Source organism: Herbaspirillum sp. GW822-FHT03A08 (genome assembly GCF_058801885.1).
Genome location: NZ_JBXANR010000001.1, coordinates 955,104 through 1,011,882, shown reverse-complemented (window position 1 = coordinate 1,011,882; position 56,779 = coordinate 955,104). Strand labels below are relative to the sequence as shown.

52 protein-coding genes (2 of these 52 only partly in view) are annotated in these 56,779 nt (G+C 59.5%); 30 read left to right on the top strand and 22 right to left on the bottom strand.

Annotated features, from left to right (window positions below; genetic code table 11):
- From AC1RN6_RS04655 to AC1RN6_RS04645, 3 genes are all read left to right on the top strand, one after another.
- A protein-coding gene (locus AC1RN6_RS04655) for an SDR family NAD(P)-dependent oxidoreductase (RefSeq protein ID WP_493003370.1) crosses the window boundary here: on the top strand, positions 1-399 show its 3' portion. The gene continues 387 nt to the left of window position 1, outside the view; the window shows 399 of its 786 coding nt (coding positions 388-786); the start codon falls outside the window, past its left edge; its stop codon occupies positions 397-399.
- Positions 400-416: 17 nt separating this feature from the next.
- Positions 417-1,454, top strand: a complete 1,038-nt coding sequence (locus AC1RN6_RS04650; protein ID WP_493003368.1) for an L-idonate 5-dehydrogenase — start codon at positions 417-419, stop codon at positions 1,452-1,454.
- 343 nt (positions 1,455-1,797) lie between these two features.
- A complete protein-coding gene (locus AC1RN6_RS04645) occupies positions 1,798-2,925 on the top strand; it encodes a porin (protein ID WP_493003367.1) in 1,128 nt (375 codons plus the stop codon).
- A gap of 147 nt (positions 2,926-3,072) precedes the next feature.
- On the opposite strand, the gene AC1RN6_RS04640 is transcribed toward AC1RN6_RS04645, so the two are convergent.
- Positions 3,073-4,200 (bottom strand): mandelate racemase/muconate lactonizing enzyme family protein, encoded by a 1,128-nt coding sequence (locus AC1RN6_RS04640; RefSeq protein ID WP_493003366.1) that lies wholly within the window; start codon positions 4,198-4,200, stop codon positions 3,073-3,075.
- A gap of 216 nt (positions 4,201-4,416) precedes the next feature.
- Between AC1RN6_RS04640 and AC1RN6_RS04635 the strand changes: the two genes are divergently transcribed.
- The 3 genes from AC1RN6_RS04635 to AC1RN6_RS04625 all read left to right on the top strand — a co-directional run bounded on the left by AC1RN6_RS04635 (position 4,417) and on the right by AC1RN6_RS04625 (position 7,817).
- Positions 4,417-5,295: a LysR family transcriptional regulator gene (locus AC1RN6_RS04635; RefSeq protein ID WP_493003365.1), complete on the top strand. Its 879-nt coding sequence runs from the start codon at positions 4,417-4,419 to the stop codon at positions 5,293-5,295.
- Between the two features lie 133 nt (positions 5,296-5,428).
- Entirely contained in the window at positions 5,429-6,376 is a 948-nt protein-coding gene (locus AC1RN6_RS04630) for a dihydrodipicolinate synthase family protein (protein ID WP_493003364.1), read from the top strand.
- Positions 6,377-6,482: 106 nt separating this feature from the next.
- Positions 6,483-7,817 carry an MFS transporter gene (locus AC1RN6_RS04625; protein WP_493003363.1) on the top strand — a complete coding sequence of 445 codons (1,335 nt, stop codon included), beginning with the start codon at positions 6,483-6,485 and terminating at the stop codon, positions 7,815-7,817.
- Positions 7,818-7,894: 77 nt separating this feature from the next.
- On the opposite strand, the gene mctP is transcribed toward AC1RN6_RS04625, so the two are convergent.
- The 3 genes from mctP to AC1RN6_RS04610 form a co-directional block, all read right to left on the bottom strand.
- On the bottom strand, positions 7,895-9,397 hold the full coding sequence (gene mctP, locus AC1RN6_RS04620) for a monocarboxylate uptake permease MctP (protein ID WP_493003362.1): 1,503 nt from the start codon (positions 9,395-9,397) through the stop codon (positions 7,895-7,897).
- Positions 9,397-9,576 (bottom strand): DUF3311 domain-containing protein, encoded by a 180-nt coding sequence (locus tag AC1RN6_RS04615; RefSeq protein ID WP_007877740.1) that lies wholly within the window; start codon positions 9,574-9,576, stop codon positions 9,397-9,399. The genes mctP and AC1RN6_RS04615 overlap by 1 nt, the downstream gene beginning before the upstream one ends.
- A 319-nt stretch (positions 9,577-9,895) precedes the next feature.
- Positions 9,896-11,809 (bottom strand): AI-2E family transporter, encoded by a 1,914-nt coding sequence (locus AC1RN6_RS04610; protein ID WP_493003361.1) that lies wholly within the window; start codon positions 11,807-11,809, stop codon positions 9,896-9,898.
- Between the two features lie 238 nt (positions 11,810-12,047).
- On the opposite strand from AC1RN6_RS04610, the gene AC1RN6_RS04605 reads away from it, so the two are divergent.
- On the top strand, positions 12,048-13,589 hold the full coding sequence (locus AC1RN6_RS04605) for a sensor domain-containing diguanylate cyclase (protein ID WP_493003360.1): 1,542 nt from the start codon (positions 12,048-12,050) through the stop codon (positions 13,587-13,589).
- A gap of 304 nt (positions 13,590-13,893) precedes the next feature.
- Positions 13,894-15,225 carry an HD-GYP domain-containing protein gene (locus AC1RN6_RS04600; protein WP_493003359.1) on the top strand — a complete coding sequence of 444 codons (1,332 nt, stop codon included), beginning with the start codon at positions 13,894-13,896 and terminating at the stop codon, positions 15,223-15,225.
- Positions 15,226-15,301: 76 nt separating this feature from the next.
- Here AC1RN6_RS04600 and AC1RN6_RS04595 read toward each other — a convergent pair whose 3' ends face one another.
- The 13 genes from AC1RN6_RS04595 to ypfJ form a co-directional block, all read right to left on the bottom strand.
- Entirely contained in the window at positions 15,302-16,390 is a 1,089-nt protein-coding gene (locus AC1RN6_RS04595; protein WP_493003358.1) for an alkene reductase, read from the bottom strand.
- Positions 16,391-16,678: 288 nt separating this feature from the next.
- Positions 16,679-17,293 carry a riboflavin synthase gene (locus AC1RN6_RS04590; RefSeq protein WP_493003356.1) on the bottom strand — a complete coding sequence of 205 codons (615 nt, stop codon included), beginning with the start codon at positions 17,291-17,293 and terminating at the stop codon, positions 16,679-16,681.
- A 17-nt stretch (positions 17,294-17,310) separates the two neighbouring features.
- Complete coding sequence (ribD, locus tag AC1RN6_RS04585; protein ID WP_493003355.1) at positions 17,311-18,429, bottom strand: bifunctional diaminohydroxyphosphoribosylaminopyrimidine deaminase/5-amino-6-(5-phosphoribosylamino)uracil reductase RibD; 1,119 nt, start codon at positions 18,427-18,429, stop codon at positions 17,311-17,313.
- A gap of 36 nt (positions 18,430-18,465) precedes the next feature.
- Complete coding sequence (locus tag AC1RN6_RS04580) at positions 18,466-19,062, bottom strand: GspH/FimT family pseudopilin (RefSeq protein ID WP_493003353.1); 597 nt, start codon at positions 19,060-19,062, stop codon at positions 18,466-18,468.
- A 16-nt stretch (positions 19,063-19,078) separates the two neighbouring features.
- On the bottom strand, positions 19,079-19,555 hold the full coding sequence (locus AC1RN6_RS04575) for a type IV pilin protein (protein WP_493003352.1): 477 nt from the start codon (positions 19,553-19,555) through the stop codon (positions 19,079-19,081).
- Positions 19,552-20,178: a pilus assembly PilX family protein gene (locus AC1RN6_RS04570; RefSeq protein WP_493003351.1), complete on the bottom strand. Its 627-nt coding sequence runs from the start codon at positions 20,176-20,178 to the stop codon at positions 19,552-19,554. The genes AC1RN6_RS04575 and AC1RN6_RS04570 overlap by 4 nt, the downstream gene beginning before the upstream one ends.
- Positions 20,175-21,089: a PilW family protein gene (locus AC1RN6_RS04565; RefSeq protein WP_493003350.1), complete on the bottom strand. Its 915-nt coding sequence runs from the start codon at positions 21,087-21,089 to the stop codon at positions 20,175-20,177. The genes AC1RN6_RS04570 and AC1RN6_RS04565 overlap by 4 nt, the downstream gene beginning before the upstream one ends.
- Positions 21,090-21,632 carry a type IV pilus modification protein PilV gene (pilV, locus tag AC1RN6_RS04560; RefSeq protein ID WP_493003349.1) on the bottom strand — a complete coding sequence of 181 codons (543 nt, stop codon included), beginning with the start codon at positions 21,630-21,632 and terminating at the stop codon, positions 21,090-21,092.
- 210 nt (positions 21,633-21,842) lie between these two features.
- A complete protein-coding gene (locus AC1RN6_RS04555; protein ID WP_493003348.1) occupies positions 21,843-22,475 on the bottom strand; it encodes a DUF924 family protein in 633 nt (210 codons plus the stop codon).
- Positions 22,472-22,690, bottom strand: a complete 219-nt coding sequence (locus AC1RN6_RS04550; protein WP_094562798.1) for an RNA-binding S4 domain-containing protein — start codon at positions 22,688-22,690, stop codon at positions 22,472-22,474. The genes AC1RN6_RS04555 and AC1RN6_RS04550 overlap by 4 nt, the downstream gene beginning before the upstream one ends.
- A 50-nt stretch (positions 22,691-22,740) precedes the next feature.
- Positions 22,741-23,010: a hypothetical protein gene (locus AC1RN6_RS04545; protein WP_050477960.1), complete on the bottom strand. Its 270-nt coding sequence runs from the start codon at positions 23,008-23,010 to the stop codon at positions 22,741-22,743.
- A 13-nt stretch (positions 23,011-23,023) separates the two neighbouring features.
- Positions 23,024-23,407 carry an MAPEG family protein gene (locus tag AC1RN6_RS04540; RefSeq protein ID WP_493003344.1) on the bottom strand — a complete coding sequence of 128 codons (384 nt, stop codon included), beginning with the start codon at positions 23,405-23,407 and terminating at the stop codon, positions 23,024-23,026.
- A 13-nt stretch (positions 23,408-23,420) separates the two neighbouring features.
- Positions 23,421-24,308, bottom strand: coding sequence for a KPN_02809 family neutral zinc metallopeptidase (gene ypfJ / locus AC1RN6_RS04535; RefSeq protein ID WP_493003343.1), 888 nt, complete (start codon positions 24,306-24,308; stop codon positions 23,421-23,423).
- Between the two features lie 412 nt (positions 24,309-24,720).
- Between ypfJ and AC1RN6_RS04530 the strand changes: the two genes are divergently transcribed.
- On the top strand, positions 24,721-27,210 hold the full coding sequence (locus tag AC1RN6_RS04530) for an acyl-CoA dehydrogenase (RefSeq protein ID WP_493003342.1): 2,490 nt from the start codon (positions 24,721-24,723) through the stop codon (positions 27,208-27,210).
- A gap of 356 nt (positions 27,211-27,566) precedes the next feature.
- Positions 27,567-27,863 carry a hypothetical protein gene (locus AC1RN6_RS04525; protein ID WP_493003340.1) on the top strand — a complete coding sequence of 99 codons (297 nt, stop codon included), beginning with the start codon at positions 27,567-27,569 and terminating at the stop codon, positions 27,861-27,863.
- 82 nt (positions 27,864-27,945) lie between these two features.
- On the opposite strand, the gene AC1RN6_RS04520 is transcribed toward AC1RN6_RS04525, so the two are convergent.
- Positions 27,946-28,647, bottom strand: coding sequence for a hypothetical protein (locus AC1RN6_RS04520; protein ID WP_493003338.1), 702 nt, complete (start codon positions 28,645-28,647; stop codon positions 27,946-27,948).
- 270 nt (positions 28,648-28,917) lie between these two features.
- On the opposite strand from AC1RN6_RS04520, the gene AC1RN6_RS04515 reads away from it, so the two are divergent.
- Positions 28,918-29,895, top strand: a complete 978-nt coding sequence (locus AC1RN6_RS04515) for an aldo/keto reductase (RefSeq protein ID WP_493003336.1) — start codon at positions 28,918-28,920, stop codon at positions 29,893-29,895.
- A gap of 66 nt (positions 29,896-29,961) precedes the next feature.
- On the opposite strand, the gene AC1RN6_RS04510 is transcribed toward AC1RN6_RS04515, so the two are convergent.
- Together AC1RN6_RS04510 and AC1RN6_RS04505 are read right to left on the bottom strand one after the other, a co-directional pair.
- The gene (locus AC1RN6_RS04510) at positions 29,962-31,509 is read right to left on the bottom strand and encodes a methyl-accepting chemotaxis protein (RefSeq protein WP_493003334.1); all 1,548 of its coding nucleotides are present in this window, start codon (positions 31,507-31,509) and stop codon (positions 29,962-29,964) included.
- 250 nt (positions 31,510-31,759) lie between these two features.
- Positions 31,760-35,386, bottom strand: a complete 3,627-nt coding sequence (locus AC1RN6_RS04505) for a hydantoinase B/oxoprolinase family protein (protein WP_493003332.1) — start codon at positions 35,384-35,386, stop codon at positions 31,760-31,762.
- A 315-nt stretch (positions 35,387-35,701) separates the two neighbouring features.
- Between AC1RN6_RS04505 and AC1RN6_RS04500 the strand changes: the two genes are divergently transcribed.
- The 11 genes from AC1RN6_RS04500 to AC1RN6_RS04450 all read left to right on the top strand — a co-directional run bounded on the left by AC1RN6_RS04500 (position 35,702) and on the right by AC1RN6_RS04450 (position 46,287).
- Positions 35,702-35,848: a hypothetical protein gene (locus AC1RN6_RS04500; RefSeq protein ID WP_493003330.1), complete on the top strand. Its 147-nt coding sequence runs from the start codon at positions 35,702-35,704 to the stop codon at positions 35,846-35,848.
- Positions 35,849-36,211: 363 nt separating this feature from the next.
- Positions 36,212-37,498 (top strand): ABC transporter substrate-binding protein, encoded by a 1,287-nt coding sequence (locus AC1RN6_RS04495; protein ID WP_493003328.1) that lies wholly within the window; start codon positions 36,212-36,214, stop codon positions 37,496-37,498.
- A gap of 117 nt (positions 37,499-37,615) precedes the next feature.
- Entirely contained in the window at positions 37,616-38,482 is an 867-nt protein-coding gene (locus AC1RN6_RS04490; RefSeq protein ID WP_493003326.1) for a branched-chain amino acid ABC transporter permease, read from the top strand.
- Between the two features lie 33 nt (positions 38,483-38,515).
- Entirely contained in the window at positions 38,516-39,565 is a 1,050-nt protein-coding gene (locus AC1RN6_RS04485; RefSeq protein WP_493003325.1) for a branched-chain amino acid ABC transporter permease, read from the top strand.
- A complete protein-coding gene (locus AC1RN6_RS04480) occupies positions 39,562-40,275 on the top strand; it encodes an ABC transporter ATP-binding protein (RefSeq protein WP_007876052.1) in 714 nt (237 codons plus the stop codon). The genes AC1RN6_RS04485 and AC1RN6_RS04480 overlap by 4 nt, the downstream gene beginning before the upstream one ends.
- Positions 40,275-40,982, top strand: a complete 708-nt coding sequence (locus AC1RN6_RS04475; protein ID WP_493003323.1) for an ABC transporter ATP-binding protein — start codon at positions 40,275-40,277, stop codon at positions 40,980-40,982. The genes AC1RN6_RS04480 and AC1RN6_RS04475 overlap by 1 nt, the downstream gene beginning before the upstream one ends.
- A gap of 22 nt (positions 40,983-41,004) precedes the next feature.
- Positions 41,005-41,781 (top strand): putative hydro-lyase, encoded by a 777-nt coding sequence (locus tag AC1RN6_RS04470; RefSeq protein ID WP_493003517.1) that lies wholly within the window; start codon positions 41,005-41,007, stop codon positions 41,779-41,781.
- Between the two features lie 90 nt (positions 41,782-41,871).
- On the top strand, positions 41,872-42,471 hold the full coding sequence (locus AC1RN6_RS04465; protein ID WP_493003321.1) for a hypothetical protein: 600 nt from the start codon (positions 41,872-41,874) through the stop codon (positions 42,469-42,471).
- Positions 42,472-42,686: 215 nt separating this feature from the next.
- Positions 42,687-43,763 carry a porin gene (locus tag AC1RN6_RS04460; protein ID WP_493003320.1) on the top strand — a complete coding sequence of 359 codons (1,077 nt, stop codon included), beginning with the start codon at positions 42,687-42,689 and terminating at the stop codon, positions 43,761-43,763.
- Positions 43,764-44,001: 238 nt separating this feature from the next.
- A complete protein-coding gene (locus AC1RN6_RS04455) occupies positions 44,002-45,666 on the top strand; it encodes a methyl-accepting chemotaxis protein (RefSeq protein ID WP_493003318.1) in 1,665 nt (554 codons plus the stop codon).
- A gap of 63 nt (positions 45,667-45,729) precedes the next feature.
- On the top strand, positions 45,730-46,287 hold the full coding sequence (locus tag AC1RN6_RS04450) for a winged helix DNA-binding protein (protein WP_493003317.1): 558 nt from the start codon (positions 45,730-45,732) through the stop codon (positions 46,285-46,287).
- A 13-nt stretch (positions 46,288-46,300) separates the two neighbouring features.
- On the opposite strand, the gene pdxR is transcribed toward AC1RN6_RS04450, so the two are convergent.
- On the bottom strand, positions 46,301-47,776 hold the full coding sequence (gene pdxR / locus AC1RN6_RS04445) for a MocR-like pyridoxine biosynthesis transcription factor PdxR (protein WP_493003315.1): 1,476 nt from the start codon (positions 47,774-47,776) through the stop codon (positions 46,301-46,303).
- Between the two features lie 96 nt (positions 47,777-47,872).
- Between pdxR and AC1RN6_RS04440 the strand changes: the two genes are divergently transcribed.
- Both AC1RN6_RS04440 and AC1RN6_RS04435 read left to right on the top strand, forming a co-directional pair.
- Positions 47,873-48,364 carry a GNAT family N-acetyltransferase gene (locus tag AC1RN6_RS04440; RefSeq protein WP_493003314.1) on the top strand — a complete coding sequence of 164 codons (492 nt, stop codon included), beginning with the start codon at positions 47,873-47,875 and terminating at the stop codon, positions 48,362-48,364.
- A gap of 37 nt (positions 48,365-48,401) precedes the next feature.
- A complete protein-coding gene (locus tag AC1RN6_RS04435; RefSeq protein WP_493003313.1) occupies positions 48,402-49,031 on the top strand; it encodes an FMN-dependent NADH-azoreductase in 630 nt (209 codons plus the stop codon).
- A 159-nt stretch (positions 49,032-49,190) separates the two neighbouring features.
- On the opposite strand, the gene AC1RN6_RS04430 is transcribed toward AC1RN6_RS04435, so the two are convergent.
- Positions 49,191-49,604 (bottom strand): hypothetical protein, encoded by a 414-nt coding sequence (locus AC1RN6_RS04430; protein ID WP_493003312.1) that lies wholly within the window; start codon positions 49,602-49,604, stop codon positions 49,191-49,193.
- Between the two features lie 255 nt (positions 49,605-49,859).
- On the opposite strand from AC1RN6_RS04430, the gene AC1RN6_RS04425 reads away from it, so the two are divergent.
- From AC1RN6_RS04425 to AC1RN6_RS04400, 6 genes are all read left to right on the top strand, one after another.
- Complete coding sequence (locus tag AC1RN6_RS04425) at positions 49,860-50,441, top strand: TMEM175 family protein (protein ID WP_493003310.1); 582 nt, start codon at positions 49,860-49,862, stop codon at positions 50,439-50,441.
- Between the two features lie 147 nt (positions 50,442-50,588).
- The gene (locus AC1RN6_RS04420; RefSeq protein ID WP_493003309.1) at positions 50,589-52,304 is read left to right on the top strand and encodes a methyl-accepting chemotaxis protein; all 1,716 of its coding nucleotides are present in this window, start codon (positions 50,589-50,591) and stop codon (positions 52,302-52,304) included.
- Positions 52,305-52,547: 243 nt separating this feature from the next.
- Positions 52,548-53,429, top strand: coding sequence for a sensor histidine kinase (locus tag AC1RN6_RS04415; RefSeq protein ID WP_493003308.1), 882 nt, complete (start codon positions 52,548-52,550; stop codon positions 53,427-53,429).
- A 57-nt stretch (positions 53,430-53,486) separates the two neighbouring features.
- Entirely contained in the window at positions 53,487-54,155 is a 669-nt protein-coding gene (locus AC1RN6_RS04410) for a response regulator (protein ID WP_493003306.1), read from the top strand.
- Positions 54,156-54,510: 355 nt separating this feature from the next.
- Complete coding sequence (locus tag AC1RN6_RS04405; RefSeq protein ID WP_493003305.1) at positions 54,511-56,193, top strand: methyl-accepting chemotaxis protein; 1,683 nt, start codon at positions 54,511-54,513, stop codon at positions 56,191-56,193.
- Between the two features lie 25 nt (positions 56,194-56,218).
- A protein-coding gene (locus tag AC1RN6_RS04400; RefSeq protein ID WP_493003304.1) for a bifunctional diguanylate cyclase/phosphodiesterase crosses the window boundary here: on the top strand, positions 56,219-56,779 show its 5' end (the start). 2,193 nt of this gene lie beyond the right edge of the window; the window shows 561 of its 2,754 coding nt (coding positions 1-561); the start codon lies at positions 56,219-56,221; the stop codon falls past the right edge of the window.

The window sequence follows — 56,779 nt, the reverse complement described above, 5'->3', positions numbered from 1 at the left end:
TTTACCGCCAAGGCAGTCGCCCAAGGCATGATCAAACGCGGCCGCGGCAAGATCATCAACGTCTGCTCGGTGCAGAGCGAACTGGGCCGTCCGAACATCGCACCGTACACTGCCACCAAAGGTGCGGTGAAAATGTTCACCAAGGGCATGGCGATCGACTGGGGCAAGTACGGCCTGCAAGTCAACGGCCTCGGTCCGGGCTACTTCAAGACCGAGATGAACATGGCGCTGGTCGCTGATGAAAAATTCTCCGAGTGGCTGATCGGCCGTACGCCGTCGCGCCGCTGGGGCGACGTCGAAGATCTGGTCGGCGCGGCGGTATTCCTTTCCAGCGACGCCTCGAAGTTCGTCAACGGTCACATCCTCTACGTCGATGGCGGCGTGACGGCAACCTTATAAAAAACAAGGACAACATCATGCAACAAGGCATCGTCATCCACGCGCCGCACGATCTGCGCGTACAGGAACTGGAAACGGCTGAACTGCAACCGCATCAGCTTAAAGTCAAGGTCAAAGCCGGCGGTATTTGCGGTTCAGATCTGCACTACTATCACAACGGCGGCTTCGGCACCGTGCGCATCAAGGAGCCGATGGTGCTCGGCCATGAAGTCTCAGGCGTGATCGCTGAAACCGGCTCCGCCATTGGCGACATCAAGCCGGGCACGCGCATTTCCATCAGCCCGAGCAATCCTTGCGGCCTGTGCAAATACTGCCAGGAAGGCAAACACAATCATTGCCTCGACATGCGCTTCTACGGCAGCGCCATGCGCATGCCGCACGTGCAGGGGGCTTTCCGCCAGGAGATCATCATCGAGCGTGCACAGGCGCACGCCGTCGCCGACCACGTCACCGACGGCGAAGCCGCCATGGCGGAGCCATTGTCGGTCGCGTTGCATGCGGTGTGCCGCGCCGGTCCTCTGTTCGGCAAGCGCGTACTGGTCACCGGCTGCGGTCCGATCGGTGCCTTGACGGTGATCGCTGCGCGTCGCGCAGGCGCCTTGCAGATCGTGGTCACCGACGTCGCCAAAATGCCGCTGGAAAGCGCGCTCAAAGTCGGCGCCGACCAGGCCATCAACGTCGTCCAGGACGCCGACGCGCTCAAGACCTTCACACAAGACAAGGGCACTTTCGACGTGCTGTTCGAAGCCAGCGGTAACGAGCAAGCCCTGCGCGGCGCGCTCGATACGTTGCGTCCCGGTGCGGTGATCGTGCAGGTCGGTCTGGGCGGCGACATCAACTTCCCGGCCAATCTGCTGGTCGGCAAGGAGCTGGAATGGCGCGGCGCATTCCGCTTCCATGAAGAGTTCGCGCTGGCGGTGGAGTTGATGAACAAGAAGCTGGTCGACGTCAAGCCGCTGATCTCGGCAACTTATCCGTTCGAGAAATCGGTGGAAGCGTTTGAGATTGCCGGCGACCGCTCGAAGATGATGAAGGTGCAATTGAGCTTCGATTAAGATTTCGGCAATTGTGTAGACCGAGGCCGCTCAGATGAGCGGCTTTTTTTATGCCTGCAGTGAGAAAAAGCGCAAATTCCCCGCGGCAATTCGGATGGATTGCACTACTTAAAAGATACTCATTAGCTTGTTGTAGACATGCATCACTAAGGGTTTTCCGCTATACCTCTACGGATATGACGTAAATATAATCCGCCCCATGTTCGACAGGGCGCCCTACACCTACAATTCCGGGGCAGCACCTTCCATTTACGGGTCGTCACCACACGATACCGCAGGCGTTCAATCGAACGATAAAAAGAAATCGAACATACCTACCTATCCATCCACATCAGGGGACTTCATGAAAAAACACGCACTCGCCCTGGCGGCTCTGGCTGCCTTGACGTCGACTATCGCCACTACCGCCCACGCCCAAAGCAGCGTCACCGTCTACGGCGTCATCGACACCAGCCTGACCTACACCAGCAAGGTCGGCGCCAACAACGGCAGCCGTTTCAGCATCGACTCCGGCGATCTGACCACATCACGCATCGGTTTCAAAGGTTCGGAAGATCTGGGCGGCGGTTTGTCGGCGATCTTCAATCTGGAAAACGGTTTCAACGCCGATAACGGCGGCCTTGGTACTGCCAACGTCCTGTTCGACCGCAAATCGGTGGTCGGCCTGAGCGGCGCCTTCGGTACCGTCACCATTGGGCGCCAGACCGATTACCTCGAAGATATCGGCTCCAAGTACACCTCGGTGCAGACCTTCGGCGGCAATGGCACCAAGGGCGGCCACTTCAACAATCTGGATCGCACAGCAGGCGGCGCGCGTACCGACAATTCAATTCGCTATGACACCGCTAACCTGAGCGGCTTCACCGGCAGCCTGTTCTACGGCTTCGGTGAAGTGGCAGGCAAGACCTCGGCAGGTCAGGCGTTCGGCTTTGCCGGCAACTACGCCAACGGTCCGTTCGGCATCGGCGCTGCTTACTACCAAAGCAAGCTGGCGGCGGATGCATTGCCGGCCCGTGCAGGCGACACCAACCTGAAGACCTTCACCATCGGCACCAGTTATCAGGCCGGTTCGGCCAAGTTGTACGCCGCCTGGTCACAGACCAAGCAGCCGGCTGCTGCCGCTGTTGCATCGACGGGGCTGGTGCAGATTATTACTGCGACCAAAGCCAACATCTTCGACGTCGGCGTGGACTATTCGATTACCGGCAATTTCCACCTGCTGGGCAGCGTGATCTATGACCGTGCCAACATCAACCGCGTGACCACCGGCAAGACCAGGGTCTCGACGACACAGTTGAACGTGGGTGTGGACTACTACCTGTCCAAGCGCACCGACGTCTATGCGCTGTACACCAATCAGCGCGCCAGCGACACCATCAATCCCGGTGTCGTGAACGCCGCGTACTCATCGTCGCCTGCCGACGACAGCTCGCAGAACGTGGTGCGTCTGGGTCTGCGCCACAAGTTCTAGTCGCATCTGGCAACTGCTGTAAAGATCTTGAGGACATAAGCAGCAATCGAGAATGGCAGGTACCGGGGCATCCGGTCCTGCCATTTTTCTTTGCCTGCTGTCTGTCGCTACTTGCGCTTGCTTGTGCTTATTTGCGCATACTTACTCTCATTTGCCGATGGTGATCCACTTGCCATATTTCGCCACCTGCGCCTCGTCGAAGTTGAAACCCAGCCCCGGCGTCTGATGCAGGATCACGTTGCCGTTGCGATGCTCCAGCTGGCGATCGATCAGGCGGCGGAAGTTCAGCACCTGGTCGTCCCAGAAGAATTCCACATAGCGCGCATTCGGCGTTGCCGCTACCAGCGGCGCGTGCACGTCATGGAACCAGTGCGGGCACATGATCTTGCCGTAACTGGCCGCCGTCGCTGCGATGCGTCGCCATTCGGTGATGCCGCCGCAGACCACTGCATCGGTCTGCAGAATCGCCGCGCCGTCCTTGTCCAGCAACTCCTTGTGATACCAGCGGCCATAGCCGATTTCGCCGGTGGCGATCGGCACGCGCGTGAGCCTGGCGAGCTTGGCGTGGCTGTCGATGTCGTCCGGCGAGAACGGTTCTTCGATGAAGTAGGGATCGTATTGTTCGATCCGGGTCACGTGCTGCAAGGCTTCGGTGACGTCGCCCCAGCCGTTGTTGATGTCGAGCATCAGTTCGATGTCCGGGCCGATGGCTTCACGCGCGGCACGCACGCGGGCTTCTTCTTCCTTGGGCGACAGGCGGCCGGATTTCATCTTCACCGCCTTGAAGCCCTTGTCGACATAGCTGGCCATTTCATCGCCCAGCATCTGCGGCGTCTTGCCGTCCAGGTAGTAGCCGCCGCTGGCGTAGGCCGGCACTTCATCCAGATGCACCGCACCCAGATATTTGTGCAGCGGCAGTTTGTGGGTGCGCGCATTGAGATCCCACAGCGCGGTATCGAGGATACTGAGTGCGCGCATGACGGTGCCGGCGCGTCCTTGCAGCAAGGCTTCCTGGTACATCGCCTGCCACAGGCCTTCGACGGCATAAGAATCCTTGCCGATCAGTACCGGCGCCAGCAATTGTTCGACTGCCGCGGTCAGGATCGCGCCGCCGGTGCTGCCGACGTAGCAAAAGCCGATGCCTTCGACGCCGTCGGTTGAGCGCACCCTGACCAGACCGTAGTGACGCGACGACACCGTGCGCGTGGCGAATGAGGTAACGCGGTCGAGAGGTACTTCGGCGAAGCAGACTGAGATGGATTGAATGATGGGCATGCTTGTTTCCTCCTGATTGATCAATGAATGAGTGCGCTGCACATCACGATCGGTGCAGCGTCGGGCACATTCTGATTGACGCCAATCGATGAAAACAGTACGTTCCGATATCTTGAAAAGATAATTATTCTATTGATCAGGCGAAGATCTGATGCCCGCTTAGCTGCCTGAGCTGCTTGAGCTGCCTGAACGGGCTTACCTAAAGGGAGGGACACCATGGATTCACGTTTTCTGCAAAGCTTCATCCACGTGGCCGAACTCGGCTCCATCGCCGAAGCCGCGCGCCGGCTTGACCTCACGCCCGCCGCCGTGGCGCAGCGCGTCAAGATGCTGGAGGAGGAGATGGGCATGAGCCTGATCCGCCGCTCCGGACGCACCGTGGCGCCGACCGAGGCGGGTGCGCGCATTCTCGAGCGCGGCCGCAAAGTCTTGCGCGACATCCGCGATCTGCGCGACGACCTCAACGACAGCTCCGACCTGTCCGGGCAACTGCGCCTGGGCGGTGCGCCGACCATGATGCTGGCGGTGCTGCCGGATCTGGTGTCGCAGTTTTTGAGCCGGCATCCGCAGGTGGACACTTATCTGGAGCCGGGCACTTCTGCCACGCTGTTTCGCAAAGTGGTCGACGGCGATCTGGATGCGGCATTGCTGATCCAGCCGCTGTTCGAGTTACCCAAGAGTTGCGGCTGGCACACCATGCGAGAGGAGCCGCTGGTGTTGCTGACACCCGCATCGATGAAGGTCACGGACGTGCACGCCACGCTGGAGAGCGAACCCTTCCTGCGCTACGACCGAGGTACCGTCGGCGGCCAGTTTGCCGATGCGTATCTGCGCCAGTACGGCATCCGCACGCGTCAGCGCTGCGAGCTCGACGGTCTCGATTCGATTGCGGCACTGGTCGACCGCGGCATCGGCGTGTCGCTGGTGCCGGCCTGGCTGGCGGCGCGCGGCAACAATCTGGCGCTCAGGCGCTGGCCTTTGCCGCATCGCTCATCCAAGCGCATTGTCGGCATGATCTGGACGCGCACCTCGGCGCGGACGCGGCTGGTGAGTTCTTTTCTTGAACTGGTCAAGAAGTGGAAAGAGGCCAAATAGGCCGCCGACGCGTGTCAATTGAAAAGATAAAAATTCTATTGATTGACGCAAGCAGAGCATAACTATTCTCCTGCCCTGATCGCGCAATACTGGTGGCCATCAGCAATGCGCTGTAGATCAGGAGACCAATGCTATGTCCACTTCACTTACCCCAAAGCTGCGCGGTGTGCTGTCGCCGGTGCTGACGCCTTTCGAGGCCGATGGCGCGCCGTCGTTGCCGCGCTTTATCGAACACTGCCGCACCTTGCTTAATCACGATGTCGGCCTGGCGATCTTCGGCACCAATTCCGAAGCGACCTCGATGAGTGTGAAAGAAAAGCGGGCCTTGCTCGACGCTATCCTTGCCGCAGGCATGCCGGCTGCACGCATGATGCCCGGCGTGGGCGCCTGCAATCTCGACGACACCGTTGACCTTGCGCGCCATGCGGTTGCGGCCGGTTGCGGCGGCGTGCTGATGTTGCCGCCGTTTTTTTACAAAGGCGTGAGCGAAGAGGGTTTGTTCCGTTCGTTTGCAGGGATGATCGATGCCGTCGGCGATGCGCGCTTGCGTGTCTATCTGTATCACATCCCGCCGGTAACGCAGGTCGGCATCAGCCTGTCGCTGATCGAGCGTTTGCTGAAATCCTTCCCCGGCATGGTGGCCGGCGTCAAAGACAGTTCCGGCGATTGGGACAACACGGCGGCCATGTTGAAGGAATTCAGCAAGGACGGTTTCGATGTATTCGCCGGCAGTGAAACCTGTCTCGTCGACACCATGCGTCATGGCGGGGCCGGCGTGATTTCCGCCACGGCCAACGTCAATCCGGGCGGCATCGCAGGTTTGCTGCGCGACTGGCAGCAGGACGATGCCGACGCCAGGCAGACGGCGTTGAACCAGGTGCGCGCCACCTTCGGCCAGTTTCCGATGATCGCGGCGATGAAGGCGGCCATGGCATCGGGACTTAACGATCCGGTGTGGAACAAACTGCGGGCACCGCTGGTGGAACTGGACCGTATTCAGCGCGAGACATTGCTGCGGCAACTTGATGCGCTGAGCTTCCAGCTTTATCGCGGACAGGTGGAGGAAGCTGCGGCAAATTGAATCAAGGCATCAGACATTCATATCGAACAGCATAAAAAAGAGCGGCGATGCGACTGCGTGAATGAAACACAGCGCCACCGTCGCCGACGATACAACAGGAGACAATATGCAACCCAACACCACGCTGGCTTCGGCCGCGCACAATGTATCGAATGCAGCATCGGCATCGCAAGATGCCGCCAATGCAGTATTCAAACGCGCCGCCTGGCGCTTCATCCCTCTGCTGTTCGTCAGCTACGTCGTGGCTTACCTCGACCGCGTCAACATCGGTTTTGCCAAGCTGCAAATGCTTAGCGATCTGCAGTTCAGCGACGCCGTGTATGGCCTCGGCGCGGGCTTGTTCTTCCTCGGCTATTTCCTGTTTGAAGTGCCGAGCAATCTGCTGCTGCACAAGCTCGGCGCGCGCCGTTGGATCGCGCGCATCATGATTACCTGGGGCGTGCTGTCGGCAGCGACCGCCTGGGTCGATTCGCCGATGATGTTCTATGTAATCCGCTTCTTGCTCGGCGTGGCGGAGGCAGGTTTTTTTCCTGGCGTCATCCTGTATCTGACCTACTGGTTTCCCTCGCATCGGCGCGGCCGCATGACGGCAATGTTCATGGCCGGCAATCCGGTGTCGGGCATCGTCGGCGCGCCGCTGTCGGGTTACATCATGTACGCCTTCGGCGGCACCATGGGCATGTCGGGCTGGCAATGGCTGTTCATCCTGGAAGCGATTCCGGCGGTGATCCTGAGTATCGTGATTTATTGTTATCTTGACGACCGTGTGGCTGATGTCAAATGGCTTAATGCCGAAGAAAAAAATCTCATCAAGAACGAGATCGATCTGGACGCACAGGTACGCACGCATAGTTCCGTTAAGAGCGTCATGCTGTCGCCGCGCGTCTGGCTGCTGTGCCTGATTCTGTTTGGCGTGATCATGGGCTCGTATGCGATCGGCTTCTGGCTGCCGAGCATCATTCGCAGCGCCGGTATTGCGGATCCTTTCCACATCGGTCTGCTGGCGATGATTCCTTACACTGCCGCGCTGATTTCCATGCTGCTGGCCAGCCGCAGCGCCGATCATTTCCGTGAACGCCGCTGGCATGTGATCGTACCGGTGCTGGTCGCCGCCATCGGTTTCAGCATCTGCGCCATGAGCGAGAACCAGATCGCACCGGCCCTCTCCGGTCTGAGCCTGGGCGCCATGGGCGTGGTGACGGCGGTGGCGATGTTCTGGGCGTTGCCGACGGCTTTCCTTGGGGGCGCCGGTGCGGCGGCGGGGATTGCGCTGATCAATTGCACCGGCAATCTGGCGGGCTTCGTCAGCCCCTCGGTGATCGGCTGGCTGAAGACGCAGACGCATTCGGTGTCGTCGGGATTGTTCTTCGTTGCCGCGATGCTGGCCTTGTCGGCGGTGCTGGTGCTGAGCTTCATTCCGGCCAAGGTGGTGAATCGTTAAATCCGGCTGGAGCTGAAATGAAAAAAGCCACGTTCCGGAGAACGTGGCTTTTTCTTGTTGCGGGTACGGCTGCTTGATTAGTGTTTCAATGCCGGCGCTTTCGCACCGCCCTTGCCGAACACCAGTTGCACCACAACCGCCACTGCAATGTTCAGGGCCAGCGCGATCAGACCGGTGTACATGGTGTACGCATCAGCGCCGATGTGGAAGGTGTGCACCGGCTTGATGCCGTCTGCATACGCCAGCCAGCTGCCGCCGATGATGCCGACTGCCCAGCCGGTCAGCAGCGCATTGGCGCCGAACCAGCCGATGAACAGACCGAACACCAGTGCCGGGAAGGTTTGCAGAATCCACACGCCGCCCAGCAACTGCAGATCAAGCGCAAACTTGGTCGGCAGGAACAGGATGAACACCAGCGCGCCGAACTTGACCACCAGCGACACCATCTTGGCGACCTTGGCTTCGCCTTCTGCCGACACGTTCGGATTCACGTACGGTTTCCAGAAGTTGCGGGTGAACAGGTTGGCTGCGCCGATCGACATCACTGCCGCCGGCACCAGGGCGCCGATGGCAATCGCTGCGAAGGCAAAGCCGCTGAACCAGCTTGGGAACATGGCGTTGAACAGCGCAGGAACGATGTCGTTGTTGGCTTCGACCTTGACGCCCGCTGCATAGGCCATGTAGCCCAGCAGCGCGATCAAGCCCAGCAGTACGGTGTACGCAGGCAGGAACACGGCATTCTTGCGGATCGTGTCGGCACTCTTGGCCGCGAAGATGCCGGTCAGAGTGTGCGGATACATGAAGGCCGCCATCGCAGAACCCAGCGCCAGTGTCGCAAACGGCAGGAACTGTGCAGGCTTCAGCGTCAGGCCGGTCATGCCGCCTTTGGCTGCAAACGCCTCGCGTGCCGAGTTGAACACGATGCCGTAGCCGCCGAGCTTCATCGGCACCAGCACCACCGCCACCAGCACCACGATGTAGATCATCAGGTCCTTGACGAAGGCGATCAGCGCAGGTGCGCGCAGGCCGGCCGAGTAGGTGTACAGCGCCAGGATCACGAAAGCCGCCAGCAGAGGCAGTTCACCGGTGACGCCGAGCGCCTTGATGACGACTTCCATGCCGATCAGTTGCAGCGCGATGTAAGGCATGGTCGCAACGACGCCGGTCAGAGCGATCGCCAGTTCCAGCTTGCGCGACTTGTAGCGGCCGAACACGACGTCGGCAGCGGTGACGTGACCGGCCTTGTGTGCAGCGTGCCACAGCTTCGGCATGATCAGGAACACGATCGGATAGACCAGGATGGTGTACGGCAGCGCGAAGAAGCCGTAAGCACCGACCGCATATACCAGCGCCGGCACCGCGATCACGGTATAGGCAGTGTAGAAGTCGCCGCCGACCAGGAACCAGGTAATCCAGGTGCCGAAGTTACGGCCGCCCAGACCCCATTCGTCGAGGTGAGCGCCCTTGTTTGCTTTGCCGCCGCTTTGCCAGCGCGAGGCCCAGAAGCCCATCACGGTGACCAGCGCAAAGAAGAAGATGAAGACGCTGAGTGCCGTCCAGTTGATGGAAGAGGAGTTCATTATTCGACTCCCTTCTTGAGACCGTCTTTATAGACGATCCAGATGATCAGCGCGGTGAGCGGAACCCACATGAACTGATACCAGTAGAAAAATGGAAAGCCAAACAGTGCGGGCAATTCGTCGTTGTAAAACGGGACCCACAATAGACCAATGAACGGCAACAGGAGTAAGAGCCGCATAGAAATTCTCCTCAAACTTTTGGTGGAAGGATTGTTATTAAAATTGCAGCGCAATTATAGTGAGAATCTCCCGGCTCTGTTTGCGGCGCGGCATTTTTCAGTGATTTGTCAGGCTCCGAAAGCCGCTATGGGCCTTGGTTTACCGGATTGAAAGATTTTTGACTTGCTTTTGCAATGCAATAAACGTCGCAGTATAAAGGGTTAAGAAAGATGTTGAAAATAAGTAATTCGCTTTTTTGTCAGTTAATAGTCAGCTTAAAAAATGCGTAAAAAGGCCGCCGGAAAAAGTCGGCGCCCGACTTATTCAGGTTGAACCGTTTCAGCTTTTGCTGCTGAGTACCGGCTTGTCATAAACGTGCAGGTTGCGCAGGCAGGTCTGCACTGCCTCCTCAAATGAATGCACCACCTCGTGCGTGCCTTCTATGGCGTTGTCCTGCAACTGCAATTGCTCAAACGGATTAGCGATCTGCAGCACCAGTTGTTTCACATGCGGCAGGCGCTGTTCCATCTGGATCAGCGCTGCTTCGATCTGCGCCTGTTCCTTTACCGGCTCGATACTGACCAGGCAGAACATGGCGACGATGCCGGGTTTGACATCGGCCGGCGGCGCCTCGCCCATTTCAGTCAGCGTGACGTGGCGGCCGTCGATGTTTTGCTTGCGCAGGATGCGCACCAGGATTTCCGCCGCCAGTTCGTCGCCGGCGGAACCCGCGCCGATGCCCAGCACGATGGTCCCGGCCGGCACGTCGAAAGAACCTTGCGTGCCGCCGATGATGGCTTCGCGGCGACGGCGCAACTGGCGTCCGATGTTGACGTCTTCCAGCATGGAGATGCGGGTGTATTGCCGCCACCACTTCGGATTTTCACCGAGCGCTTCGATGACGGAAGCGATGGCGGTGCCGACTTTCAGTTGTTCGCTCTTGCTGATCGCATTGGCGTCCAGATCCGCTCGCGCCAGATGCAGTGCCGGCACCACCACCGAGTCGCAATAGGCGGCAAAGGATTTACGTTTGAGGATCTGGCGCGCGCTGGCGATGATTTCCTGGGTGTCGCCGGAAAGGGCGCGCTGATAGAAATTCTGCGGCAAGGTGAGTGCAGGGATTTCGCCCAGCAGGATTTCAAACATGTTGAGCGCGCGGAAGTATCTGCCTGCGACCACCAGGCACAAGGTCAGCGGCGTCGACAGCACCAGTCCGACCGGCCCCCAGATCCAGCTCCAGAAGATCGCCGCAATCACCACCGACAGCGGCGACAGGCCGGTGGTGTGGCCGTACAGCTTGGGTTCGACCAGTTGCGCGAACACCACTTCGATGATCAGGAACAGCATCAGCGTCATCACCGCCAGCGACCAGCCCGGTGAAATCGCCGCCGCCAGCAAGGTCGCGCAGAAGGCCGCGATCCACACGCCGACATAAGGAATGAAGCGCAGGATCGCCGCCATCGCACCCCACAGCAAGGCTTGCGACAAACCGAGGATGCTCAGGCCTATCCACACCAGTACGCCGACGCCGATGTTGACGGCGAACTGCGATACAAAAAAGCGCGACAGGCGCTCGCCGGCGTCATTGACCGCAATCGTCGTGGCGCGCAGGTCATTGCCGCCGGCCAGGCGGATGAAGCGGTCGCGCAGCGCTTCGTGCTCCAGCAGGACAAAGATCAGCACTACGAAGACGATGCCGGCCGTTTCCAGCGGCGGCCATACCGAAGATGCAATGCGCGTCAGCAGTTGCAGCGGCTTTTGCGGCGGCGAATGGATTTCGACCGGGATCGGCGTGTTGCTGCCGGCGCGCAATGCCGGGGCGGTGCTTGCAGAGCCGGCTGCTCCGGGCTCTTTCTCATCGGACAGGTGATCGATCCAGCGTCCGGCCTGTCCGTTGAGTTCGCCGAGTTTTCCCAGTGTCAGTTGATCGAGCAGGCTGACCTTGCTGCGGATGGTGTCGGCATATTGCGGCAGGCTGCTGCCGATGCGCACCACCTGCACGCCGATGACCAGGCCGACGGCAGCCAGCGACAAGGCCAGCGTCACAACCGCGACGCCGACTGAGAGGGTCTGGCCCAGGCCGATCTGCCGCAGGCGATGGATGAAGGGCGTGATCAGCAGGCTCAGGATGATGGCGAGCGTGATCGGGATCAGCACGTCGCGTCCGAAATAGAGCAGCGCAAGGACAGTTGCTGTCGCGAGGATGCCTGCAACCTGATTGGATTGACGCCGTGGTTCTTGTAGACTCGACAAGGGAAAGACCTCAGGAATGATTAAAGTGACAAGATGGGGGAGGGCGATTGCCGCAGGTGACCGCGCGCCGGTGTTTTCCTTTCGCCAACTTTATCACGCGCAGCCAATTGCACGGCGGTCCATCGCGCTGGCGGCTGAACGGACATGATGAGAAATGAGCGGCGAGGAAAGCTCCCCGCTGGCCGGCTTTTCAAAATACTATGCTGCTGGGACCACTTTTCTATTTCAATCAGGAACCATGTCCGACACAGATAACCTTGCAACAGGCAAGCGAGCGCGGTTTTTTATTGCGGCCATGGCACTGGCGATTTTAGTTCTGGAACTGTGGGGCATTACCTACAGCCGCAAGGCGGAGGTCGAGGAAAGCACGGCCTCCATCTCCAACGTCACGCGCGCCCTGGCGCAGCATGCGGAAGACACGCTCAAAGAAGCCGACATCATCCTCGCCGACGTTCTTGAGCGATTGCCGCGCGACGGCGTATCGCCGGAAGGCGATCAGCGTACGCATCAGGCACTGCGCGCGCGACTCGCGTCCTTGTCGCAAATCGATGGCGTGTACGTGTTGGATCAGGATGGCTATCTGATTCTGACGTCGCAGGAAAAGCTGGACAAGGAATTGAACGGACGCGACCGCGCCTATTTTCTCTACCATCAGAATCACACCGATCTGGAAAGCCACCTCGACACGCCGATACAAAGCAGATCGACCGGGCGCTGGGGATTCACCATCAGCCGCCGCTATAACAAGCCCGACGGCAATTTTGGCGGCGTGGTGGTCGCCAACATCGACATGGGCTATCTCGAAAAATTCTATCGCACCTTCGACATCGGCAACGCCGGCGCGATCGTCCTCGTGCGCACCGACGGCATCATGCTGTATCGCCGTCCGATGCGTGACGAATTCGCCGGCAAGAACATGGCCGGAACGGCGCTGTTCCGCGAATACCAGTCCAATACCTTGTCCGGTTCTGCGCTGATCAAATCGTCTCAGGACGGCGTCACGCGCGTCAATGTCTATCGCAGCGTCGCCAGTTATCCGTTGTTTGTAGCAGTTGCGATGTCCGAGGATGAACTCCTGGCCGACTGGCGGCGGGAGTCGCTGCTGCATGGCGGCAGTGTTGCGCTATTGCTGATTGCCTTGCTGTATGCAGGCAACAAACTGATCACGCAAGTGAGCAATCGCTCCAGAGCGGAAACTGCCGCGTTAGACGCACAGGCCAAGGCCGAACGATTGAGCCAATCGCTGGAGCAACTCGCCCTGCAAGATGAAGTGACCGGCTTGCCGAATCGCCGTCAATTCGACGCACTGTTGAAGGGCGAGCTGAATCGCGCCAAGGACACGCAAGCCACAGTGTCGATCCTGATGCTGGATATCGATCATTTCAAAGTGTTCAGCCATCTGTACGGTCACACCAGCAGTGACGATTGCCTGCGCGCCATTGCCGTGGCCATCAACGCGAACTTGCGGCAGTCCGCTTACATCGCTGCGCGTTATGGTGAGGAGCAGTTCAGCGTCATCTTGCCGAACTGCACTCAGCCGTTGGCGGTCGGACTTGCCGAAAAACTGTGCGAGGCGATCCATGCCCTTGCGATTCCGCATTGGGAAAGCGACGAAGGTGTAGTGACCGTCTGCATCGGCGTGAGCTGCCTGGATTCGGTAGACGACAACGATCTGAGCGCCGACCTGATCCGTTCAGCCGGCCAGACACTGAGTACGGCGCAGCAACGCGGGCACAATCAGGTCGCCAGTTTTTCGTTGCCGAAAATCACGAACAAATAAGCAACACTCGATAGCGTCGAGATATCGCGCATTGTATCGCCAGCGCCTGCAGTTTTGTGTGTTCTCCGCATGCGTCCTCTCCTTGCGAGTACGCGCAGTCTTGTGTTTTCTCTTTTTTCTTCCCGACGTTTTGCGCTCTTCACATGCTGTTGCCGATGCTGATTTCCCCATGGGAAATTTCGCTGTAAGGGATTTTCTTATTGTTGCGATGTTGTGCTTCATGTAATGCTTGTCTCCAACGCTTGTATTGCGGATGGCATCGCATGGCGGAGTTGCCGGGCGGCAGTAGCGGGCCGGTAAGGGGATGGAAAAAATCGAACACAAGATGGCGTATTCTCCCGGCAGACAGGGACGCGTACGCTTGGACAATACGGTTGCGTTGCTGCAGGAAAAGATGAGTCATCTCAAGAAAATCAATGTCGCCGATCTCCGCCTGGGCATGTTTCTGCATGGTTTCGACGAAGCCTGGATCAAGAATCCGTTCTGGAAGAGCAAATTCCTCCTGCGCGACTATACCGATCTGCAGGCGGCCTGGACATCCGGTATCGAAACTTGCTGGATCGATATCAGCAAGGGTCGCGACGTCAGCGTGAAGGCAGCGGAGGAAGCCGTCGAACTGCCTGAAGTGCAAGCCGAACCGGAAACCACCAGCTTCGATGAAGAACTTGAACGCGCCGCCATTCTCTGCAAAAGCGCGCGCGCCGCAACGATCTCGATGTTCAACGAAGTTCGTCTGGGAAATGCCATCAACGTCGAAGGTTGCTTGCCGCTGGTGGCCGACATCGCTGCATCGGTATTGCGCAACCCCGGCGCGCTGATCAGTCTGGCGCGCCTCAAGACCAGCGACGATTACACCTATATGCATTCCGTCGCCGTCTGCGCGCTGATGGTGTCGCTCGGCCGCACGCTGGGGTTTAATGAAGAAGATTGCAGAGAAGCCGGTGTCGCCGGTTTGCTGCACGACATCGGCAAGGTGTTGACGCCGTCCGAAATCCTCAACAAGCCCAGCCGGCTGAGCGACGAAGAATTCACCATCATCAAACGCCATACGGTGCTGGGCCATGCTTTCCTGACGCGCGACCAGAGCATTCCCGAGGCGGCAGGCGAAGTGTGCCTGCATCATCATGAGCGCATCGACGGCAGCGGCTATCCGGACGGCGTAAGCGGCGGCAAGCTTTCGCTACTCGCCCGCATGGGCGCGGTGTGCGATGTCTATGACGCCATTACTTCGAATCGCCCTTACAAGGAGGGCTGGGATCCGGCTGAGTCGCTGGCGCGCATGGCGTCGTGGAAGGGACATTTCGACCAGACTGTATTGTCGGCCTTCGTCAAAAGCCTGGGCATCTATCCTACCGGCGCGCTGGTCAAACTGAGTTCGGGGCGACTCGCGGTTGTCGTTGAGCAAACCAAGGCCTCGCTGACCAAGCCAGTTGTCAGAGTATTCTTTCGCGAAGAACCGCCGGGACCGATCGATGTGGAACTGGTGGACCTGTCCGATCCGCAAGTGAAAGACAGCATCGTCGGGAGGGAGTCGCGCGAGTGCTGGAATCTTCCGAGCCTGGAATCGCTCTGGGCCGGCCAACTGGCTGCACGCGATCATCTGGATCTGGACGTGGGGAAAGAGAAGCGCAAATAAAAACGCCGTCGGTGACACCGGCGGCGTTTTATTTTTTGCTGCAAACTCCGCGCTGTGTTGCGGAGTTTTTTACTTTTTATGCAGGCAGCGCAGGATAGTCGACATAGCCTTCCGCTCCGCCGCCGTACATGCCTTCTTCGCGCAGCGGGTTGAGCGGCTTGGATTCGCGCAGACGGCGCACCAGATCCGGATTGGCGATGAACAGGCGACCGAACGCCACTGCATCGGCCAGTTTGTCGCTCAGCACCGACTGCGCTTCGCTGCCGCTAAAGCCATTGTTGACCAGGAAGGTTCCAGGGAAACGGCTGCGCAGCGCAGCGTAGTCGAATGTCACGGCGCCGGCTGGCTGACGCGCGCCGCCGGTCTCGCCTTCGACCACGTGCAGGTAAGCCAGACCCAGCGGTGCGATCTGTTCCACCACATAGTTGTAGAGCGCTTGCGGCTGGCTGTCGAGCTTGGTGTCATTGAAGGTCGTCATCGGGCTCAGGCGAATGCCGGTGCGGCCGCCGCCGACTTCCTTGGCGACGGCTTGCATGACTTCGATCAGCAGGCGGGCGCGATTCTGAATACTGCCGCCGTACGGACCACTGCGGTCATTGACGCTGTCGCGCAGGAATTGCTCCAGCAGGTAAGTATTGGCGGCATGCACTTCGACGCCGTCGAAACCGGCATCGATCGCGTTGCGCGCAGCCTTGCGATAGTCCTCTACCAGACCTGGCAGTTCGTCGTCGCGCAGAGCACGCGGCGTCGATACGTCGGAGTAGCCGTCGGCGGTGAATGTCTTGGCGTTGGCGGCGCGGTTGGTCGACGACACCGGTGCTGCGCCGTCCGGCAGCAGCGAGCTGTGAGAGATGCGGCCGACGTGCCACAGTTGCAGCACGATCTTACCGCCGGCTGCGTGCACCGCATCGGTGACTTCGCGCCAGGCAGCGACTTGTTCCTGGGAATGGATACCCGGCGTGCCGATATAGCCTTGCGCCATCGGAGAGATCTGGGTGGCTTCCGCAATGATCAGGCCGGCGCTGGCGCGTTGGCGATAGTACTCAACGGTCATCGGACCCGGCTTCAGGCCTTCGATTGCGCGGCTGCGTGTCAGCGGCGCCATGACGATACGATTGGCGAGCGAGATGTCGCCCATTTTTACGGGATCGAATAAAGATGTCATGAATATATCCTTTTTGAAAATGAAAAAGACAGTGGGGGATCACTGTCTTTCAAACGGAAACCTGGAAATCAGGATCGCAGCATCGCGACTGAGTTCCATCATACCTTAAAATTAGACCGGTCGTCTAAAAGCAGATTCTTGCTTTTCGGCACTGCGACCTATGTGGAGACTGAGTCTGTCATTTCAACCCGGCGGAAGGCAACGATGGGGGGAACAGCGGAAGAGTGCAGGGGGAAGAAGAATAAAACCGGACAGACTGCGGCCTGTCCGGATTCATTTGAGTGGTACTTACCGCGCCGCGGACAGCATACGTTCGACATAACGCGCAATCAGATCGATTTCCAGATTGACCTTGCTGCCGACTTTCAGGTGCTTGAGTGTGGTGACCTGAATCGTGTGGGGGATCAGGTTGATGGAGAAGCGGCAGCCGCCGTCGACGTCTTCCACGCGGTTGACGGTGAGCGAGACGCCGTTGACGACGATCGAGCCTTTGTAGGCCAGGTACTTGCCGAGTGCCGCCGGGGCTTCGACGATCAGTTCCCAGGATTCGCCGACCGGTTCAAACTTGCGCACCACGCCAAGCCCGTCGACGTGGCCGGACACCAGGTGGCCGCCGAGGCGTTCTGCCAGGGTCAGGGCTTTTTCCAGGTTGACTTCACCAGGTGCATCGAGGCCGGCGGTGAGGTTGAGGCTTTCGCGCGAGACGTCGACGGTGAAGCCTGTGACAGTCTTCTCGACGACGGTCATGCAGGCGCCGTTGAGGGCAATCGAATCACCCAGCGCGACATCGTCCATCGGCAGCGGGCCGGCATCGATGTCGAGGCGTACGCCGGCGTCGGCGGTGTTGCCCAGAGGTTGAACGGAAGTGATTTTGCCGACAGCGGCGACGATGCCTGTAAACATAATGAAACCCAAATAAATTAACGGAACCGTGCAAGGATACGCAAATCTTCACCGATTTGCTTGATGTCGTGGAAGCGCAGCGGGATCTTGCCCGTAAGGTCGTCCAGCGCCGGCAGGTCGAACATGCCGCGGCCGTCGCCTAGCAGGGCGGGTGCGAAATACAGCAGCAGTTCGTCCACGCAGCCTTCGCGAATCAGGGAGCCGCTGAGCTTGGAGCCGGCCTCGATGTGGACTTCGTTGAGCTGGCGTTTACCCAGTTCGGCAATCATGCTGGGCAGGTCGACCTTGTTGCCGGCGTTGGGCAGGACAATGATTTCCGCTCCCTGATCTTCCAGTGCAGCAATTTTTGCGCGGTCTTCGCTGGCGGTGAATACCCAGGTGCCGCCGCCGGCCAGAATGTTGGCGGAAGGCGAGACGGTCAGCTTGCTGTCGATGACAATGCGACGCGGCTGGCGGGGCGTATCGACGGCGCGCACGCTCAGTTGAGGATTGTCATCCTTCACGGTGCCGATGCCGGTGACGATGGCGCAGGCGCGTGCGCGCCAGAAATGGCCATCGTCGCGCGCAGCTTGTCCCGTGATCCACTGGCTCTTGCCGTTGTGCAGGGCGGTCTTGCCGTCGAGGCTGGCGGCCGATTTCATGCGTATCCATGGCGTGCCGTGCCGCATGCGTTTGAAGAAGCCGATGTTCATTTCATAAGCGGCGTCCTGCATCAGGCCGGAGACCACGGCGATGCCGGCGGCCTGCAATTTTTCCAGACCTTTGCCGGCGACCAGCGGGTTGGGATCGGTCATGGCAGACACGACCTTGCCGAGACCAGCCTTGACCAGCGCATCGGCGCAGGGCGGCGTGCGGCCGAAGTGGCTGCATGGCTCCAGCGTCACGTAAGCCGTTGCGCCGCGCACATCGTTGCCGCGTTCCTGCGCATCTTTCATGGCCTGGATTTCGGCGTGGTTGCCGCCGGGCGGCTGGGTGAAGCCGGCGCCGATGATGCGGCGATTCTTGACGATCACGCAACCGACACGCGGATTGGGCGTGGTGGTGAACATGCCGAGTTCGGCCTGCGCCAGCGCCAACGTCATGGCTTGCTGGTCGTTATCGATGTCGATGGAATAGAGGGACTGGTCGGTGGACACGTTGGATGTAGGCGTTGTCTGTGTTGATGGTAATCGCTAATGGTTGTCGGGCGTGGCGCCGGCAGTGCTGCTGCCGCTGCTGGTACCGGTAAATCGGCAACTGGCGTCGTCCGCAGGATTGCACAGGCGGGCGCGTCCGGCGAGGGTGATGCGTACGACTCTTTCCTTGCCGTCGAGCGAAAACTGCCACGATCCCCACTGCGGCGTCAGCGCACTGAGGTTGCTGCGCGGTCTGCCGTTGCCATTGTAAGCGATGTAGGGATAAGACTTGTCGCTCAGCGTGGTAGCGACTTGCAAGCCTGTCGCGAGATCGTCGTGGCTATAGATCAGCTCGTCGCCGGCGTCGAATTGCGGATGGCCGTCGCCATTCTTATTGATGAATACCACCCAGCCGTTTTCCCAGCGCAGACCGTCGCGCGGCGCCAGATCGACGCGGGCGCTGCGCTGGAGGGCTTCGCTGCGCGCCAGATTCAGGGCAAAGAGGAACTGGCTCGACGCCGTGGCCACTTGGTGGCCTTGCAGGTAGGAGCGAAAGCTGGGAACACCGGCTGCCAGCAGGATGCCGACGATAGCGAGGACGACCAGCAGTTCGGGCAGGGTGAAGCCATTGGGACGAATTGAGCGTGTGAGCATGACGTGTTCCATCCTTTTACCAGCAGGCCGCAGGCGCTGATGCAGCCGGCAAGCCGGTCGCGCCTCTTTCACCACGACTGTTGAATGTCAGGGTGCCGCAGACTTCATCCTGAAAGCGGGTATCGACTTGCGGTCCGCCCGGTGCCGCCGACAACAGAACACAATGCTGGATGACGTCGCCGGAGCAGGCTGCCGCACTGATCTGGTAGCCGCTGCTGCCGGCTGTTCTGCCGGAATACCAGATGAACGCGCCCGTATTCGTATTGCCGGCGGTATATGCCTGATAGCTGTTGTAGCGAGAGAAGAAACGCTCTTGCTGCTGCATGGCTTGCATCAGCGCTGCGCGGGCTTCGGCCCGTTTTCCCTTGAGGATGACGTTTTTGTAAGACGGATAGGCGGCCAGCGAGAGGATGCCGACGATGCTGACGACGCACATCAGTTCGATCAGGGTAAAGCCGCGCAGATGCGATGCCATGTGGATGTTTGCTTTCATGGTGTGGTGCGGGAGATCTCCTGCCAGTTGCCGATTTCGCGCCAGCTCAGCCTGACGGGCTGCTTGTTCGTGCGTTCAGGATCGGTATCGATGGCGTAAATGGATTGCAAAACGACTCGCGTACTTTCGTGCATGCCGAAGCCGACGGCGGTGACGCGCAAGCCTTGCGGTGCGACCATGGCGTTGCGGGCTTTTCCGAGCGGGATCAGTTCGACCAGATAGCGCGGCGGGTGCGATGCGAGAGACGCTGCGCCGTAAGGAAATTGCTGTCCCGAATAGCGGCCGTATTCCACCCATGGCGCAGACACCAGTGCATCGGACATCGCCCACAGCGGCGTGTCGCCTGTCCGGCAGAGTCCCGCGAACGCACCCCTTTCATGGCAACTGCCGGCTAACTCGGGAAATGCATCGATCTGCCCGCGAGGACCGGAAACATCCAGCTCCGCATCGTGCAGGGCGGCTTCTGCCGCTTCAAAGGCGATCTGCCGGTCGCGATCGCTGCGCGAGGATTTTTCATTCATCAGCGACATGCGTGCTGCGGCCACGCCGAGCAGCATGACCGCGACCAGCATGACCAGGGCAATCAACAGGGACGCGCCTGACTGGCGATGGCGTCTCGTCATGGCGGCATGTTGCGCAGGTGAACCGTGGCCTGGAATAATCTGCGCATTCTGTGCGGCTGCCTGAGTTCCGTGATCGTGACGCCGGGATCGAGGCTGTTGCGATACGCCGGGCCAAAGAGTTCGTACATCGTTTCCGGCGCGTCATTGCCGCTGTTTTGTTCGCCGCGCACCAGCATGGCGATACGTACGGCAATCACCAGACGCCATTGCTGCACCGTCATTTGCGAGGCATTGCGATATTGCGTGACGGGGCCGTCAACGCTGTCGCCGATGCCGTACAGTACCTGAAAGGCTTCAACGCCGCGCGCAATAGCGGTGGAATTCCAACCATCGTTTTTGGTGAGGTACTTGCAGCGCAGCTCGGGCTCGCCCGCGCTGTCGGCCGCGACGTAGAAGATGCTCCAGCCGCGTTCGTCATCGGCAGCGGCGACCGAGGCAATTGCTGCTGCATTGGCCGGCGCAGCCACGGCGAACCCTGCGCAATTGAGAATGCTGCCGTCGGCCTTGTCCCCGATGCCGGAACCGAAATAGCGGGCTGCGAGCGCGTCGCTGCCGTAGTTGGCGGCGTTCGATTGCGGCGCCGTGAGCGCGCTCGTCTGGCTGCCGAGGCGGGCGTTGTCCAGGCCGCTGATGCCGGGTGAAAGTTGCGTCAGGTCGAGCGAAGTGAAATCGGTGAATACCGGGTGGTCGTAGGGCACGAAGTTGGCTTGCCGGATCGCGCGGCTGAGGACGTCAATCGCATAGCGTCCCGTGTCTTGCACCAGTGCGCCGTCGTGAACCGCAACGTAGCTGGACCTGGCTGCGTTGAGCAAGGCCAGCGAAGCGAGTGCGACGCCCATGCCGAGCGCCAGGGCGACCATCAGCTCGATCAGGCTCAGGCCGGTTTGTCGATGTTGAAGATGGGGATGCATTCAGATGGCGACGGCGATGGCGATATTCGGTACGGATTCCGGCTGGGGAGACGTACCCCCGTCGAATGTGGATTCTCTCGCCGACCAGCCAATCTTGATCACGATGGCGGCGTTGCCTGCCTGATCGCAAGACCACTGCAGTCTGTTCGCCAGCGCCGGATGACTGTCCCGGCAGACGACTGCTTTTGCTCGCGGCAACGCCTGCTGCAATTGCTGTTGCCAGGTTTGTACTTCCAGCGCAGCCATGGCGGTGGAAGCCGATGCCGAGACCGGAGTTGCCGCCGCCTCGTAGGAAAACAGATAAGGACTGTTGACCGACCGCGCCAGTTCAGGATCGGCGCGCATGAGCTCGGCCAGCGTGACGGCGAGCTGCGTCGCCGCAGTTTGATACCCGCTTTGCTGCGCCATGCGCAAGGCGTGCAATTGCATCGCGGCGACGCCGCTTGCACCCAGCGTCAGGATGACGATTGCGACCAGGACTTCGATGAGGGTGAAACCGCGTTCACGGGATTGTTTGCTGACTTCGTTCACATGGAATCGCATGGCGTGCTCATGCCAAAAGCCACGATTGTGAGGGAGTTTCAGCGGCGTGAAACGTGAAGCTGAACGTTACGAGTGCCGTAACGCGCAATTTCTCTGTTACCTAAAATTTTTGCTGATGCGTCTTGGCGATATTTCGCCTTGAATTTCGACAATGTCGATGTTCAAGGCGAAGAGCGCATCAGCATTACATCAGCAGGACTCAGAAACGCATCAGAAAGACGAATGCGGCTCTTTCAGAAACGCGGTCTCTTCAGCGGTGGAAGGTCGTCCGAGAATGGCATTGCGATGCGGGAAGCGGCCGAAGCGTTCGACGATGGCGTGATGCCGGTCGGCGAATTTCAGGTAGTTGTCCAGGCTGGCCTTGCAGGCAGGATCTTCCTTGACGCCCTGTTTGGCCAGCGCACGGAATAGTTGCACTGAATATTCCTGATCGTCGAGGTCTTCGGAATGCTCCAGCGGCATATAAAAAAACACGCGCTGCAGCAGCGACAGCTGCTGGTCGAAACCCTGTGCCAGCCCAAGATGGCAGCACTGCCGCGCCAGCGCATCGAAGGAGAATGCCTTGGCCGTATCGCGGTACATGTTGCGGGAGAACTGATCCAGCAGCAGGATCAGCGCCAGCATGCCTTGCGGCGTATCGGCCCAGTCGTCGCGCTGGTTGTCGGCAGCGGCCAGCAGATCGGCTTCAAAGCGCGACTTGATGTTTTGATCGACAGCGGCATCCTTGCCCCACCATAGCCCGGACTGACGGCCGGCGACGGTGGCGACAGCGGTGTCCGCGCCGCTGCCGTCGGCGCCGAACCAGAATGCCAGGATGGCATCGATATTTTCTGTTGTACTCATTCTGCCAGCACGCGGATACGCACGTCGCCCAGCGCCACGGTCTGGCCGGCGGTGATCTTGCAGGTTTTGCGCAGTTCCTGTCTGCCGTCGACTTTGACGTTGCCGTCGGCAACGATGGCTTTGCCGGCGCCGCCGCTGTCGCACAGTCCGACCAGCTTCAGCAACTGGTTGAGTTCGACGTAGGGGCCTTGCAGTTGGAATTCCAGGTGTTGCATATCAACCTTATAGTGGGTGCTTCAGTATCAATAACTGACTTCAATAAAAATCAAACGAGAGTTTTCTCCGCCTTGTGCAACCACACGGCGAGATTGTTCAGCAGGTCTTCCTGACTGAAGGAGCAGCTCTCTTCGGTGAACAGGCTGCCTGCTTCCAGGCGGCCGAGGAGATCTTCGGCGACTTCTTCGTAGCGTGGCGGCAGGCGCTTGAGCAAATCGCTCTGTGCGCGCCAGGCCGTGCAGAAAGCAGCGACATTGATGTCGCCGTCGCGCAGGGCGTTGAGTGCGTCGTGCAGGTTTTGGATGCTGGCGTTGCTCATGGCGAATGAAAGATCAAGAGTGTAGGGCGGAAACGACGAACAAGCCGATGACGCAGGCGTAGCCGACGCTCCAGGACAGCGAGCGCAAGCTCGGCAAGTCGTTCAGGTAAAGCGCTGTATAAATCAGGCGAGCGGCGATGAAAGCCATCGCCAGACCGTCGATCCATTGCTGTGCGGCGCCGGTTTGCTGCGCCACCAGCACGGCGGCGGCAAAGAAGGGCAGCGCTTCAAAATGATTACGGTGCGCATAGTCGGCGCGGCGGCGCAGGCCGGTTTGTTTGTCCAGCCAGGCGCGCGGTTCGGAATTGTCGAAATCCCTCTTGCCATACTTGGCGACCGCAACCGTCAGCATCGGCAGCAGGCCGGCGATCAGAATGCACCAGTAGGAAATATGCATGGCTGTCCCGTTCCTAGAGCGTTTTGGCTTCAAAGGTATTGCAGGCGCTGACCTTACCCTGCGTGATGCCGCGCTTGAACCAGTTTACGCGCTGCGCCGAGGTGCCGTGCGTGAAGGAGTCCGGCACCACTTCGCCGCGCGCCTGGCGTTGCAGCGCATCGTCGCCGATGGCGGAAGCGGCGTTGAGTGCACCTTCGATGTCGCCTTGTTCGATGATGTGGCGCGCTTCATTGGCATGGTAGGCCCAGACGCCGGCAAAACAATCTGCTTGCAGTTCCAGCCGCACCGACAGCGCGTTCGATTGTTTCTCCGACATGTTGCGGCGCGCCTTGTCGACCTTTTCGGAAATGCCGAGCAGGTTTTGCACGTGATGGCCGACTTCATGCGCGATCACATAGGCTTGCGCAAAATTGCCGGTGACGTTGAAGCGCTGCTGCATCAGCTTGTAGAAGCTCAGGTCGATATAGACCTTTTGATCGCCGGGGCAGTAGAACGGGCCAGTGGCCGTCTGGCCGGTGCCGCAAGCGGTCGGCGTGCTGCCGGAGAACAGCACCAGCTTGGGCCGCACATAGGTCGCGCCGCCGGCCTTGAAGATTTCGCCCCAGGTGTCTTCGGTATCGGCCAGCACAGTCGAGACGAAGCGCGCCATCTGGTCGTCCGGCGGCGGTTTGTGCGCCGGCGCGGAATGCTGCACGGGCGCGACTTGTCCGCCGCCGCCGCTGAGCATGTTGATCACCGTCAGCGGGTTGATGCCGAGGAAGTAGGACGCCACCAGCGCCACGGCAATGCCGCCCAGCCCGATCGAGCGCCCGCCGCCGAAGGAGAAACCGCCTCCGCCGCCACTATCGTCGCCACGGCGGTCTTCAACGTTGTCGCTTTCGCGATTGCCTTCCCATTTCATGATTGTTTCCTTGATTGCTGCAGATGTTCTGCTGAGTTTCTGCTGAATAAGCGAATTAAACGAGATTGTAATGGACCCCGGCCCCGCGAGATGGTTTCTGCGCGACCATATCGCCGCAAACAGGGACAAACAGGAACAAACAGGAAAAGAATGAATTTCTGCGGAGAAATGCGGTCATCAAGATAAGTGCGGCAGGATGCGGCAGCATCGCACGGTGATTTGCTGCAAAGGTTTTCACAATCGCAACTTCTGTGGGAATATCTCAATACGCTCGGTGCCTGGCACGCAGCGTTCTTACCGCATCCTCGTTTGCATCGTTCTTTGCATCATAAGCAGCGTGAAGCCTGCACCTTGTACTTTGCATGGGCAGTGTTGTCACGCAGATAACAGCAATTCCGAACGGGAGACTCTCATGATTTTGTGGCTCATTGTTTTCGTAGCGGGCGCCCTGGCATTGATGATGATGCGTGTCGGCGCTTGGACCTGGCTGGTGGCGGAACTGGCCTGGATATGGATAGGCGGCGTCACCGATCAGGCCAACGCCGCGGTCTGTGTGTTGCTGGCGATCATTTTGTGCGTCCCGACTTTGCTGATCGCCATCAAGTCGGTGCGGCAGACATTGATCACGCGGCCGGCGCTGGACGTGTTCCGCAAGATCTTGCCGAGCATGTCCGACACCGAGCGCGACGCCATCGAAGCCGGCACCGTCTGGTGGGATGCCGACCTGTTTTCCGGCAAGCCCGACTGGAACAAGCTCATGCAGCTGCCGCCGCCGACACTGACGGCGGAAGAGCAATCTTTTCTCGACAACGAAGTCACACAACTGTGCGCCATGGTCAGCGACTGGGATACCACGGTCGCCTGGCAGGATCTGCAGCCGGAAGCCTGGCAATTCGTCAAGGACAAGGGCTTCCTCGGCATGATCATTCCCAAGCAATACGGCGGCAAACAATTCTCCGCCTACATGCATTCGCAAGTGATCATGAAGCTGTCTTCGCGTTGTTCGGTCGCGGCGATTTCGGTGATGGTGCCCAACTCGCTCGGACCGGCCGAATTGCTGCTGCATTACGGCACCGAAGAACAGAAGAACCACTACCTGCCGCGCCTGGCGCGCGGCGAAGAAATCCCTTGCTTCGCCCTGACCAGCCCCTACGCCGGCTCCGATGCGGCGGCGATTCCCGATGTCGGCATCGTCTGCAAGGGCATGCATGAAGGCCGCGAAGTGCTGGGCTTCCGCGTCACCTGGAACAAGCGCTACATCACGCTGGCGCCGGTCGCCACGGTACTCGGCCTGGCGTTCCGCGCGCTCGATCCCGATCATCTTCTGGGCGGCAGTGCAGAGCCGGGCATTACCTGTGCGCTGATTCCGACCAGGCATCCGGGCGTCGTCACCGGTCGCCGCCACTGGCCGCTGAATGCCGTGTTCCAGAACGGCCCGACTTCGGGTGAGAATGTTTTCATTCCGCTCGACTGGGTGATCGGCGGGCAGGCACAGGTCGGTAAGGGATGGCGCATGCTGATGGAATGTCTCGCCGCCGGCCGCGCCATTTCGCTGCCGTCGTCCAGCGTCGGTTTCTCCAAGATGGCGGTGCGCGGCACCAGCGCTTATGCCGCCATGCGCCGGCAATTCAAGATCGCCATCGGCAAGTTCGAAGGCATCCAGGAAGCGCTGGCGCGCATGGGCGGCCATCTCTACATGATGGATGCCACACGCCGCATGTCTTCGCTGGCGGTCGACGCCGGCGAGAAGCCGTCGGTGATTTCAGCGATTTCCAAATACCACGTCACCGAACGCGGCCGCATCGTCGTCAACGACGGCATGGACGTCATCGGCGGCAAGGGAATCTGCATGGGACCGGGCAATTTCCTGGCGCGCGTGTATCAGCAGATTCCGATTGCCATCACGGTCGAAGGCGCCAACATTCTGACGCGCTGCCTGATCATTTTCGGACAGGGGGCGATCCGCTGCCATCCTTATGTACTCAAGGAAATGGCCGCCGCCAACGACACCGATCATGACCGCGCGCTGGAAGATTTCGACAAGGCCTTCTTCGGCCACCTGAGCTTCGTCGCGGCCAACATGGCGCGTTCGCTGGTGTTCGGCCTGAGCGCGGGTTTGCTGGCGGGAGCACCGGTGCAGGCCGCCGAAGAAACGCGCGTCTATTACCGCGCCGTGTCGCGGATGTCGGCCTGTTTCTCCTTGCTGACGGACGTATCGATGCTGGTGCTGGGCGGCTCGCTGAAATTCCGCGAACGCATTTCGGCGCGTCTGGGCGATGTGTTGTCGCAGCTGTATCTGATCTCCGCCACGCTCAAGCGCTACGAAGACGACGGCCGCCAGCGCAGCGACCTGCCTTACCTTGAATGGTCGGTGCAGGACGCCCTGTACCGCGCGCAGGAAGCGATGCTCGAAGTGCTCGACAACTTCCCCAATCCCTTTATCTCGGTGGCCTTGCGGATCTGGATGTTCCCGCTTGGTCTGTCGTATCGCAAACCGTCGGACAAGCTTGCGAGCGAAGTCGCCGTGGCCATGCAGACGCCGGGCGCATCGCGTGACCGTCTGGTGGCCGACGTCTATCAGCCCGATGCCGAAACTGATCCGCTGGGCAGCGGCGAGCGCGCCTTCAACCTGCTCCCGCAAGTACATGAAATCGAAACGCGCCTCAAGCCATCCATCAAGGAAGGCGTACTGCCGCCAATACCGCAAAGCCTGATCGAAATGCGGCGCTGGAATGCGCGCGCGATGGAGCAGGGGCTGATCAGCGCCGACGAGCGCGTGGTGCTGGACGACTTCGCACACTACGGCAACATCACTGTGCAGGTGGACGATTTCGGCGCCGATCTGGATATGGGCGAAGCATTGCAAAAAACACAAGAGCCGGTGCTGATCAGAAGCGCATAAAGAAGGCCAAAAACGGCGACGGCAATCCTGTGCTCTTCTTCTGCCGTCGTCCCGGCGAACGTTGGACTCAGTGCCGTAAAGACGGCCAATACGACGCTGGGTCCTGACGTCCGTCAGGAAGACGGTCATTTGATATTTGGGACAAGCAATGTCGATTGAAAGCTCAGCAATATTTTGCTGAGCTTCCGCTTGAGACGCTCTTTGTTCTGATTAACTTGACAGTGCGTTACGGCCGCCCATCTTTGTCCATGCGCCGCAAAGGCTTATAATGGCGGCCACGATCATCTGTCCGGCGTTGTATTCGATGTAGAAATGACGCCGCTTTAATTTGTTCTCTGTCTGAATCCGGTACTGCCATGACTACATCCAACAGCCTGTCCCCCAACTCGCAAACCGCTGCGCCCGCGTTCCGCTGGCTGAACCCATACCGCCCGACCAAATTCCGCGTCATCGTCGGTTTCGGCATCGCCGCCATCGTGCTGGCGCTGATCAATTTGTTCGTGCCGGGTGCGCTCGACGCCACTGCTTATCTGTCGAGCATCGCCGCCGGCGCCATCGCCTACGTGCTGGCCGAAGTGCTGCTGGTCACGATCGTCGTGGTCGGGCCGTTTGCCGGGTTTGTGTATGGTGTGATTGCGTTCTTTGCGCGCTGAGCAGATTGAATACGGCTGCATCAGATTGAAAAAGGCCGGTAGCGATACCGGCCTTTTTAATTGGTGACAGCTTCGCGCCGTATCAAGGCAGGCTGAACGGATATCCCATGATCTTTGTATCGAACAGGCGGAACAACACCTTGTCCTTTTCGATACCGGGATATTCTTGTCGGATCTCATCCAGATACTTGTTGAAATCTTCTCGCGTCTCGGGATAGAAGCGCCAGGGCATGGGCGCTTTGGCGCAATCGAGACTGAAGTGTCCGATGTAGACGATTTCTCCTGCTGCGACAGTAAAGCTGCCGCCCTTTGATTTGCCGTTTTCCAGCATGTTCTTGCGGTCGCCATAGAAGTTGCCGACATTGCTGACCGATTTGCCGAGCTTGATGCGGAATCCGGTAAGCAAATATTCACCTGGCTCGACGATGAAGGCGTAATTCCCGTAATTCTTCTTCGACGAAAAAATCGAGCCCTCCTTGATCATCACATCCCATTGCCCATCGGCGGATGTTTTCTGCACACCGTTTTTATCGAACGCCAGAAATTGCAGCTGCGCATTTTCATATCGGGCACAGCCCCAATGTCTGCTCCAGTCAGCAGACATCAGTACAACGCCCTTGGTCGCGGCTTGTTGCGCAAACACGGTTGCGTCGAACGGCGTGCTGGAGTCACTTGTCTCTTGTGTCCACCCCGGTGCGGCAATCAGGCTGCTCGCTGCGATCAGCAGCACATGAATACCGAGTTTGAACGAACCTGAAAAACGCTTCGCACTGAAAGCCTTCATTTGATTTCCCCAATCAATTTTTATATGGTCAGTGTGGGCAAACGGTTTTTTCAGACCGTCTGCAAAAGCCCGCCGATAAATGTACCATGCCGACTTGCCACGAGGAATCTTGTTCGCGATGGCGAAGACTTCCTGCAAGCGATGCCAAAATATGTATTCGCGGCAGCAAATAATTCATTGGAAAGCGCGCCTTAGCGGGCATACCATAGCCGCCTCCGCGCTGACTGCACATCGGCAGCACATTCTGTGGTTTAACAACAAGGACAACACATGCAAACACGCAAGCTCGCCAGCGATGGCCTTACCGTTCCTGAAGTCGGCCTGGGATGCTGGCAACTCGGCGGCGGCTGGGGTGGTCACTGGGACAACGACGTCGCCCAGCAAACGCTGGCGCAAGCCTACGCCACCGGCGTACGCTTTATCGATACCGCCGATGTCTACGGCGACGGCGCCAGTGAGCGGTCCATCGGCCAGTTTCTGAAATCGCATAAGGACCTCACCGTCGCCACCAAACTTGGACGCGGTGCGATTTATCCGGACGGCTACAGCCGCGATGCCGTGCGCACGGCGACACAACGTTCGCTGGAACGTCTCGGCGTCGACAAGCTCGATCTGACGCAACTGCATTGCGTGCCGCCGGCGGTGCTCAAGGACGGCAAGATTTTCGACTGGATGCGCGAGCTGCGCCAGGATGGATTGATCAGCCGTTTCGGCGCCAGCGTCGAGACGGTGGAAGAAGGTCTGCTCTGTCTGGAGCAGGAAGGCATGACTTCGCTGCAAGTCATCTTCAACATCTTCCGCCAGAAGCCGCTGGCGGAACTGTTGCCCAAGGCGAAGGAGAAGGGCGTCGGCATCATCGTGCGCCTGCCGCTCGCCAGTGGCCTGCTGAGTGGCAAGATGACGCGCGCCACCACCTTCAAGCCTGACGATCACCGCAACTTCAACCGCGACGGCCAGCAATTCAATGTCGGTGAAACTTTCGCAGGTCTTGAATTCACCACCGGTGTCGATCTGGCGCAAGAAATTGCCGGGCTGGTGCCGGCTGGCATGAACATGGCGCAGATGGCCTTGCGCTGGATCCTCGATCACGACGCCGTGTCGGTGATCATTCCTGGCGCCAGTTCGCCGGCGCAGGTATTGTCGAACGCCAGCGCATCGGCGCTGCCGCGTTTGCCAGCCGAGCTGCATGAGAAACTGGCGGCGCTGTATCGCGACAAGATTCACGCGGCGATTCGCGGCCCGTACTGAGTTATCAATGCATAAACAAAAAGCCCACGGCCGCAAAGCCGTGGGCTTTTTTGATGGAACGCGTGCTTACAGCTTGAACACGCTGACTACCTTCACCAGATTGTCGCCCTGCATTTGCATCGACTTCGATGCGGCGGCGGCTTCTTCCACCAGTGCGGCGTTCTGCTGCGTGACTTCGTCCATCTGCGTGATGGCGAGGTTGACCTGATCGATGCCTTCGCTTTGTTCGTGGCTGGCGACGGCGATTTCCTTGATTACTTCACTGACCTTGCGGATGCTGTCAACCACTTCGCCCATGGTCTTGCCGGCCTGGCCGACCAGATCCGAACCGGCGCGCACTTCCTGCACCGAGCCGTCGATCAGCGATTTGATTTCCTTGGCTGCGGCTGCAGAACGTTGCGCCAGGCTGCGCACTTCCGACGCCACCACGGCGAAGCCGCGGCCCTGTTCACCGGCACGCGCTGCTTCCACTGCGGCGTTCAGCGCCAGGATATTGGTCTGGAAGGCAATACCGTCGATGACGCTGATGATTTCCACAATCTTGTTCGACGAAGCATTGATCGAATCCATGGTCTTCACCACTTGCTGCACCACGTTGCCGCCTTGCTCGGCGACTTGAGAAGCTGATACCGCGAGTTCGCTGGCCTGTCTTGCATTGGAGGCGTTCTGCTTCACGGTTGAAGTGATCTCTTCCATCGCCGATGCGGTTTCTTCGAGCGAACTTGCCTGTTCTTCGGTGCGGTTCGACAGATCCATGTTGCCGTGAGCGATCTCGTCTACCGATTCCTTGATCGAGTCGGTGGCGTGGAGAATGCTGTTGACGGTGTCGACCATGCGGTCGCGCGTATAGGCGATCGACGACACCAGGCTGGCTTCGTCGCCCTTGCGTACGGCGATGACGCCGGTCAGGTCGCCTTCCGCGATCTTGCGCGCGATTTGCGACGCTTCGCTCGGCTCGCCGCCGATGGAGCGATAGATATTGCGCACCACCAGCATGGCAATGCCTGACATCACGGCGCCGAGGATCAGCAGCACGATGCCGGCCCGGATCAGTGCACGGTAAAAGTCGGCCTGGATGTCATCCTGATAAACGCTGGCGACAAAGTCCCAGTTCCACGGTTTGAAGCGTTTGACGAAGCCCATTTTGGAACTGGCTTTTTCTTCCTTGGGACGCGGCCACCAGTATTCGAGGAAGCCTTCGCCGGCCGGCGATGAGCCGGTGGCGGCGATCATCTTGTACAGCTCGTTGCCCTTGGCGTCCTTGAAGTCGTACATGTTCTTGCCGTTGAGTTTGGGGCTCATCGGATGCATGACCACTACCGAATCGGCGCCTACCAGGGTGATGTAGCCGCTGCCGGTATAGCGCTGGTCGGCGACGCGGGCGATCGCCATTTTCTTGGCGTCGTCCACCGGCATCTTGCCGTCGGCAGCTTGCTGCGCAAGCCCGCTGACGATGGAATAGGACATCTCCGTGATATCCACCAGGGCATGCTGGCGGTCGGCGATTTGCAGATTGCGGGTTTCGTAGATGTTCCAGAGCGATAGCGCGAAGAGCGCGACCCAGGAGAAAATCAGCGGAAGCCAGAGCTTCTGCTTCAAAGACAAATTGTTCACTGCGTGTTCCCCTTTTTAAGATGTCTTGCGACGAGCAAATGCTTCCCACACCAGGCGACGTTCACCGAAGATACCGGGTCGTACTTATGATGAAAAAATCTTAGCATGGCGCATGTTTTTGAAAGCGTCGAATTGACGGGTAAAGCCTCAGTCTTTTCCTAAAAAAAGCGGTATTGCCTTTCGGAAAGAAGGGCAATACCGCAAAGGGACGACTTGCTCAGAGAAAACTATTTATAACAATGCAAAGGCTTTATTGCTGTTTGCCGAAACCTCCGCCGCCCGGCGTGGCAATCACGAACACGTCACCCGGCTGCATCTCGGTGCTTGCGACGAAGCCCAGCTGTTCCTGCGTGCCGTCCTTGCGGATCACCATGTTGCGGCCGCACTGGCCGGGTTCGCCGCCGGCCGCGCCGAAGGGCGGGACGATACGGTTGTTCGACAGAATCGAGGCGGTCATTGCTTCCAGGAAGCGGATCTTGCGCACGCCGCCGTTGCCGCCGTGCCACTGGCCGGCGCCGCCCGAGTTCTCGCGGATCTCATAGCTTTCCAGACGGACCGGGTAACGCCACTCGAGGATTTCCGGATCGGTCAGGCGCGAGTTAGTCATGTGCGTCTGCACCACGTCGGTGCCGTTGAAACCCTGACCCGCGCCGGAGCCGCCCGAGATGGTTTCGTAGTACTGATATTCGCCGTTGCCGAAGGTGAAGTTATTCATCGTGCCCGGCGCCGAGGCCAGCACGCCGAGTGCGCCATAGAGTGCATTGGTGATGCAGCTCGAGGTTTCGACGTTGCCGGAGACGACTGCCGCCGGATAGCGCGGATTCAGCATCGAGCCTTCCGGGATGATCACATTGAGCGGTTTCAGGCAGCCGGCATTGAGCGGAATTTCATCGTCCACCAGCGTGCGGAACACATACAGCACCGCCGCCATGCAGATCGCACTCGGCGCGTTGAAGTTGTTGTTCAACTGCGGCGAGGTGCCGGTGAAGTCGATGTCTGCAGTGCGCTCGGCGTGGTTCACGCGGATCGCCACCTTGATCACCGCGCCGTTATCGAGCGGGTAATCATAGCTGCTGTCCTTGAGCAGCGTGATGACGCGGCGTACGGCTTCCTCGGCGTTGTCCTGCACGTGGCCCATGTAGGCTTGCACCACGTCCAGGCCGAAGTGATCCACCATCTTCAGCAGCTCGTCGACGCCCTTTTGGTTGGCGGCGATCTGCGCCTGCAGGTCGGCCAGGTTCTGCGCGATGTTGCGCGCAGGGTAGGGGCCGGAGCCGAGCAGGGTCACGGTTTCCTGTTCGAGGAAGCGTCCTGCGCGCACCAGCTGGAAGTTGTTGATCAGGATGCCTTCTTCTTCCACCACGGTGCTGTTGGCCGGCATGGAGCCGGGCGTGATGCCGCCGATGTCGGAGTGGTGCCCGCGCGAACCGACGTAGAACAGAATGTCCTTGCCATCCTTGTCGAAGGCCGGTGTGATCACGGTGATATCCGGCAAGTGCGTGCCGCCGTGGTAGGGATCGTTGAGCATGAAGACGTCGCCCGGCTGCATCTTGCCGGCGTTCTCGCGGATGATGGTGCGGATGCTTTCGCCCATGGAACCCAGATGCACCGGGATGTGCGGCGCGTTAGCGATCAGGTTGCCCTGTGCATCGAACAGCGCGCACGAGAAGTCCAGACGCTCCTTGATGTTGACCGAGAAGGCGGTGTTCTGCAGGCGCAAGCCCATCTGTTCGGCGATGCTCATGAACAGGTTGTTGAATACTTCCAGCATCACCGGATCGGCTGTGGTGCCGATGGCTTTGCGCTGCACGCGGGCCTGGTAGCGCTGCATCACCAGATGATTCAGCGGCGTGACTTCGGCCAGCCAGCCGGGTTCGATGATGTTGGTGGCGTTCTTTTCCGCAATGATTGCCGGGCCGTGCACGATGTCGCCGGGGCGCATGTCTTCGCGGCGGTACAGCGCGGTATCGTGCCATTGTCCGCCGGAGAACAGCTGCACGGTCTCGGTCGATTGCAACGCGCCGGCGCGTGGCGGCAGCTGTTCGGCTTTCTCTTCACGGTCGTTGGACACGCCGATCGCTTCCACCGAGATGGCTTCGATGATCATGCTCTTGTCCGGCATCAGGAAAGAGTAGCGCTTCTTGTAGGCGGACTCGAACTGCGCCACCATGCTCGCGATATCGCCGAAGGCCACCACGATCACCGAGTCGGTGCCGTCGTAGCGCAGGTGGGCGCGCTTGATGACGTCGATCTGTGCGGGAGTGACGCCTTGCGACAGCAGATCGTCGGCAGCTTGCGTCGCCAGTTTGTTCAGTTCCGTGTCGAGCTTGGCGATGGAGTAGCCGGTCAACGGCAATTCCATTGCCTGCTCGCGCATCGCAGTCTGATCCGCCAGACCCATGCCGTAAGCCGACAGCACGCCCGCAAACGGATGCGCGAAGACGCGCGTCATGCCCAGCGCATCCGCCACCAGACAAGCATGCTGGCCGCCGGCGCCGCCGAAGGTGGTCAAGGTGTAATCGGTGACGTCATGGCCGCGTTGCACCGAGATGAACTTGATCGCATTAGCCATATTGCCGACGGCGATATCGATGAAGCCCTCGGCGACTTCTTCCGGCGTGCGGCGGTTGCCGGTTTCTGCAAAGATGCGATCGGCCAGTTCGGTGAACTTCTGCACCACCGCCTCGCGGTCCAGCGCTTCATCGGCAGCCGGGCCGAACACCTTGGGGAAGTAGGCCGGCTGGATCTTGCCCAGCATGACGTTGCAATCGGTGACGGCCAACTGGCCGCCGCGGCGATAGCTGGCCGGGCCGGGATTGGCGCCTGCGCTGTCCGGGCCGACGCGATAGCGCGAACCGTCGAAGTGCAGGACGGAACCGCCACCCGCCGCCACCGTATGGATGCTCATCATCGGTGCGCGCATGCGCACGCCGGCCACCTGCGTTTCAAATTCACGCTCGAATTCGCCGGCATAGTGCGACACGTCCGTTGAGGTGCCCCCCATGTCGAAACCGATGATCTTGTCGAAGCCGGCCGTCTCCGCCGTGCGTACCATGCCGACGATGCCGCCGGCCGGGCCGGACAGGATCGAGTCCTTGCCCTGGAAACGATGCGCATCGGTCAATCCGCCGTTGCTTTGCATGAACAGCAGGCGCACGCCGTCCATCTCGCCGGCAACCTGGTCGACGTAGCGGCGCAGGATAGGTGAGAGATAAGCATCGACCACGGTGGTGTCGCCGCGCGAGACCAGTTTCATCATCGGGCTGACTTCATGCGACACCGAGACTTGCGTATAGCCGAGTTCGGCGGCGATCTCCGCCAGCTTTTCTTCATGCGCGGTAAAGCGGTAGCCGTGCATCAGCACGATGGCGACGGCGCGATAGCCTTCCTTATATAAGGCAGCCAATTCCTGACGCACCGACACCGTGTCGAGCGGCTGCACCACGTCGCCGTGCGCGCTCAGCCGTTCGTCGACTTCCACGACTTTTTCAAACAGCAGTTCCGGCAAGACGATGTTGCGGTCGAACAGGCGCGGGCGATTCTGATACGCGATGCGCAAGGCGTCGCGGAATCCTTTGGTGATAACGAGTACGGTCGGATCACCCTTGCGCTCCAGCAGTGCGTTGGTGGCGACGGTGGTGCCCATCTTTACTGCTTCCACCTGTTCCGGCGAAATTGCCTCTTCAGGTTTGAGTCCGAGCAGGCGCTTGATGCCGGCCACGGCCGCGTCCTTGTATTGCTCGGGATTTTCAGACAGGAGTTTGTGTGTCAGCAAGGTGCCGTCGGGCTGGCGCGCAACGATGTCGGTAAACGTGCCGCCGCGGTCAATCCAGAACTGCCAGCGTTGTTCCCCCAGTTTGGTCTGCTCTTGATTCATGGTGCATTGCCTTTCTTGAATGAACTTTCAGGTGCATTTTTGTTGATGAATTATCGACACTTTGCACATAAACCGTGCGATTAGGGTCGAACGTTTTGCTGAGGAAACATCGGGGAAACCCGTCAATTCCTCCTTAAAGCCTTACTGCGTCTGTGTTTTCGTCTGAAGTGGCGATCGCGCGGAAAATCTGGCACGCGCTTTGCTAATAACTCGTCAATGATTTGGCGATCATTTGTTGTTTTTAATATTAATAATTTATTGACATATTATCGATGAAACATATAGGATTCAACAAAAAAATAAAGGAGACAAAAAATGGACAAGAAACAAGCAAAAAAGAACGGATCGCAAACCAGCGCAGACACCGCCGCCATTTTTGAACGTGCCCTCGACGTCGGCAAAACGCTGACGAGCAGTAGTGCAAGAACGGGGAAAGAGCGGGGCAAGTTCGATGAATCCTGAGTCGGGAAGTCGATAGCAATCAGCAGTCAGGCAATACCAGTAGCGTCAGCAATACCGAAAAGAATCAGTAGCTTCAGCAGCGCCGTGCAATGTTGTGCCGGTCAGCCTTTGCAGGCGGCCGCGTCACATCCGTACCACGCGTAGTGAGCAGCGCAATCAAAGTCCAGCCGGCTTACCGGACTGGAGTGGATCAACACATCCTTCGCTTTTGCGATGGGCGTGAATTGGTAGAAAACCGGCAAAAAAAGCCGGCAGCAACTGTGGTGGTTTGGGTAGCTCCCGCTTTGGGCTTCATGTTCGGGCTTCATGCAGTGGGGGGAATTTTCAGATGTCATTCATCGATACAACAAGGAGCGTCTCATCATGTTAGGTCTCGTCTTCAAACACGCTAAATATCTCGCAAAAGCCGGTCTCGCCGTATCCTTCTGCATGGCCGCCTTTTCGGCGCAGGCGCAGCAGCAGGAAATCAAGATCGGCGTCATCTACCCGCTCAGCGGCGCCGCCGCATCGACCGGTGCAGAAATGAAAGACGCGCTGGAACTGGCCGCCGACATCATCAATAACGGTGCCAAGGGCGTGCCCAACCTGCCGTTCTCGGCGGGCGGCGGCCTGCCCAACCTGAAGGGCGCCAAGATCAAACTGGTCTTCGCCGATTCGCAAGGCAACCCGCAAGTGGGCGCGACCGAAGCGGAACGCCTGATCACGCAAGAGAAGGTGGTCGCCGTGGTCGGCGCCTATTTCAGCAACGTCACCGCCACCACCAGCCAAGTCGCGGAACGCTACAAGGTGCCTTACCTGAATCCGGAATCGTCGTCGGCATCGCTGACCCAGCGCGGCTTCAAGTGGTTCTTCCGCACCACGGCGCATGACGACCTGTTCGTCACCAACTTCTATGAATTCTTCAAGGAGCTGGAAGCCAAGAAGAACATCAAGATCAGCAAGCTCGGCGCTTTCAACGAAAACACGCTGTGGGGCAATGAAACCACCAAGCTCGAAACCAAGCTGTCCAAGGACCGCGGCTACGATCTGGTGAAGACCATCGTCTATCCCGCCAAGAGCACTCAGCTGACGTCCGAAGTGCAGTTGCTCAAAGCCGCTGCGCCGCAAGTCGTGCTGCAATCGTCCTATCTCGGCGATGCAATCCTGTCGATGAAGACCTACAAGGAACTGGGCTTCACGCCTGACATGATTCTGGCCAACGACGCCGGCTTCATCGATACGGAATTTGTGAAGACTCTGGGCAAGGACGCCGATTACATCATCACCCGCGACGTCTGGTCGCTCGATCTGGCCGGCAAGAATCCGCTGATCAAGCAAGTCAACGATCTGTTCAACGCCCGCTACAAGATCAACTTCACCGGCAACTCGTCGCGCACCTTCACCGGTCTGATGACGCTGGCTGATGCGATCAACCGCGCCGGTTCCACCGAGCCGGAAGCGATCCGCAAGGCGCTGTCGGAAACCAACATCCCCGGCAACAAACTGATCATGCCGTGGAAGGGCGTCAAGTTCGACGAGCACGGCCAGAACACGCTGAGCTCCGGCATCCTGCTGCAAATCATCAACGGCAAGTACTACACCGTATGGCCGTTCGACATGGCGACGCGCGACATCGTGTGGCCGATGCCGAAGTGGGATCAACGCAAGTAATTCCTTTGTAGTGTCGGCGGGCCGCCGCAACCAGAGCAACAGCGCAACGGCCCGCCATTCAGATTCAATCTTTATCGCAGGTATTTACGGCGCGTAAATATCGTTAAGGGGAAATTTATGTCTTGGGAAATTTTGGTGCAGACCCTGGCGTCCGGTTTGTTGATCGGACTGATTTATGCGCTCGTAGCGATTGGTCTCACGCTGATCTTCGGCGTCATGGACATCGTCAATTTCGCGCATGGCGAATTTCTGATGTTCGGCATGTATTCCAGCTTCTGGCTGTTCGCGCTGTATGCGCTGGATCCTATTTTTACCTTGCCGCTGACAGCCTTGTTCCTGTTTGCGCTGGGCACCGTGCTGTACAAGCTGGTGATCCGCAAGATCACCAATGCGCCGATGGTGTCGCAGATTTTCACCACCTTCGGGCTGATGATCCTGTTCCGCGGCATCGCGCAGTTTTTCTGGAAGGCTGACTTCCGCACCATCGAAAATTCCATGGTCGCCGGCCACGTCACGATCGGCGGCATCCAGATCGGCTCGCCGCAACTGACCGCCGGCCTCGGTGCGATCGTGGTCACCGGCGTGATCTATACGTTCCTGACCCGCACCAAACTCGGCGCGGCGCTGGAAGCGACGGCCGCCGACAAGGAAGCGGCCCAGCTCATGGGTATCGATTCGCAAAAAATGTTTGCCCTGGCCTGGGGTGTCGGCGCCGCCTGTGCCGGTGTGGCGGGCGCGTTGCTATCGACCTTCTTCCCGATCTTTCCGGAAGTCGGCGCCAACTTCATCCTGATCGCTTTCGTGGTGGTCAACCTCGGCGGCTTCGGCAGCGTGGTCGGCGCACTGATTGCGGGCGTGCTGGTCGGCGTGATCGAAGTGATGGGCGGTCTCTTTCTCGGACCGCAATACAAGATGGCGATCGTGCTGGTGCTGTTCCTGACGGTGCTGATGTTCCGTCCGCAAGGCTTGATGGGCAAGGCCTGAGCCCGACCATCCAATTATCCGGAGAGAAACCTCATGCTCAAAACTACTTCCAGCCTGCCGCTGACGCCAAGCGCGCTGGCCACTGGCTTCAACAAAGTCCATGCCCTGCTGGTCGCATTGCTCGTGCTGGCGCTGGCCTTGCCGCTGTATATCACCAGTCCGTCGCACCAGAACCTGGCGATCCTGATTCTGATGGCGGCGCAGATCGGCGTGTCCTGGAACATCGTCGGCGGCTATGCCGGCCAGGTGTCGCTCGGCCATGTCGCGTTCTACGGTATCGGCGCCTACACCTCGGCGATCCTGTTCTCGATCTACGGCATCAATCCGTGGATTGCCATGCTCGCCGGCGGCGTGCTCGCGGCGCTGGTCAGCCTGGTGATCGGCTGGTCCTGCTTCCGGCTCAAGGGCCACTACTTTGCGATGGCTACGATTGCCGTGGCGGAAATCATCCAGATCGTCTTCACCAACTGGGACTTTGCCGGCGCAGCCGTCGGCCTGACGATCCCGATGGGCGAGGGCGGCTGGGCCAGCATGATCTTTGCCGGCAAGGAACCGTACTACTACATCGCGCTGGGTCTGCTGCTGGTCACGCTGCTGGCCAACTTCATCATCGAGCGCAGTTTCCTCGGCTATTACTTCCGCGCTATCAAGGATGAGCCGGACGCCGCGCGCAGCCTCGGCGTGAGTTTGTCGCGCTACAAGCAGATCGCGTTCGCCGTCAGCAGTTTTTTCACGGCGATAGGCGGCAGTCTATATGCGCAGAAGGAGCTGTACATCGACCCGGCATCGGTGCTCGGCACCGGTATGTCGATCAAGATGGCGCTGGTCGCCATCCTCGGCGGCATCGGCACCCTGTTCGGCCCGCTGGTCGGCGCCGGTTTGCTGACTGCGATTGAAGAGGGCACGCGCACCATGTTCGGCGGCTCGGGCCGCGGCACCGACCTGATCATCTACGCCGCGCTGATCATCGTGATCGCGGTGTACTACCCGAACGGCATCCTCGGTTATCTGAAGAGCACGTTCGCACGCCGCAAAGCCGTCAAGGCGCAAGCTGAAAACGCCGCCAAGGAGGAATCCAAATGAGTCTGCTACGCGTAGAAAACGTCTATAAGAAATTCGGCGGCCTGACCGCCAACCAGGATATTTCCTTCACGGTCCAGGCCGGCGAAATCGTCGGCCTGATCGGCCCCAACGGCGCCGGCAAGACCACCATGTTCAACTGCATCGCAGGCTACTCGCCGCCGACCACGGGCGACATCTGGCTGGAGGACATGAAGATTTCCGGCATGACGCCGGAGCAGTGTGCGCGCGTCGGCATCGGCCGCACCTTTCAGGTGGCGCGCACCTTCACCAGCATGACCGCGCTGGAAAACGTGATGGTCGGCGTCTTCCTCAATGAGCGTGGCGTGGGCGCCGCCCGCCGCACCGCGCAGGCGCTGCTGGACTTCGTCAACCTCGGCCGCTTCGCCGACAAGCCGGCCGGCAGCATGACCATCAGCGAACAGCGCCGCCTGGCCGTGGCGCGCGCGCTGGCGGTCAAACCGAAACTGTTGCTGATGGACGAAGTCATGGCCGGTCTCAACCCGACTGAAGTGCGCGAGACCGTCGACGTGGTGCTGAAGATCCGCGACCAGGGCATTTCCTGCCTGATCGTGGAACACGTACTGGAAGGCATCATGCCGATCGCCAATCAGATCGTGGTGCTGGATTACGGCAAGAAAATTGCCGACGGTTCGCCGCAGGATGTATCCAACGATCCGCACGTGATCGCCGCCTATTTGGGAGATGAATAATGCTACAGGTGAGAAATCTGCGAGCCAGCTACGACGGCGTGCTGGCCCTGTCCAAAGTCGACATCGACGTCAAGCCGGGCAGCCTGGTGGCGCTGGTGGGCGGCAACGGCAACGGCAAGTCGACCACGCTGCGCGCGATTGCCGGTCTCAATAAAGTCGATGACGGCAGCATCGTGTTCGACAACGTCGACATCGGCAAGATCCCGCCCTTCGACCGTGTCGGCCTCGGCCTGTCGCTGGTGCCGGAAGGCCGACGCCTGTTCGGCCGCCTGACCGTGCAGCGCAATCTGGAGCTGGGCGCCTATACGCGCAGCGACAAGCACGAGATCGCCGAATCGATCGAAGACATGTACGCCACTTTCCCCATCATCAAGGAACGCCGCCATCAGCTGGCCGGCACCATGAGCGGCGGCGAACAGCAGATGCTGGCGATTGCGCGCGGTCTCATGGCCAAGCCGCGTCTGCTGTTGCTGGACGAACCGTCATGGGGCATCGCGCCCAAGTTCGTGACCAAGGTGCTCGACACCATTCAGCAGGTCAACGCCAAGGGCGTGTCGATCCTGCTGGTGGAACAGAACCTGCACAAGGCGCTGGCGATTGCGCATTACGGCTATGTGATCCAGACCGGCCGCATCGTGATGCAAGGCACCGGCGACGAGCTGCTGCATAACGAAGACATCAAGAAGGCTTACCTCGGAGGGCTGTGAGATGAGTGAGATGACGATGAACATGGCAATTTTCGACGACGCCTTGTCTGCCGCCGACGTGCGAGCGCTGTGCCGCAGCGGCGAGTTCGACGGGCCGACCGCAGGTTACGCCGACAATCACGTACAGGCTAACCTGATGATCGTGCCGAAGGAGTACGCCTTCGACTTCCTGCTGTTCTGTCAGCGCAATCCCAAGCCTTGTCCGCTGGTGGAAGTGCTGGAAGCCGGTGCATTCGAACCGCGTACTGCGCCTGGTGCTGATTTACGCACCGACCTGCCGGGCTATCGCCTCTTCGAAAACGGCGTGATGACCAGAGAAGTTTCCGACATCTCCGGATACTGGCGCGACGATCTGGTGAGCTTTCTGATCGGCTGCAGCTTTTCGTTCGAGAGTGCGCTGATCGAAGGCGGCATTCCCTTGCGCCACATCGAGCAGCAGCGCAACGTCGCCATGTACAGAACCAATATGCCCTGCGTGCCGGCCGGGCGCTTCACCGGCAATGCGGTGGTCAGCATGCGTCCGGTCAAGAGCCGCGATGTGGCAAAGGCGGTGGAAATCACGGCGCGGCTGCCGCAGGTGCACGGTGCACCGGTGCATATCGGCAATCCCCAAGCCATCGGCATCGCCGACCTGATGCGTCCCGATTTCGGCGACGCAGTCGAGATCATGGATGACGAACTGCCGGTGTTCTGGGCCTGCGGCGTGACGCCGCAGTATGTGGCGGAACTCAGCAAGCTGCCGTTCTGCATCACGCATGCGCCCGGCAAGATGTTCGTCACCGACCGGCTGAACGAATGATGTAGAGAAAAACGCAGCGGCGATCAGGCATTCGCTTGATCGTCTATCCATCCCAGCGGCGGGTTCGCCCGCCAGGAACCGAGGAATTTTATGTTGACGCATAAATCCCTGTTGGAAGCGTACGTCTATGCAAAAGACAAATGCTGTCCTTCACTGATTCACGACATCTACGAACCCAATGCAGTGCTGAGCATTTCGACCTCGGCCAATGCAGTGGCTTTCCCGCCGCTGGTGGTAGGTGCGGACGGCATCGCGCAGACGCTGGTCACCGATTTCGCCAAGCGCTTTACGCACTGCCGCACCTATTACGTGTGCGATCAGATTGAAGAGCAGGCGCAGGCGGGCAGCAGCCGCATCGAACAATTGCCGTGGCTGGTGCTGATGCGCGAAGAGGAAACTGCGTCGCTGCGTATCGGCCGCGGCTACTACAACTGGCAACTCAATCAGCACCCGGAAGAGCTCTGGCGCGCCAGCGAGATGCATATCCGCATCGATCACATGATGCTCATCGCCGACATCGCCGGCGACCTGTTGCAGACGCTGCAATCGTTTCTGCCGTATCCGTGGCTGCCGCCACGCTTGCTGGATTCGTCATTCGGCTTCATCGGCGAGAGCAATCCGTCGTTCGCATTTCTCAAGGAATTCAGGAGCAACAAGTTCGAGCTGCCGCGCGAACGGCTGTCGGCTTAGCTGGCGCATTTTTGCAGCACAGAAAAAGAATAGCGACGCGCAGAACGAGACATCGCTGCGTGTCCGGAGGTTCTCTTTGAACGCGACAAGACAACGGCCATTGTCGTCGCCGCAGGAGAGCAGGCGCATATCGGCAAAGAGGAAGGGCGCGCACAAAGCTTGGCCGGTAAGCGGTTTTTGGGTTTGACGCAATTTCATTTAATCGGGGAGTTTCAATGAAACATAAAGTCTTGGCTGCAGCGGCGCTTGCCGTAGTCGGCATCCAGGCAGTACCTGCACTGGCGCAATCGTCGGTCACGATCTACGGTCTGATCGATACCGGTCTGGTGGTCGAAGGCGGCGGCGCAGCAGGTCATGTCACCAAACTGACCAGCGGCATCAGCGGCGGTTCGCGCATCGGCTTCAAGGGTACGGAAGATCTGGGCGGCGGCATGTCTGCGCTGTTCCTGCTTGAAACCGGCTTTCAGAACGACACCGGCGCATTGGGTCAGGGCGGCTTGCTGTTCGGCCGTCAAAGCTATGTCGGCCTGGGCGGCGGTTTCGGTACGGTAACTGCCGGCCGCCAGTACACGCCGCAATACCTGGTGCTGTCGGCCGTCGATCCTTTCGGCACCGGCTACGCCGGCGACGCCGCCAACCTGATGCCGAATACCGGCAACGGCGCCAGCCGCATGGATAACACCATCAAGTACGCCTCGCCGAGCTTCGGCGGCGTGACCGGTGAACTGGCTTACGGCTTCGGCGAAACTGCCGGCAGCACCAAAGCCGCCAGCCAGATCGGTGCAGCCATCGGCTACGCCAACGGTCCGCTGTATGTCCGCCTGGGCTTCCACGGCCGCAACAACGACACGACCACCACTGAAACGGGATCGGGCCGCAGCACGCTGCTGGGCGCAACCTACAACTTCGGTCCGGTCAAGTTGCATGCCGCCTACGGTATCAACAAGGGTCTCAACAGCTCGCCGCTGCGCAACACGACCAACCCTTACGGCACCAGCGCCATCGTTGCATCCACCGACAGCGCCGACATGCTGGTCGGCGTGACCGTTCCGTTCGGCGTGCAGCATACCTTCCTGGCGTCTTACATCCACAAGGATGACAAGACCAAGCTGAACCAGGATGCGGATCAGTTCGCTGTGGGCTATCGCTATGCGATGTCCAAACGCACCGACCTGTACGCCATGTATGCCCACATCAAGAACAAGAACGGCGCGCCTTACACCGTCGGCAGTTCGATTGAAGCAGGTAGCGGCAACAGCGCCTGGAACCTGGGCATCCGCCACACGTTCTAGGCGTCTCTCCGGAGGCGGTGCTCAGGTGATGAATGCGTCCTGGAAAAACATTCATCTCCTGACGCTGCGTTCCGGGCCTGATTGCCGGCGGCTTTGAGATCTGTCTTCCGCACCCGGGCCGGTATCCCGGGTACGCGGATGGATTCTTTCTTGAGGAAAGTCGCCGGCCAGGTGAGTGCTGTGTGCTTGCGTCTCCGTATCTCTGTACTTGTGCATCGTGAAACATGAGGGGTAGCAAATGAAAAAACTGACTCACCTGAATATAGGACGGCGTCTGGGCCTCGGCTTCGGCATCGTCATCCTGCTGATGCTGGCGCTGACCGTGATCGGCGTATACCGCCTGAACCAGATCAACGGCAACATCCGCAGCATTGCCAACGATTCTTATCCGCGCACTGTGATGGCGAACACCGTCAAGGGAGCGCTCGACGAGACCGCACGCAGCATGCGCAACCTGCTGTTCATGAGTACCGTTGACGAGATCAAGGGCGAGCTGGACACCATTGCGCATGCCGGCAGCGTGATCGATGAGACCCTCATGCGCCTCGCAAAAGACACGAGTTCTGCGGAGGGCAAGCGCATGCTTGACGCCGTCAATGCTGCGCGCGGCCAATACACGCCGGCGCTGAATAATTTTCTGGCGGCGGTCAAGGACGGTCAGGTCGAGCAGGCGCGCGACCTGATCCTGCCGGAGATCGCTCCCTATCAGACGGCCTACTTCAAGGCGCTGGACAATCTGATCAGTTTTCAGGGGCGCGGCATGGAACAGGCCGGGCAAGAGGCCGAGCAGGTCTCCGGCGCAGCCAGCGTGCTGATGATCGCCATGGCAAGCATCGCCACCTTGCTGGCAGTGCTGGTCGGCTATTCGGTCATGCGCAGCATTACGCGTCCGCTCAATGCGGCTATCAATATTGCCGAGCGTGTCGCCGGCGGCGATTTATCGGTGCGTGTCGAAAGCACGGCGCAGGACGAAACCGGCAAGTTGCTGGCGGCGCTGCAAAACATGCGCGACGGCCTTGTCAGCGCCGTGACGCAGGTGCGTGACGGCTCCGATGCAATTTCAGTTGCCGCGCGCGAAATCGCCGACGGCAACGCCAACCTGTCGGCCCGCACCGAGCTGCAAGCCAGCACGCTGGAAGAAACCGCCAGTTCCATGCTGGAGCTGACCGATGCCGTCAACCACAACGCCGACAATGCGCGGCAGGCCAATCAACTGGTGCTCAACGCATCGCAGGTCGCGATGCAAGGCGGTGCAGTGGTCACGCAAGTCGTCAGCACGATGAAGGAGATCAAGGACAGCTCGCGCCAGATCGTCGAGATCATCAGCGTCATCGACGGCATCGCCTTTCAGACCAATATCCTGGCGCTGAACGCAGCAGTCGAAGCGGCGCGCGCCGGCGAACAGGGACGCGGCTTTGCGGTGGTGGCGGCGGAAGTGCGCGGACTGGCGCAACGCAGCGCTTCGGCAGCGAAAGAAATTGCCGGTCTGATTCAGAACTCGGTCAAGAAGGTCGACGCCGGCAGCGAGCTGGTCGATGCCGCCGGCAACACCATGCAAAACATCGTGCGCAGCGTGAAGCACGTGGCTGACATCATGGTCGAAATCTCCGCTGCGAGCGAAGAGCAGAGCGCCGGAATTCGCCAGATCAACGACGCCATCGAACAGATCGACGACATGACGCAACAGAACTCAGCGCTGGTGGAGCAGGCAGCCGCCGCTGCGCAAAGCATGCATGACCAGTCGGTTGCGCTGGGACGCGCTGTATCGATTTTTAAAACCGATCCGGGCAGCGACCCGGCAGCCGATGGCGCTGCACCGCTGGAATTGAAGACGCTGGAAATCCCCGAAACCGGCAGGCGTGGATTGCTGCGCATGGCATCGGCACGCCGCCTGCACGGCTGATGCGTATCCGATCCGTCCGCCATCGATCATCAACCGTTGTGAAACACAGACTGAACACATATTATGCCGACCGACAAAAAAAGCGTGAAGGCCAATTTCGCCCAGCCAGGCAACACCCGCAAGGTACCCATCGTGTCTTCACTGCACCTGGCCTCGGGAAGGAGCAAGGAATTGAGCGAATTCGAATTCGGCATGATCATCGCCGGCAATGCCTTCAACCGTTGGATAGTACGTTGCATCTCCGCCGCCGGCATGAAGGACATGACCCCTACCGACGTGCTGGTGCTGCATCACATCAATCACCGCGCGCGTGAAAAGAAGCTGGCCGACATCGCCTTCATTCTCAACATCGAGGACGCGCATATCGTCAACTATTCGCTCAAGAAACTGCATTCGCAGGGCCTCGTCAATACCGAACGGCGCGGCAAGGAAGTGCTGTATTCCACCAACGAGGCAGGGCAGGATCTGTGCAAGCGCTATTACGAAATCCGCGAGCGCCTGCTGGTGTCCGGTCTGACGGGCGACGACGCGGAGAGTTTCGAGCTGGCGGAACTGGCGCGCTTTCTGCGCATTCTTTCGGGCCTGTACGAACAGGCGGCGCGTTCGGCGACGTCGATGTAGATCAGCTCTTGAATCAGCTATTGATGCATTTCAGAATGCGCCGTGCCAGAGCGTCTATCGTCGCGTCGCTGTCGATATTGGTGAAACCCAGCAGCAGCGCCGGCGGTACGTGATGACTGACAGTGCGTTGCGACAAGGTGTGCGCATACATGCCGTCCTTGCGCATGGCATCCGCCAGCGGCTTGTCTGAGCGCCGTCCGCGCATACGCAGGATCAGATGCATGCCGCCGGGTTGCGGATCGACGCGCAGATATTTACCGAGCAGGCTGTCCAATCCTTCGGCAGCAATCTTGCGCCGTTCGCCATAGAGCTTGCGCATGCGTTGCACGTGACGGGCAAAATGTCCCTCGCCAATGAAGTCGGCGACGATGCTTTGCGTCAGCGCCGGGCTGCCGCTGAACATGGTCTGGCCGACGGTGGCGAAGCGTTCGATTTGCGATGCCGGCACGACCAGATAAGCGAGACGGATGCCGGGGAACAGTACTTTGCTGAAGGTGCCCGCATACAGTACACGGCCGTCGCGGTCCAGGCTCTGCAGCGCCGGCAGCGGGCGTCCGACATAACGGTACTCGCCGTCGTAGTCGTCTTCCACAATCCAGGCGTTGGCGCGCGAGGCCCAGTCGAGCAGGGCGAAGCGGCGCTGCAGCGACAGCGACACGCATAGCGGGCTTTGGTGCGCAGGCGTGACGATGGCCGCGCGCGCGCGCGACGCAGCCTGTACGCCAAAGGCAACCTGCAAGCCTTCGTCATCGACCGGCACCGGCACCGGCATCACTCCCGCATGCAGCAGCGCCTGGCTGGTCGGCAGATAGCCGGGGTCTTCGGTCCAGACTTTGTCGCCAGCCTTGAACAACGCGCCCGTGATCAGTTGCAGCGTCTCGCGATAACCGGAGGTGACAAACACCTGCTCAGGCGTGCACGCCACGCCGCGCGACAATTGCAGATAGGTGGCGATTTCGTTACGCAGCGCCGCCACGCCGGCATTGGGCGGATACGTCATGTCGCTCTGCGCTGTGGCGCGGATGGTGCGGGCCGCCAGCCGCGACCACAGCTTGCGCGGAAAGGCATCGAGCGCAGGCAGTCCCATCTGAAACGGCGGCGGCGGCTGTGCAGACAATCGGATAGTTGACGTTGCGGAAGCAGCAGGGTCATGGCGTAACGCAGGATCAGCTTGCCCGGCGTGCGCCGATGCCTGCCGCGTAACCTGCGCTCCCGGCTTCAATCCCAGCGTCACGATGGTGCCGGCCTGTCCGCGTGTTTCCACATAGCCTTCCGCGCTGAGCAGCGAATAGGCTGCCTCGATGGTGCCGCGCGCGACGCCAAGTTCTTCCGCCAATGCACGCGCCGAGGGAATGCGGTCGCCGGGCTTGAGCAACTGGTCAGCAATGGCATTGCGAAAGCGGGTGTAGATCTGCCGATAAAAAGGTTCGCCGGACGATAAGTGCAGGGGCGGCAGGGGCAACAGATCGCGTAGCTGGGATTTGATCATGGACTAGTCCATATGTTATTTCTTGGATCTGTGCATTATGCCATCGGATCGCTAAGATGCAGGCTCGATAGGTTTCAGTACAGAAGGAGAGCAAGCATGCAACAGAACCGGCCAGCCGCTGTTCAATCAGCAGACATAGGCGACCTCGCCTTGCGCCATGCCGATACGCAGGAGTCCTTGCGCGCCTGCTATGCGGTAATGCATCAGTTGCGGCCGCATCTGCAGGGCGAAGAGGATTTTCTTGAGCGCGTTGCCCGTCAGCAGACCCAGTCCTACCGTCTGCTTGCGGCATGGGACGGCGATCGGGCAGTCGCGCTGGCCGGTTACCGTTTTGAGGAAAATCTGGTCTATGGAAAATTTCTCTACGTCGACGATCTGGTCACCGCCGAAACCGCGCGCGGCAGCCGCTGGGGCGCGCGTTTGCTGGATGCACTGACAGTCGTGGCGGAGCAGGCGGGCTGCGTGCGGCTCGTTCTCGATACGGGATTGGGCAACGCGTTGGCACAGCGGTTCTATTTCCGTCAGGGATTGCTGACAAGTTCGATGCGCTTCGGCAAACCGATTATCCCAGCGAAGGCAAGCGCCTGAGCGCAGCATCCATCATCATTTTTAGAAGGAAAGTTTCATGAAATTGTTTCACGTTGACGCCAGCGCCAAGCGCGAATGGTCCAATTCGCGCGCGCTGTCGCGTCACTTTATCGATCTGCTGAAGCAGCAGCGTCCCGACGTTGAGGTTGACTACCTTGACGTGAGCGTGAATACACCGGCACACGTCGATGAACTTTTCACCATCGCCACCTACACGCCGGAAGCGGATCGCACGCCGGCCATGAAGCAAGCGCTGGAAGCTTCCGATGCCTTGTGCGCGCGCCTTCTGGCAGCAGACGCCTATGTGTTCGCCATGCCGATGTACAACTTCTCGATGCCTTCGTCTTTCAAGGCCTTCGTCGACAACATCGTGCGCACCAATCTGACTTACAAGATCGGCGATGACGGCAGCTACGTCGGCCAGATGGCGGACAAGGCATTGTTCATCACGACACGCGGCGCCGACCTGCGTCCCGGTACGCCGTTCAGCGCCATGGATGCATTGACGCCGGCGTTACGCGCCGCTTTCGGTTTCCTTGGGGTTGCCGCGCCGACCTTCGTCGATGCCCAGCCGCTGACGTTCAGCGCCGCCGAAGAACGCGAAGCTGCACTGGTGCGCGCCAAAGCGGAACTGGCGGCCATTGCCGGACAGTGGGCCGCAGTCTGAGGAAGTGACGCCGGGCGGGTGCCTGAATCAAGCGCCCGAGTTAAGCGCCTGAATTAAGCGCCTGAGTTGTGCGCGGGTTCCGTCTGCGTCGATGAAAAAAAGCGCGTCTGCTGCAGGCGCGCTTTTTTATCCGCAATGACTGGAACGACCCGCGGAAAACTAAGGTTTGGCGGGACGCGCCAGCCGACCCAGCGCCAGACGCAGTCCGCCGTGCAGCATGGTCGTCTCGGGCGAGTCGTGCAAGGCGGCCAGATATTTTTTTCTGAATTCGGGCTGGCTCGCATCGGCCGGGCCGATCAGGCCTTCCACTGCTTGTTTAAAGGCAGTGACGGAAGCGTCGTCGATGGGTTCTTTGTCGTCCAGCCGCTCGTCCAGCGCGACCATGAATTCCGAGAGAATGCGCAGCCACGCAAAATCAGGATGCATCGTCACCAGTTGCAGATGTTCGAAAGGGTTGCCGACATCGCCAAAACTCTTTGACTGATGATCGATCAGCTGCTTGTGCATTTTGCGCAGTTCCCTGGCGAGTTGCTGGAGCTGCGAACGGTTGCTGGTGTCGTCAGTGACGCTCATGTGGTCTTTCTGATGAAGGGTTTGGGGGGCGGGCAATGATACGCTGCTTGTGTCTGTGCTTCTGCCTGTGCTTGCCTGCGGCGGCTTGCTCTGGCGATCTGCAGCGGTTTTTCCAGCCTCGCTGCGTTGCCATCCGTATTCTATCCATGACCCGGCATTTGTGCATCCGGGCGATGATTTCGCCGCAAGGATGGGAACCGGAGGATTGGTGCGGCAGGATTGACGCCGGAGGCATTTCCGCCGATGCTGTCGCCCATGAATAAAAACCGACTCGAAGCATTCAGCGACGGCGTGATCGCCATCGCAATCACCATCATGGTGCTGGGCCTGCAAATGCCGCATGGCGCCGGCCTGGCGGATTTGCTCAAGCTGGTGCCGCAGCTGCTGAGCTATCTGCTCAGCTTTACCTACGTCGGCATCTACTGGGTCAACCATCATCACCTGCTGCAACCGGTCAGCCGCGTCAACGGCCGCATTCTGTGGGCCAATCTGCATCTGCTGTTCTGGCTGTCGCTGATTCCCTTTGTCACCAACTGGGTCGCCGAACACCATCGCGATCCGGTGCCGGTGGCTTCCTATGGTGCGGTGCTGCTGATGTGCTCGGTGGCGTTTCTGCTATTGCGGCGGGCATTGATCGCCAGCGAAGGCAGCGATTCGCGGCTGGCGAAAACAGCCGGAAACGGCCTGAAGAACTCCGCCTCGATTGTGCTGTACGGCTTGGCGATTCCTCTATCGGTCTGGAGCCCGCTCTCCGGTACGGCGATCTATGTCGTGCTGGCCGTACTCTGGTTCATTCCCGACCACCGGTTTGAAAATACGCCTTCTCGCCAGCCGTAAGCTATTCGCTTTCGATCTGCTGATGTACGGCAAGTATTTGCCTGCCGATCAGCCGCATTGCGCCTTGCCTTTTGACTAGTGTTTTGCACGTCCGGATGCGTCATTCTGTCCCCAGCAAGCTTAATTGGACAGATACCTTCTGGAGGCATGATGAAAACTACTGCAAAACGCCGGGAAATGACAATAGGAACGCGCCTGGGCATCGGCTTCTCGCTGGTGTTCCTGCTGATGATCGGACTGACCGTCCTGAGCATCATCGAAGTCAACGCCATCGAGAACCATCTGCGCACCATCAACGACGTCAATTCGGTCAAACAGGACTATGCCGTCGCCATGCGCAGCAGCATCCATGAACGCGCCATTGCTTTGCGCGACATGACGCTGGTGGATCAGGCCGGCTTGCCCGATGCATTGAGCGCCGTCACGCGTCTGGACGGTCAATACCGCGAATCGCAGGCGGCACTGGCGAGAGAGGTCAGCGACGGCAGGCACGCCGATACCGGCGAGCAAAATTTGTTCTCCGCCATCGACGCCGTCGAAGGACGCGCCATGCCGCTGGTGATGCAGGCCATTGCCATGCGCCAGGCGGGGCAGGCAGACCAGGCGCGCGAATTTCTGCTGAGCCGCGTCAAGCCTGAGTTCATCAACTGGCTGCAAGCCATCAACAATTTCGTTGCGGCCGAAGAGCACAAGAATCAGATCGAATCAGACAAGGCCAGACATCGCGCCGCCGGCTTTGAAGCCTTCATGGTGTTGCTGTGCCTGATCTCCATCGCCATCGGCACGATCGTGGCCATGCTGGTGGTTCGCCGTGTCAAACGCATCGTCGGCGCCGAGCCGTGGGAAGTGACGGCGCTGGCTCGTGCAGTCGACCGCGGTGAGCTTTATCGCCAGGCTGATGTCCCCGACACCGTATACGGCCGCGCCAGCATTATGGGTGCGTTGGCGGGCATGAGCCGTAATCTGAAGTCGACGGTGACGGAAGTGCGCCGCACCTCGGAGCAGGTCGCCGTGACCAGCCGGCAAATCGTACAAGGCAATCTGGATCTTTCCGAACGTACCGAGAACCAGGCCGGCTCCTTGCAGGTGACGGCATCCACCATGGAGCAACTGACCGCCACCGTGAAGAGCAATGCCGACAGCGCCGGTGAAGCCAATCGCCTGGCGGTGAGCGCCTCGACGATTGCAATCGAGGGCGGCGCCATTGTCGAGGAGGTGGTGCAGACCATGAATTCCATCGACGAATCGTCGCGCAAGATCGTCGACATTATCGGCGTCATCGACGGTATCGCGTTTCAGACCAATATCCTTGCCTTGAACGCCGCAGTGGAAGCGGCGCGCGCCGGTGAACTGGGCCGGGGCTTTGCAGTGGTCGCCACTGAGGTCAGAACGCTGGCGCAGCGCAGCTCGGCTGCTGCCAAAGAGATCAAGTCGCTTATCGACGACTCGGTGGCGAAGGTGGAACTGGGCAGCGAACTGGTCAAGCGCGCCGGCGTCACCATGAATGAAGTGGTCGGCAGCGTGCGCCACGTGACGGATGTTGTGGGCGAGATCAGCGCCGCCAGCGTCGAGCAAAGTGCAGGCATCGCCGAAGTCAATCGGGCAATCGCGCGCATCGACCTGGCGACACAGCAGAACGCCGCATTGGTGGAAGAGGCGACGGTCGCCGCCAACGCCTTGCGAGTGCAGGCCGATACCTTGAACCTCGCGGTCGGTTTCTTCAAGCTCGACGAATTCGAGGCCGAGACCATCATTGCGGAACAACAGATTGTGATGGTTCCGGCGGCGAGGAAGCCGAAGCAAGGTATGTCGATCCGCGCGCGCAGGCCGGCGCTGGGGATGCACGCGGTCGATATTTACTGATCAGACGGTATTCGCGCAGACATCAAGACATGAAAAGGTGGCACGCAAAGGAAGGACGCCGGAATGGCGTCCTTTTCCATTTGCGTGGCGATCTTGCATCCTCTGCCAGCGCCATCTGGCTACGCCTCGGGGCTATACCTTGGTATAGGAGGATCAATCCAAAGTGGCATGGAAATGCGATGAAGCGGCGACTAAGATGTGTTCAAGACAATTCAAGATCAGAAAAACAGGAGCATTGATGTCATGGATACCGCACCTCATTCCCGCCTTGTTCGCCTTGCTGCGGCACAAAGGAAGCATCCGTCCGGTCGCCCGGTCGCTGGTTCTTCAGATGTGGGATCAACTTTCGAACCAGCTTTCGATGCCGCGCTGGTCTTCGCGCAGCTGTTTGAGCAGCCGTCTGTCGGGCAAGCGTTGCCGCAACACGGATCTGCACAAGACGGCATCGCGCAGGAAAGATTGAAGCTGGCGCGTGATTTGCACGATGGATTTTTGCAGGACGTCACCGCCGGCTTGATGCAGTTGCGCGCAGCGCAGCGAGCGTTGCAGAAACAGGATCAATCGCAGACGGTGCCGGACAGCCACCTGGAACGCGCCATCCGGATCACGGAAGATACCGTCGCCGGCATGCGCCGGCGCGTCGGCGAGCTGCGGCAGTCGGCCTCCATTCAGACAACGCAGACTATGCCGCAGCCCCGTAACAGGCAGGAGCTGAGAGAGCTGTGCACCGCCTTGCACGTACGTCTGGTTCGCGCCTTGCAATACAGCGGCGTGGCGCTCGAATTTGATGCCGACGCCGGGGTGATGCTGCCGATGGAACGGGAGCCGTTGCATGAAGTGCTGCACATTGCCGGTGAGGCCGTCGCCAATGCGCTCAAGCATGGTTCGCCGGATCGCATCGTTTGCACGGTGCGTCATAGAGATGGCGTTGTGACGATTTCGATCACCGATAACGGCGGCGGTTTTCAGCCGGAGCAATCGGCGCGCGACAAACTTCCGTCCTTCGGCCTGGCGGGCATGAAAGAACGCGCCGCATTGCTATGTGGAAATCTGGATGTGGTCAGCACGGCTTCACTTGGTGTGACTGTCAGGCTGCAATTTCCGCATGCGCTTGTTGCGCATTGAACTGTTTGTGCATTGAACTACTGCATTTCCACCAGACCGTTATTTCTGATCGGAGCCATGATGACGAACCTCACTTCGCACGCAAACGCAAATGCAACTTCTGCTGAACCGATTTCCGTCCTGCTGGTCGACGATCATCCGATGATTCGTCTGGGCTTGCGCCAGATCATTGAGGACGAACCCTTGTTCCTGCTGGCCGGAGAAGCAGAGAACGGTGGCATCGCTGTCGAGAAATTCGAATTGCTGCGCCCCGATCTGGTGCTGATGGATCTGAACATGCCGGAAATGGACGGAATGGAAGCGATCCGCCGCATCCGCGCCATCTCACCCAAGGCGCACGTTGTGATACTGACTTCGCTCGATGGCGAAGAAGACATCTTCCGCGGACTGAAGGCCGGCGCGCGCGGCTATCTGCTCAAGGACGCACCAGCTGCGCAGATCGTCGAGTGCATTCTCACCGTCATGCGCGGCAACAAATACGTCAGTCCCTACATGGCGGGAAAGCTGGCCGCGCGTGTCGAGCATGACGCGCTTTCGGAACGTGAACTGGAGATTTTGCAGTGGCTGTCCGAGGGCAAGAGCAACAAGGAAATCGCCCGGCTGGCGCTGGTCACGGAAGGCACCGTGAAGTTTCACGTCAATAACATCTTGTACAAAATGTCGGCGGACACACGCACCGGCGCAGTGGTGAACGGCCTCAAGCGCGCGCTGATTACCTTGCACTGAACAGATGTCTGATGACACGCCCGGCTGCTTGTTTTCATCGAAAAGCGAGAGCGCCCCAGGCATGTTCTGCAATACAGTCTGGCGTCACGCGAGCGTCATCTGTACTCTTTCTGTCTTCATTTTTAAAGTACACAGTTTCCCTGAACTCCGCTTTGGATAAGGAATTGAGAGCGTAGAGACGTTGCGGTAAGGCGTTCTCATTCCTGCATAACTGTACTCCCCGTTCGTACGATGGTTTGTATGTCCATCGCATCGCGTCTTGCTTCTAGACTTGCTCCTGACAATGCAACCTGGAATGAAGACGTTCGCATCGAACATCTGTTCCCGGTTCATGCACGTCCATCGGGAGACTCAAATGAAGCCAGGCAATTTCTCTATTCGTGTTCGACTCGCAATGGCGTTCGCCTTTGTACTCTTCATGATGGCGGTGCTGATCGTCATCAGTCTTTTCCAGGTTCAGAGAATTTCCGCGATCCAGGAAAAGGTGATGGATGAGGACTGGGCCAAGCTGGATGCGATACAGACTGTTGATGGGGTGACTCGCTCCAATATGGGACGGGTCCTGTCTTTGTTCATCACTACCGATAAAGCCGAAATCGCGAAGATCAAAGGCGAAGTGATGAGCAATATTGCGATATCGCTCAAGGCGGTAGAGACGCTGGATCGCCTGGTCATGTCCGATGAGGGAAAGAAATATCTGGATGCAGTCAAGGAGGCCCGGCAGAAGTATGCGGCGTCCTATCTCGAGGTGTCGAAATTGCTCGATGCAGGCGACGATGCCGCGGCCGCATCATTGGCGCGCAGGCAGACCATGCCGTTGCTGGAGGCATTGCAGGCACAAATCAAGGTGCTGGTCGAGCATCAGCGCGATGTCGTCGCGAAGAGCCGGCTTGAGTCGCAACGCATCGTCAGTTCCGCCAGATTTGTGATGATTGCGCTGGGCGTCGCGACGCTGGTGCTGGCGACCCTGCTGGCGTGGTGGATCAGCCGCAGCATCACCCGTCCGCTGGCACGCGCCGTTGCTTTTGCGCGCACAGTCGCCGAGGGAGACCTGCGCCAGCAGATCATCGTGACCAATCGCGACGAGACCGGCCAGATGCTGCTGGCGCTTAAGGATATGAATGCCGGATTGGGCGACATCATTGCGCAGGTAGCGCAGGGCGCGCACGCCATCCTGCAGGCCTCGCAGGAAATCGCTCGCGGCAATATGGACCTGTCGGCGCGCACCGAAGCGCAAGCCAGTTCGCTGGAAGAAACGGCGTCGTCGCTGGAGCAACTTACCGGCGCCGTGCACCAGAATGCGGACCATGCTCGCGAGGTCAGCCAACTGGTCAGTTCCGCGGCCAATGCTGCGCACGAAGGCGGCCTGGCGGTCGGTCGCGTCATCGAGACGATGGCGGCCATCGACAAGACGTCCAGGCAAGTGGTCAACATCACGGCCATCATTGACGGCATCGCCTTCCAGACCAACATCCTGGCGCTCAATGCAGCGGTGGAAGCCGCACGTGCCGGCGAATCGGGACGCGGCTTCGCGGTTGTCGCCACCGAGGTCAGAAGCCTGGCGCAGCGCGCCGCCACGGCATCGCATGAGATCAAGGCGCTCATCGATGAATCCATGCAGCAGGTCGAGGCCGGCGGACGTCAGGTGGAAGACGCCGGGCGCACCATCGAAGACGTGGTCGCGCAGGTGCGTGGCATCAGCCGGACCATGGCCGATATTGCAATGGCGAGCAATGAGCAGAGTTCAGGTATCGACCAGATCAATCACGCCGTATCGGAAATGGATCAGGTCACTCAGCAGAACGCAGCGCTGGTGGAGCAAGCCGCTGCCGCTGCGGCGGCGTTGAGCGAACAGGCGACCGAGCTGGAACGCGTTGCCGGCCGCTTCAAGCTGGCGGAGGCCGTGGTCCGGCCCGCTCACCTATTTGCTCACTCATCTGCACATTTATCTGCACAGTTGCCGGCGCAGTCGCCAGCGCAATTGTCAACGCGATCCGTACCGCAGCCGTCGCTGCTGTTGCCGGAAAGCTTTGCCTGAGTTTGCATCAGGCCTTGGAGGCGTCATGCGTAAACATCTGTTCGATCATGTGGGTTTTAATCGCACCGTTCTGGAATGGGGCGCATTTGTGGCCGTGCTGGTCTTTGCCGCACTGCTGATTGCCAATTTCATCTGGTCCGAACGGCGGCTCATCACCACCGCCGAAACTTCGCGCATGCAGATGCAGACACGCATTATCGAAGAGAATCTGTCGCATCAGTTTCAGGGCGTGCGCAACGCGCTGGACAGTGCGAGGGACGCCATCGGCAACCCCAGTCATTGCGACGCCACCTGTCAGCAACTGTTGCTGCAGTCGCTCAAGCGCGCCATGCCGGGCGTACGCGCCATGGTGGTGATCAATGCCGACGGCAAGATACGCATGTCGGCGGATGACATGGGCGATCGCCATCTCGACGACCGCGATTTTCTGTCGCAGATCTCACGCATGTATTCACGCAACCTGATGTATCTGTCGCAACCCTATGAGAACACACCGGGCGTGTTCAACATCAAGCTGTCGGTACCGCTGCTGGATGCGGAGGGGCGCAATGCCGGCGTGATCAGCGCCATTCTCAATCCTGAATAT

Bases quoted from the DNA above. Each gene is read 5' to 3' on its own strand.
- AC1RN6_RS04430 (WP_493003312.1), bottom strand. From the start codon at position 49,604: ATGAGCGTCACTGACGACACCAGCAACCGTTCGCAGCTCCAGCAACTC.
- AC1RN6_RS04515 (WP_493003336.1), top strand. From the start codon at position 28,918: ATGCAAACACGCAAGCTCGCCAGCGATGGCCTTACCGTTCCTGAAGTC.
- AC1RN6_RS04495 (WP_493003328.1), top strand. From the start codon at position 36,212: ATGTTAGGTCTCGTCTTCAAACACGCTAAATATCTCGCAAAAGCCGGT.
- AC1RN6_RS04575 (WP_493003352.1), bottom strand. From the start codon at position 19,555: ATGAAAGCAAACATCCACATGGCATCGCATCTGCGCGGCTTTACCCTG.
- AC1RN6_RS04475 (WP_493003323.1), top strand. From the start codon at position 40,275: ATGCTACAGGTGAGAAATCTGCGAGCCAGCTACGACGGCGTGCTGGCC.
- AC1RN6_RS04545 (WP_050477960.1), bottom strand. From the start codon at position 23,010: ATGAGCAACGCCAGCATCCAAAACCTGCACGACGCACTCAACGCCCTG.
- AC1RN6_RS04470 (WP_493003517.1), top strand. From the start codon at position 41,005: ATGGCAATTTTCGACGACGCCTTGTCTGCCGCCGACGTGCGAGCGCTG.
- AC1RN6_RS04600 (WP_493003359.1), top strand. From the start codon at position 13,894: ATGGAAAAAATCGAACACAAGATGGCGTATTCTCCCGGCAGACAGGGA.
- AC1RN6_RS04525 (WP_493003340.1), top strand. From the start codon at position 27,567: ATGACTACATCCAACAGCCTGTCCCCCAACTCGCAAACCGCTGCGCCC.
- AC1RN6_RS04595 (WP_493003358.1), bottom strand. From the start codon at position 16,390: ATGACATCTTTATTCGATCCCGTAAAAATGGGCGACATCTCGCTCGCC.
- AC1RN6_RS04615 (WP_007877740.1), bottom strand. From the start codon at position 9,576: ATGCGGCTCTTACTCCTGTTGCCGTTCATTGGTCTATTGTGGGTCCCG.
- AC1RN6_RS04410 (WP_493003306.1), top strand. From the start codon at position 53,487: ATGATGACGAACCTCACTTCGCACGCAAACGCAAATGCAACTTCTGCT.
- AC1RN6_RS04465 (WP_493003321.1), top strand. From the start codon at position 41,872: ATGTTGACGCATAAATCCCTGTTGGAAGCGTACGTCTATGCAAAAGAC.
- AC1RN6_RS04565 (WP_493003350.1), bottom strand. From the start codon at position 21,089: ATGCATCCCCATCTTCAACATCGACAAACCGGCCTGAGCCTGATCGAG.
- AC1RN6_RS04580 (WP_493003353.1), bottom strand. From the start codon at position 19,062: ATGCTCACACGCTCAATTCGTCCCAATGGCTTCACCCTGCCCGAACTG.
- AC1RN6_RS04635 (WP_493003365.1), top strand. From the start codon at position 4,417: ATGGATTCACGTTTTCTGCAAAGCTTCATCCACGTGGCCGAACTCGGC.
- AC1RN6_RS04640 (WP_493003366.1), bottom strand. From the start codon at position 4,200: ATGCCCATCATTCAATCCATCTCAGTCTGCTTCGCCGAAGTACCTCTC.
- AC1RN6_RS04505 (WP_493003332.1), bottom strand. From the start codon at position 35,386: ATGAATCAAGAGCAGACCAAACTGGGGGAACAACGCTGGCAGTTCTGG.
- AC1RN6_RS04630 (WP_493003364.1), top strand. From the start codon at position 5,429: ATGTCCACTTCACTTACCCCAAAGCTGCGCGGTGTGCTGTCGCCGGTG.
- AC1RN6_RS04440 (WP_493003314.1), top strand. From the start codon at position 47,873: ATGCAACAGAACCGGCCAGCCGCTGTTCAATCAGCAGACATAGGCGAC.
- AC1RN6_RS04590 (WP_493003356.1), bottom strand. From the start codon at position 17,293: ATGTTTACAGGCATCGTCGCCGCTGTCGGCAAAATCACTTCCGTTCAA.
- AC1RN6_RS04645 (WP_493003367.1), top strand. From the start codon at position 1,798: ATGAAAAAACACGCACTCGCCCTGGCGGCTCTGGCTGCCTTGACGTCG.
- AC1RN6_RS04550 (WP_094562798.1), bottom strand. From the start codon at position 22,690: ATGCAACACCTGGAATTCCAACTGCAAGGCCCCTACGTCGAACTCAAC.
- AC1RN6_RS04450 (WP_493003317.1), top strand. From the start codon at position 45,730: ATGCCGACCGACAAAAAAAGCGTGAAGGCCAATTTCGCCCAGCCAGGC.
- AC1RN6_RS04540 (WP_493003344.1), bottom strand. From the start codon at position 23,407: ATGCATATTTCCTACTGGTGCATTCTGATCGCCGGCCTGCTGCCGATG.
- AC1RN6_RS04405 (WP_493003305.1), top strand. From the start codon at position 54,511: ATGAAGCCAGGCAATTTCTCTATTCGTGTTCGACTCGCAATGGCGTTC.
- AC1RN6_RS04425 (WP_493003310.1), top strand. From the start codon at position 49,860: ATGAATAAAAACCGACTCGAAGCATTCAGCGACGGCGTGATCGCCATC.
- AC1RN6_RS04570 (WP_493003351.1), bottom strand. From the start codon at position 20,178: ATGACGAGACGCCATCGCCAGTCAGGCGCGTCCCTGTTGATTGCCCTG.
- pdxR (WP_493003315.1), bottom strand. From the start codon at position 47,776: ATGATCAAATCCCAGCTACGCGATCTGTTGCCCCTGCCGCCCCTGCAC.
- mctP (WP_493003362.1), bottom strand. From the start codon at position 9,397: ATGAACTCCTCTTCCATCAACTGGACGGCACTCAGCGTCTTCATCTTC.
- AC1RN6_RS04485 (WP_493003325.1), top strand. From the start codon at position 38,516: ATGCTCAAAACTACTTCCAGCCTGCCGCTGACGCCAAGCGCGCTGGCC.
- pilV (WP_493003349.1), bottom strand. From the start codon at position 21,632: ATGCGATTCCATGTGAACGAAGTCAGCAAACAATCCCGTGAACGCGGT.
- AC1RN6_RS04555 (WP_493003348.1), bottom strand. From the start codon at position 22,475: ATGAGTACAACAGAAAATATCGATGCCATCCTGGCATTCTGGTTCGGC.
- AC1RN6_RS04435 (WP_493003313.1), top strand. From the start codon at position 48,402: ATGAAATTGTTTCACGTTGACGCCAGCGCCAAGCGCGAATGGTCCAAT.
- AC1RN6_RS04605 (WP_493003360.1), top strand. From the start codon at position 12,048: ATGTCCGACACAGATAACCTTGCAACAGGCAAGCGAGCGCGGTTTTTT.
- AC1RN6_RS04650 (WP_493003368.1), top strand. From the start codon at position 417: ATGCAACAAGGCATCGTCATCCACGCGCCGCACGATCTGCGCGTACAG.
- ypfJ (WP_493003343.1), bottom strand. From the start codon at position 24,308: ATGAAATGGGAAGGCAATCGCGAAAGCGACAACGTTGAAGACCGCCGT.
- AC1RN6_RS04530 (WP_493003342.1), top strand. From the start codon at position 24,721: ATGATTTTGTGGCTCATTGTTTTCGTAGCGGGCGCCCTGGCATTGATG.
- AC1RN6_RS04480 (WP_007876052.1), top strand. From the start codon at position 39,562: ATGAGTCTGCTACGCGTAGAAAACGTCTATAAGAAATTCGGCGGCCTG.
- AC1RN6_RS04520 (WP_493003338.1), bottom strand. From the start codon at position 28,647: ATGAAGGCTTTCAGTGCGAAGCGTTTTTCAGGTTCGTTCAAACTCGGT.
- AC1RN6_RS04500 (WP_493003330.1), top strand. From the start codon at position 35,702: ATGGACAAGAAACAAGCAAAAAAGAACGGATCGCAAACCAGCGCAGAC.
- AC1RN6_RS04460 (WP_493003320.1), top strand. From the start codon at position 42,687: ATGAAACATAAAGTCTTGGCTGCAGCGGCGCTTGCCGTAGTCGGCATC.
- AC1RN6_RS04415 (WP_493003308.1), top strand. From the start codon at position 52,548: ATGGATACCGCACCTCATTCCCGCCTTGTTCGCCTTGCTGCGGCACAA.
- AC1RN6_RS04625 (WP_493003363.1), top strand. From the start codon at position 6,483: ATGCAACCCAACACCACGCTGGCTTCGGCCGCGCACAATGTATCGAAT.
- AC1RN6_RS04420 (WP_493003309.1), top strand. From the start codon at position 50,589: ATGATGAAAACTACTGCAAAACGCCGGGAAATGACAATAGGAACGCGC.
- AC1RN6_RS04490 (WP_493003326.1), top strand. From the start codon at position 37,616: ATGTCTTGGGAAATTTTGGTGCAGACCCTGGCGTCCGGTTTGTTGATC.
- AC1RN6_RS04455 (WP_493003318.1), top strand. From the start codon at position 44,002: ATGAAAAAACTGACTCACCTGAATATAGGACGGCGTCTGGGCCTCGGC.